We start from the raw sequence: 57,422 nt of genomic DNA on the forward strand, positions 1-57,422 counted from the left end.
CCCCCGCCGGCGTTGCGTTCTCTTCACCCTCCCCCCCCCCCCCCCACCCCCCCCCCCCCACTACAAGGGGCATTACCGGTAACGCTCCTGCCGAGCATGGCTCGGCACTACATGGAATCCTGGCCACGCGAAAAAGCCAGCGCTAAGGCTGGCTTTCTGCTCACGCTCGACTTACCGCATTACTTCATGCGGTAGGTGATACGGCCCTTGGTCAGGTCGTACGGCGTCATCTCAACCTTGACGCGGTCACCGGTCAGGATGCGGATGTAGTTCTTGCGCATGCGGCCGGAGATGTGGGCGATGATTTCATGCCCATTTTCCAAGCGAACACGGAACGTGGTGTTCGGCAACGTCTCGCTGACGGTGCCTTCGAACTCAATGGAGTCGTCTTTCGACATGTAGTCCTGTGCGGTTCTGCGGACGGCCAATGGGCCTAAGGGCGGGCATTTTACGCTGTCGCGGGCCGGGATGCAAAGTTTGCGTTAAGTACCTGCATTCAGGCCAATGCCGAGGCAGCCAGTTCGCCAAATCTGCGCGTCCAACTGCCAGCGTCACTGGGTTGCTGGACCAATTGGCGCACGCTTTCCAGAAACGCTGCGCGGGGCAGGTGCTCCGCACCCATCCGCAGCAGGTGCGGGTTCTCCACCTGCGCATCCATCAATGGCCAGCCCCACTCGGCCAGGGTACCGGCCAAGGCCGCGAGCGCCACCTTCGAGCCGCCGCTACGGCCACTGAACATGCTTTCGCCGAAGAACATCTGGCCAATAGCGACACCGTAGATGCCGCCAACAAGTGCTTCATCGTCGAACACCTCCACCGAATGCGCGTAGCCGAGTTGGTGCAGGGCGACATAGGCCTGGTGCATGTCGGCGGTGATCCAGGTGCCATCCTGGCCGGGGCGCGGGGCCAAGGCGCAGGCCTGCATGACCTCGGAAAAAGCGGTATCAGCGCGGATCGTCCAGTTGCTGTTGCGCAGCCCGCGCCGGAAGCGCGAGGACAGGTGGACCTGATCGGTGCGGAACACCATGCGCGGGTCCGGCGACCACCACAGCAGCGGCTGGCCCTCGGAGAACCATGGAAAGATGCCGCCGGCATAGGCATTGAGCAGCCGCACCGGGCTGAGGTCGCCACCGACGGCAAGCAGGCCGTCGGGGTCCCGCAACGCCAGCTCGGCGGGCGGGAACGGCGCATCGCTGGCGCTGTCCAGCAGGAACGGGCCTTTGTTGCTCATTGCGGTGAATCTTCCTGCTTGAAGGGCGAATGGCGCATCAGGTCTGCGGCATAGGTCGCGACATCCTCGCGCTCGTGGCCGCACCAGTCGCGTGCCGCCTCGCGGAACTGCGGATGGGCCAGCCAATGGTGGCTGCGAACCTGTGTCGGAAGAAAACCGCGTGCCAGTTTGTGTTCGCCCTGCGCGCCGGGCTCGAAGCGCTGCAGGCCTTCGCGCAGGCAATATTCGATGCCTTGGTAATAGCAGGTCTCGAAGTGCAGGCCGGGCAGGGTGGCGCCGCCCCAGTAGCGCCCGTACAGCGTATCCGCGCCACGCAGGCACAGCGCGCCTGCAATCGGCTCGCCATCCTGGATCGCCAGGAACAACACCAGCTGACGCGGCATCTGCCCGGCCATGTGGCGCAGGAACGCCAAGGTCAACGCCGGCGCGTTGCCGTACTCGGCAAAGGTCTGCAGGTAGAAACCGTGCATGGCGCGCAACTCGTCCGCGCTGGCCTCATCGCCGTGACGCACGACGAAGCTGATACCGGCGCGGACAACCTTGGCGCGCTCCTGGCGGATGTTCTTGCGCCGCTTGTGATCCATCGCGCCGATGAAGTCATCGAAGTTCTTCCAGCCCGGCTGGCGCTGCCACTGGAACTGCACGTCATCGCGCTGCAGCCATTGCGCGCCGAACAGTGGGTCTTCATCGGCGAGATGGAAATTGATATGTGCGGACGACAAGTCGTTGTCCTGCACATGGCGCACGATGGCCTCGATCAATGCCTGCCGATCAGCGTCGCTGCGGGCCAGCAGGCGCGGCCCGGTGACCGGTGAATAGGGCACGCCGCACAGCCATTTTGGGAAGTACTCCAGGCCATGGCGTGCATACGCGTTGGCCCAGGCATGATCGAACACGAACTCGCCGTGCGAATTCTGCTTCAGGTAACCCGGTGCGGCGGCGACTAGTTCGTCGTCGCGCCACAGGCTCAGGTGCTGGGCCTGCCAGCCCCATTCCGGGCGCAGGCAGCCATGCTGCTCCAGCCCGCTGAGAAAGGCGTGGCTGATGAAGGGGTTGCTTCCGTCATGCAGGCCATCCCACTGCGCGGTGCGCAATACTGCAAGGCTGGGCAGGACGCGAAGTTGCAAAGGCAGGTTCATGGTTCCAACGTCAGTACATCGATGACGGGTGGGTTGAACAGGCGCAATGGCAGGCCGATCTCTCCGCTACCGCTGGTGGTGAAAACACGTATCGGACCGCAGGCGCCCTGCATGACCTGCTCACCGCGATCGAAGCCATAAGCGCTCGGAATGACCTTGCGGTACAGCCAGGGGATGCGGATCTGCCCACCATGCGTATGCCCGGCGAGCACCACGGCCACATTGCCGGCGCACACCTGCATGGCGCTGTCGGGGTTATGGGCAAGAATGATCGTGGGTCCAAGCAGTGCTTCGCCTCCGAGCAGGAAGCGCGCGTCATCCCGCCCTGCCCAGCGATCGCCGAGGCCCGCCCAATCCACACCATCGGCGTCCCTGAGCAAACGTCCTTCGATGACGTTCATGCCGTGCGCGGCGAGAGCGGCACGCAAGGGTTTGTCGATGTCTGGGCCAGGTTTTTGCTGGTCGTGGTTGCCGAGTACCACAAACGCAGGTGCGCGCAGGTCCGCCAGCGGCGCAAACAGCTCCTGCAGCGACAGGCCTTGTGGCTCGTAGGTCAGGTCGCCGGCGATCGCCACCGCGTGGACATCCTGATCGTTGATGCGCTTCACCAACCGCTCAAGGAAGCGTCGATCCTTGTAGACGCCCAGGTGGATGTCACTGACCAGCGCGATACGTGTAGCGGTGCCGGTACCTTCCAGCGTGGTGTGCCTGGTCACGATCATCTGCGGCTCGATGAAGCGTGCCCAGGCGAACACGCTGCAACCGAGCAGCAGCACCGCGATGGCTGCGCGGTGCTGCCGTTTGCGCCAGCGCCACAGCAGCCAGGCGATGACAGGAAAAACCAGCCAGCTGCCATGGAACAGCAGCTGCTTGATCATCAGCTTGTCCATGGCGGGCTGGCGGGGTGGGGCGCTCAGGCGCCCTTTTCGTCCAGGAAGCGCTCGGCATCCAGCGCGGCCATGCAGCCGAAACCGGCCGAGGTAATGGCCTGGCGGTAGTGCTGGTCGGCGACGTCGCCGGCGGCGAACACGCCTTCGACCGAGGTCATGGTGGCGTTGCCGCCCAGGCCGGAGCGGATTTCCAGGTAGCCGTTGTTCATGGCCAGCTGGCCGGTGAACAGCTCGGTGTTGGGTTGGTGGCCGATCGCGACGAAGAAGCCATGGGCTTCAATGTCGCGGGTGCTGCCGTCCAGGGTGGACTTCACGCGCACGCCGGTGACGCCGGCGTCATTGCCCAGCACTTCATCGACCTGGTGGTGCCACACGGTTTCGATCTTGCCGGCGGCGACCTTGGCGAACAGCTTGTCCTGCATGATCTTCTCTGCCTTCAAGGTGTCGCGGCGGTGGACCAGGTAGACCTTGCGGGCAATGTTGGACAGGTACAGGGCTTCTTCAACGGCGGTGTTGCCGCCGCCGACCACGACCACGTCCTGGTCGCGGTAGAAGAAGCCGTCGCAGGTGGCGCAGGCAGACACGCCGCGGCCCTTGAAGGCTTCCTCGGACGGAATGCCCAGGTACTTGGCGGTGGCGCCGGTGGCGATGATCAGCGCATCGGCGGTGTACTGGGCGCTGTCACCGGTCAGGGTGAACGGGCGCTTGGACAGGTCGGCGGTATGGATGTGGTCGAACACCACTTCGGTTTCGAAGCGCTCGGCATGCGCCTGCATGCGCGCCATCAAGTCCGGACCCATCAGGCCATGTGCATCGCCCGGCCAGTTGTCGACCTCGGTGGTGGTCATCAGCTGGCCACCCTGCTGCAGGCCGGTGACGACCAGCGGCTTCAGGTTTGCGCGCGCGCCATAGACCGCAGAGGTCCAGCCGGCGGGGCCAGAGCCGAGGATCAACAGGCGGGAGTGCTTGGTCGGGAGGCTGGAAGTGCTCATGTATACTCGCGAAAGTCAGGATTGGTGGCCCGAACGCGGCAGTCCGCAGCTATCCGGGCAAGCCAATAGAGTGGCGGTCCGACCTCGGTGAATCAAGGCACGTGAATGGAACTGCGCGGCCCGTTGCACACAACTCTGCTGTTTCCCGCATTGCTGCCGCCTCTGTCTGGCGGCTTTTTTGACGTTTTCTGTCTGTCAGCCGTACCGCACTGCGCTGTAATTGGGTGAAACCCGACGATCTGTCGTTTAATATCAATCACTAACCGTGCATTTTTAAGGTCTGGTCAAAGGTGGCGAAACAGGTCCCGGAACGCGACAAGAGCCCCAAGGCTGCCGCTGAAGCGCGCAAGTCGGCGGCTGCAGCAGACAATCCGCGTCGTCAAAAGCTGTGGCGTGATCTGGCGTTGATCGCGATCGCGCCGGCGCTGCTGTATCTGCTCGCCAGTCTGTTCACATACTCGCCTACCGATCCGGGCTGGTCACAGTCGGGCTCGGTGGTTGCGCCCGTGCACAACATGGGTGGCAAGGTCGGCGCATGGATTGCCGATGTACTGCGCCAGCTGTTTGGCTATGTGGCCTACCTGATCCCGCTGATGCTGGCGGCTGTCGCATGGATCGCCATGTTCGGCCTGAAGAAGACCGACGAGCGCGGCCAGGATGATCTGGGTCCGGCGCTGCGCCTGGTTGGCATTGTCGGTTTCCTGATTGGTGCCACCGGTTTCCTGTACCTGCGTCTGCCGCCGGGTGACGTCGCCCGCGCAGGCGGCGGCCTGGGCGTGCTGGTCGGCAAGTCCCTGCAGACCGGCTTTGGCCCGGTGGGCAGCAACCTGTTCCTGCTGGTGCTGTTGCTGACCTCGATCACCTTGGCCACCGGGCTGTCGTGGTTCGCGGTGATGGAGAAGATCGGCAAGTGGGTGCTGGCGCTTGGTCCGCTGCTCAACAAGAAGAAAGAGCAGGCCAGCGAGTGGCAGCAGACCCGCGTGCTGCGCGAGGAGCGCGAGGAAGTACGCAAGGTCGACGCCGAGGTGCGCGCCAAGCGCGAGCCGGTGAAGATCGAGCCGCGCCCGGCACCGGTGATCGAGAAGAGCGACCGCGCCAAGCGCGAGACGCAGATTCCGATGTTCCAGGGCGTCAATGGCGACGGCTCGGACATCCCGCCGCTGGCCCTGCTGGACGACCCCAAGCCGCAGGCCAAGGGCTACGACGAACAGACGCTGGAAACCCTGTCGCGGCAGATCGAATTCAAGCTCAAGGACTTCCGCATCGATGCGCAGGTCGTCGGCGCCTATCCGGGCCCGGTGATCACCCGTTTCGAGATCGAACCGGCGCCGGGCATCAAGGTCAGCCAGATCAGTTCGCTGGACAAGGACATCGCCCGCGGCCTGTCGGTCAAGTCTGTGCGCGTGGTTGACGTGATTCCGGGCAAGTCGGTGATCGGCCTGGAAATCCCCAACGTCACCCGCGAGATGATCTTCCTGTCCGAGCTGCTGCGCTCCAAGGAATACGACAAGTCGGCCAGCGTGCTGACCCTGGCGTTGGGCAAGGATATCGCCGGTCGCCCCAGCGTGGCCGACCTGGCGCGCATGCCGCACCTTCTGGTGGCCGGTACCACCGGCTCGGGCAAGTCCGTTGCGGTCAACGCGATGGTGCTGAGCCTGCTGTACAAGGCCAGCCCGAAAGACCTGCGCATGCTGATGATCGACCCGAAGATGCTGGAGCTCAGCGTCTACCAGGGCATCCCGCATCTGCTGGCACCGGTGGTCACCGACATGAAGGAGGCCGGCAACGGCCTGCGCTGGTGCGTGGCCGAAATGGAACGCCGCTACAAGCTGATGAGCGCGGTCGGCGTGCGTAACCTGGCCGGCTTCAACAAGAAGGTGAAGGACGCCATCGACGCTGGCCAGCCGATGATGGACCCGCTGTTCAAGCCCAACCCGGAGATGGGCGAGGCCCCGCGTCCGCTCGAACCGCTGCCCTTCATCGTCATCTTCATCGACGAATTCGCTGACATGATGATGATCGTCGGCAAGAAGGTCGAAGAGCTGATCGCGCGCCTGGCGCAGAAGGCACGTGCGGCCGGCATCCATCTGATCCTGGCCACGCAGCGCCCGTCGGTGGACGTGATCACCGGTCTGATCAAGGCCAATATCCCGACCCGTATCGCCTTCCAGGTCAGCTCCAAGATCGACTCGCGCACCATCCTCGACCAGTCCGGCGCGGAAGCGCTGCTGGGCAACGGCGACATGCTATACCTGCCGCCGGGCACCGCCATGCCGGACCGCGTGCACGGCGCCTTCGTCTCCGACGAAGAAGTGCACCGCGTGGTCGAGCACCTGAAGGCCAGTGGGCCCACTGACTATATCGAGGGTGTTCTGGACGAAGTGCAGACCATGGGCGATGGCGTGGTGGTTGGTGCCAACGGCCTGCCGGAAAGCAGTAGCAGCGGTGGTGACGAGTCCGATCCGCTGTACGACGAAGCCCTGCGCATCGTCACGGAAACCCGCCGCGCCTCCATTTCTGGTGTGCAGCGTCGCCTGAAGATCGGCTACAACCGCGCCGCGCGCCTGATCGAGGCAATGGAAGCGGCCGGTGTGGTTACCGCGCCGGAGCACAATGGCGACCGCACCGTGTTGGCTCCGCCGCCGCCCAAGCACTGAACGAATGGGCGGCATTCAGCGATTGATTGCCGCCCATTCAGTTTGAAAGAGGCAGACTCTGCCTCACCAACGACACAACTATCCCAAGCCGCCATGACTGCATTCCTGCGCCACTCCGTTCTTGCTGTTGCCCTGGCTTGTGCCGGCCTTGCTGCGGATGCCCATGCCGGCGCCCGCGACGACCTGAAGTCCTTCACCAGCGGCCTGCGCGGCCTTGATGGGCAGTTCGCGCAGCAGGTGGTGGATCAGCGTGGCCGGGTCAAGGAATCCTCCAGTGGCCGTGTGGCGCTGTCGGCACCGCGCCAGTTCCGCTGGGAATACACCCGCCCGCATCCGCAGCTGATCATCGCTGACGGCAGCAAGCTGTGGGTGTATGAGCCGGACCTGGAGCAGGCCCGGGTCAGCCCGCAGGGCACCGAGGAGCAGAACAACCCGCTTACCGCGCTGATCAACCCGGCGTTGCTGGAACAGCAGTACGACATCAGCGAGGAAGCCGCGCCGCGCGACGGCATGCAGTGGCTGTCGCTCACGCCCAAGCGTGATACCCAGGCCAGCTTCGATGTCGCCGCACTGGGCTTCGCCGGTGGCGCGCTGTCGCGGATGGAGCTGACCGACGCGGTGGGCCAGCGCACCATCATCAGCTTCAGCGGCTGGAAGAAGAACCCGAGCTTTGCAGCAGGCACCTTCCGCTTCGTGCCGGGCAAGGACGTCGACGTCGTCGGCGACCGCTGAGTCCAAACCCGGCGCTGGAGGCCGGGGTAGGGCGGCCACGCTGCTAGAATGCGGGCGTGGCCAGATCCCGAAATATCTTTCTTGATGAAGCTCCCGCCGACCTGCTGACAGCGGACCGGGACAATATGCGTCCGCTCGCCGAGCGCATGCGTCCGCGTGCACTGGAGGAGATGGTCGGCCAGAAGCGCTTGCTCGCACCCAACACGGCGCTGCGCCGCGCGGTCGAATCCGGGCGCGTGCATTCGATGATCCTGTGGGGCCCGCCGGGCTGCGGCAAGACCACGCTGGCCTTGCTGTTGGCGCAGTACGCCGATGCCGAGTTCAAGGCGATATCTGCTGTGCTGTCTGGCCTGCCGGACGTGCGTCAGGTGCTGGCCGAAGCCGCGCAGCGCTTTGCCGAAGGGCGGCGTACGGTGCTGTTCGTCGACGAAGTGCACCGTTTCAACAAGGCGCAGCAGGACGCCTTCCTGCCGCACATAGAGCGCGGCACGATCATCTTTGTCGGCGCGACCACCGAGAATCCCTCGTTCGAGTTGAACTCTGCATTGCTGTCGCGCTGCCGCGTGCATGTGCTGGAATCGGTGTCGCCCGAAGACGTAGTGGAAGCGCTGCAGCGCGCCTTGGACGACACCGAGCGCGGGCTGGGTGAGCAGGAAATCACGGTCTCGGCCGAGTCGTTGCTGGAAATCGCCAGGGCCGCCGATGGCGACGTGCGCCGCGCCCTGACCCTGCTGGAAATCGCCGCAGAACTGGCTGCAGGCGAGGGCGGTGAAATCACCCCGGAAACCCTGCTGCAGGTGCTGGCCGACCGCACCCGCCGCTTCGACAAGAACGGCGAGCAGTTCTACGACCAGATCTCGGCACTGCACAAGTCGGTGCGCAGCTCCAACCCGGACGGCGCCATCTACTGGCTGGCACGCATGCTCGATGGTGGCTGCGATCCGTCCTACCTGCTGCGCCGGCTGACCATCATGGCGGTGGAAGACGTCGGCCTGGCAGATCCACGTGCGCTGGAAATGGCGATCAATGTCTGGAACGCCTATGACCGCATCGGTGCACCGGAGGGCGATATCGCCCTGTCAAACCTGGTTGTTTATCTGGCCAGCACCGCCAAATCCAACGCCGCCTACATGTCACTGCACGCGGCCCGTGCCGACATCGCCAAGTACGGCACCCAGCCGGTGCCGATGCACCTGCGCAACGCTCCGACGCGTCTGATGAAGACGCTGGGCTACGGTCAGGGTTACCAGTACGACCACGACGTCGAGGGCGGCATCGCGCTGGACCAGACCGCGTTCCCGGATGAGATGGGCGAACAGGTCTATTACAAGCCGGTGGAGCGCGGCCTGGAGATCAAGCTGAAAGACAAGCTGGATCGCCTGCGCACCGCCCGCGAGCAGGCCCGCGCGCAGCGCAAATGACCGCCATCCGCCACCCCGTGCCTGGAGCGTGAATCCATGTGGCAGTCCTTCCTGGCCATCGGTATTGGCGCGGCACTCGGTGCATGGCTGCGCTACGGGCTGAGTCTTTGGTTGAACCCGCTGCACAACACCGTGCCGCTGGGGACCTTGACCGCCAACCTGCTCGGTGGCTACGTCATCGGGCTGGCGCTGGCATTCTTCGCCAGCCGGCCCGAACTCTCACCGCAGTGGCGGCTGTTCATGGTCACCGGACTGCTGGGGGGCCTGACCACCTTCTCGACCTTTTCGGCCGAAGTGGTTTACCTGTTGCAGCGCCAGCAGCTGGGCTGGGGACTGGTCACCATTGGCTTGCACCTGGGCGGCTCGTTGTCGATGACCGCTCTGGGCTGGTGGACCTGGCGTGCCCTGCGGCACCTGACTTGAGCCCGCTTTCAATGCCGCAGTCGATACCGCATCATGCGCCCACCACAAATTGAGCGTTTCCTGGATATGCAGCAAAAGCGGGCACACGAATGAGCAGACCGGCGTTGGATGACGCGGCCCGCAGCGAAGCAATCCAGGATTCTGAATCGGGGAGCGCCATCATCGGCGCGGATGTAGGCGGCACCTATGCACGTCTTGGCTGGACGCAGCTGGATGCCAACGGTGCGTTGAGCGTCCGGGGTTTCCGCAAGTACACCTGCGCCGAACATCCCAGTCTTGCCGCTATCCTGCGCGATTACGCCGACTGGCTGGCGCGCGAAACCAGCGCACCACCGATCGCACACGCCGTCGTGGCCATCGCAGGCGTGCTCGATGGTGACACGCTGCTCAACACCAACCTGGCATGGCCGGTGTCGCTGGCGGCAACCCGCCGCGACTCCGGTCTGGAAACGCTGGAGCTGATCAACGATTTCGTTGCTGTCGCGCAGGCCATGGCGCATGCCGACGCCGACGCGCTGCATCTGATCTGCGGAGATCCCACCCAGGTGGTGCCTGGTCCGGCCGTGGTGCTCGGCCCCGGCACCGGATTGGGCGTCGCCGTGTATCTGCCTGGCGGTAATCCCTCGGTACTCGCCAGTGAAGCGGGGCATGCGGCGCTGGCAGGCTCCACGCCACTGGAGCAGGACGTATTGCGCCTGCTGTCGCGGCAGTACACGCACATCGACAACGAGCGGATCCTGTCCGGCCCGGGCTTGCTGACGCTCTACACCAGCTTGTGCGAACTGCGTGGCAGCACGCCGCAATGGCGCAGCCCCGCTGATCTGGTCGCGGCCGCCGCGGGCGGTGCAGACCCGCTGGCCGCGGAAAGCATCGAGGTTTTCTGCGCCTGGCTGGGCAGCCTGGCGGGTGACCTCGCACTGACCTTTGGCGCCCGGGCGGTTTACCTGACCGGCGGCATCACCGGCCATTTGAGTGGCCCTTTGCATGCCGGCGGCTTCCAGCAACGCTTCCTTGCCAAGGACCGATTGTCGCAGGCGCTGCGGCATGTGCCGGTCTGGCGTGTTGAACACGGCGAGCTCGGTGTACTTGGCGCATTGGCTTGGCACGTGGACAAACTCGCAGCACGCTGACACAACCCAGGAGAACCCAGGCATGAGTACCCGCAGACAGTTCCTGCAGTCGACCGCCCTGATCGGCGCATTGGGCAGTGCGGCGCCGGGCCTGCTGGCATCGCCGGTCGCTGCAAACGGCGCACGCGTGGTTTCAACCTGGGACTTCGGCGTAGGGGCCAACCAGGCCGCATGGAAGGTGTTGGCCGCTGGCGGCAGCGCACTGGATGCGGTGGAAGCCGGCGCCCGCTGGGCGGAAAGCGAACTCTGCAATCCAACGGTCGGGCGCTGCGGCAACCCCGACCGCGATGGCGTGTTGAGCCTGGATGCCAGCATCATGGCTGGCGATGGACGTTGCGGATCGGTGGCTGCATTGGTCGACATCCTGCACCCGATCTCCGTTGCCCGCGCGGTGATGGAGAAGACCCCACACGTCATGCTGGTGGGCGAGGGTGCTCAGCAGTTCGCCGTGCAACAAGGATTCGAACGACAGAACCTGCTCACCCCGGAAGCGGAGCAGGCATGGCGTGAATGGTTGAAGACCGAACACTACGCGCCGCAGATCAACGCCGAACGTCGTGGTATTCCCGGTGACAAGGACAACCACGACACGCTGGGCATGATCGCCATCGATGCCAGCGGACAGATGGCCGGCGCCTGCACCACCAGTGGCATGGCGTTCAAGATGCACGGCCGCGTTGGCGACAGCCCGATCATCGGCGCTGGCTTGTACGTGGACAACGAAGTGGGCGCCGCCACGGCCTCCGGCATGGGCGAGGAGATGATCCGCAATGCCGCCTCGTTCCTGGTGGTGGAGCTGATGCGACAAGGTCGCTCACCGGCCGACGCCTGCCGCGAAGCCATCCAGCGGGTGGTGCGCAAGCGCCCGGAAGCCAGCCGCACCTTGCAGGTCTGTTTCCTGGCAATGAACCGCAGCGGCGAAGTGGGCGCGTATGCGCTGCACAAGGGCTTCGTCTACGCGGTATGCGACAGCAGCAAGCAGGATGCCTTGCTGGACTCGGCATCGGTGTACACGAGCACGCAGGCGTGAGTTCGGCGTATCTGCTGGAGATCGCCTGCAACTCGGCGATGTCGGCCGTGGCAGCACAACAAGGCGGCGCCAATCGCATTGAATTGTTCGAGAATCTGGAACAAGGCGGCACAACGCCGTCGTCCGGCAGCATCGCGGTTGCGCGCGAGCAGCTGCAGATCCCGTTGTTCATATTGATACGCCCACGTCCTGGTGACTTTCACTACGGAAACGTGGAAGCAGAGATCATGCTGCGCGACATAGCGCATTGTCGGCAGCTGGGCTGCGATGGCGTGGTGATTGGCGCACTGACCGCTGACGCCGAGATAGACATGCCGCTATGCCGTGAACTGGTGAGCGTGGCCGGGCCAATGGATATCACCTTCCATCGCGCCTTCGATGCCGCCCGCGACCTGCCAGCCGCGCTGGAGCAGGTAGTTGAGCTCGGCATCAGACGCATCCTCAGCTCCGGTGGCCACGCCAGTGCTGCTGAAGGCAGTGCTGTGCTGGCCAATCTGGCGGAACAGGCCGGAACACGCCTGGAGTTGATGGCCGGCGCAGGCCTGAATGCCCGGAACATCGCTAACGTCGCCCGACAAACTGGCTGCCTGCAGCTGCATGCTTCGGCCAAGTCGCGGCGACTGTCCGCCATGCGCTACCAGAACCCCGACTTGCAGGGCTTGGACAACGATTGGATCCAAACCGAAAGCAGCGCGGTCAGGGCCTTGCGCATGGCCCTGGATGAGCTGGGCTGAGGATGCTCGATGCTCGCCGATTAAAGTGGCGAGTCACTTTAATCGGTGATCTGTAGCCTGAAGATCGTCCCATGCAGGCCTTGCAGCCCGCGGCCATCGTTCTGGATATTGCAGCAAGTATTGCGCACTGCTCGCGAGAGCACGGGCATCGCGTCGCGGTTTACCAGTCGATGCGCAGATCCAGGGACGCGTTCCGCGCTTCGCCAAGCATGTCCAGGTTCCAGTATTTGCGATTGAACACGTTGTTGACGTTGCCGGTCAGCGTGGCGTCACGACCTGCCAGCGTGGTGCGGTACTGGAAGCCGAGGTCGGTGATCGTGCGCCCTGGAATGAGGATGCGGTTGGCATCTTCGTAATACTGCTCGCCGGAATAGCGCACCGTGCCGTGCAGGCTGAAGCCGGTCAGCAGGGCAGGGCGGTAGTCGAAGTTGGCGACGTAACTACGCGGCGCCGAACCCGCCGGGCGGTTGCCGCGCAGCGCAGCGTTCTCCGGTGCAAGATCTTCCAGACTGGCGTCCAGCCACAGACCACCCAGCCCGATATCCAGACTGTCGGTCACGCCGTAGCTGGCGATCGCCTCGAAGCCGCGGTACAGGGTGAGACCGTCCTGCACCAGATAACGCTGGCCATCACGCCATTGGTCGATCTTCGCGCCGCGTTCAACGCGGAATGCAGCGGTAGTGAACCCAAGCCTGCCGCTCTGGTATTTGGCACCGATCTCGTATTGCTTGCTGATGGTGGCGTCCAGCACCTGGCCAGCATTGGCGTAAGGTGGCTCGCTGTCGAAGCCAACGCGTCCGCCGGACTCCAGCGACTCCACGTAGCTGCCGTAGATCGATACCGCTTCCACCGGCTTGTAGATCAATGCCAGCGTTGGTGTAAGCGCAGAGGTGGCGTAACCCGAATCCACGGTCGGGTCGCCGTCCTTGTCGCGCTGTTCGTAATCGACATAGCGCGCACCGAGTATCGCCTGCCATTTCTCGCCGAAGTGCAGGGTGTCGCTGGCGAATACCGACTTCTGCCTCTCATCCGAGCTCACCGCAGCGAAGCTGAAATCCGGAACGTGGTACGAGATGAAATCCTGTCGCTGGTAAAGATTGCCCGAGAAGTCATTGCTCCAGTAGAACTCATTGCTCCAGCGGTCCCAACTGCGCTGCATCGCACTGCCGAACACCAGTTCATGGCGTATCATGCCGGTGTCGACGCTGCCGGTGACCAGCACCTGGGCGACGCTGCTGCGAAGATCGGCGCCAAAGTTGTAGACGCTGCCTTCGTAGTCACCCGCCTCATTGAGCAGGTTGCCGAACATCTTGTTGGAGTAGTGCTCGCGTCGGCTGCCGCCAACGGTGAAGTCCACGTTCCAATCCTCGCTCACACGCCATTGCAGGCCGGTGGTGGTGTTGGTGGTCTTCGCTTGGTAGTAGGAATTGCGGACGCGAACGTTCTCGTAGTCATAGCTGGGGCGGGGCAGGCGGTCGCCCTGGTAGCTGTCCCAGTAGAAGTACATCGGTTCGTGCTTGAGCTTGTTGTCTTCGCGTAGCACTTCGGCGTGCCATACCAGCGCTTCGCCGATGGGCTGCTCCACGGCTATCGCAATGACTTCGCGGTCCAGGCCTGCGCCGTTGTAGGCATCGCCGCCGTCCTTGGCCAGGTTGACGCGTACGCCAAAGGAATCCGGGCCGTTGACGCGGGTGCTGGCGTCAACGCGGGCGGACCATGCGCTGTCGTTGCGCCAGCCCAGTGTCGTGGAGAGCATCGGTGCGCTGGTCGGGCGCTTGCTGCGATAGCTGATGATGCCGCCGGGCGAGCCAAAGCCGTACATGAAGCCGCCGAGTCCCTTCAGTGCCTGCACCGACTCGACGGCTTCGAGCGGATACTCGCCACCCCATTCCATCAACATCGGCACGCCATCCACATAGTGGTTGCTGACGCCGATGCCACGGATCTGTGTGCCCCACCAAGCGGTGGTGGCCGAAGGTTCGGCTGCGTAGACCGATGGATCGTTGATGAAGATATCGCCCAACGTGGTGGCGCCGCGCTTTTCGATGTCTTCCTGCTCCACCACGGTCACCGAGAACGGGGTATCCAACAGCCGTTTGGTGCCCAGCGCGCCGGCGCTGGCGTCGAGGTTGAGGTTCAAGCCCAGGCGCTCGCCCTTCACCCGCACGGTGTCGAGCTCGGTGGCGTCCTTGGCAGCCTGGTTGGCGGGAATGGGGTCCACCGTCTGCGCCTGCGCGTTCAGGCAGGCAGCGGAGAGGCAGATGAACAGGGCGGAATGACGCGGGAAACGCACGCGCGGAAGACGAGGCAACAAAGAGATGGCCTTGGCAGGAGACGCAGATAAGGAGCAGGGCGGCGGCGGCCTGCCAGCTGGGTTACAAAAAAATCGTATTGCGAATGAGTCGCAATAGCAAATCTTCGCCAGTCAGGTAAGAACCGGTCCGTGCCGCGACAGACTGGCCAAAAGGAGAATCAGTGCGAAGGATCCACCTTGATCAGCGCTGAGCACTGCACGGTCTTTTTATAGTGACTCGTCACGTAATTTGACATCCCCTTCTGGGGCGCTCGCTGGGCCGCGCGTGGGCGGGGCAGGGCGGGACGCCGGAATAGGACTGCAACTGATTGCTGTCGCAAATGCCGCTTGCGCCTGCAGGGAAGCATCCGTTGTGACCCCGACGAACATCTTTCGATCAGAAAGCGCCTGTGCAAGCGGGCGCTATGCGTGCTGCCGCGCGCAGCAGCCCAGGCACATGAGTGCAGTGCGAAGTGGAAACGCTGATGTGCCTGTTGAAGCCAGCGAGTGAGCTTTTCCAGCATGCGAGGACGTCTTTGCTGCAAATCAGGGTCCACGTACAACTCGAGACCCCGCGCATTTACGTCGGTTACCTCGAACCGCTTGGAGTGCTGCAGGTACTTCCGCGCTTGCCCGTTTCAGCGCTGCGGTCTCGCGCGAACTGTGCTGACAGCGTGCACAAAGTCGCCGACCGAACGGTTGCCCAGGCAGAAATCCCAGCGTTTTAAGCCTCGTCCTATGTCCCTGCTTTGCGTGGGAATCAACAATGCCGCCTCCCCAAAACAGAGTTTCAGGAGTAATACCAAGTGAAGCAGCAAGCAACCAGCATTCTGATTTCGTTGGCCGCTGCCATGGCCATGAGCGCTTCGGCCAATGCAAGCAATGTCATCACGTTCAACGGTGAAGTGACCGACCAGACCTGTTCTGCGGTAATCAACGGCGGCACCGATCCGACCATCGTGCTGAACAGCGTTCCGGTTTCCGACCTCAATGGTGCGGTGGGCAATTCCGCAGGTGAAGGTGTGTTCACCATCACCTTGACCGGCTGTGCCGCGTCTGGCGCCGATGAAACCTTCACCACCTTGTTCCAGGCGACCAACCCGACCACCACCGGCAACCTCACCAACACCGCTGCCGCAGGCGCCGAGGGTGTGGCATTGCAGTTGCTCGATGCACCGGGCGGCACCCCTGTGAACCTGGCCGGTGGCGCAGCTGTACGTGCGGGCGAAATCCTGCTGGGTGCTGGCGAGACCACCGCCACCCACGACTACGGCGTTCGCTATATCTCCGAAGACGCCACCGTCACGCCGGGCCCGGTCCTGGGCTCGGTGACCTACACCGTTCGCTACGAGTAACAGGCTAGGAGGGCGACTTTGAACAGTCGCCCTCCCGGGCTACGCATTGCCAGCAACTCCACTTGAGGAAAGCACATGCACCAGGTTCCTTCCCGCCGCTACGTTACCTGCACTGCAATCGCAGGCATCTTCGCGCTGTTGAACATGGGGGTGGCTGAGGCAAGTGTTGTTGTTTCCGGTACCCGCGTGATCTACCCGGCGGATGCAAAACAGGTCACGGTACAGCTGACCAACCAGGATGCGTTCCCCAATGCCGTGCAGGCATGGGTGGACGTTGACAACCCGCAGTCGACGCCAGCCGATGCCGATGGTCCGTTCGTGGTGACGCCTGCGGTATCGCGCATGGCGCCCGGTGCTGGCCAGCGGATCCGCGTGATGTTCGCAGGCCAGGACGTGCCCAGCGATCGCGAGTCCGTGTTTCATCTGAACGTACTGCAGGTGCCGCCGATGAACACCGCGCATGCAGATCAGAACAAGGTGATGGTGTTGATGCGCAACCGGCTGAAAATGTTCTACCGGCCAACGGGAATCGCAGGTACGCCTGCGCAGATTCCGGAGCAGTTGCGCTTCCGTATCCAGCAGTCGGGCAACAACTGGCATGTGCAGGTGGAGAATCCGACCGGCTACCACGCATCATTTGGCGGTGCCACGCTGAGCGTGGCCGGTGCCAGCTGGAAACTCACGCCGGCCATGGTGCCGCCGATGGGTTCCGCACAATGGATGCCGCTTGCGTCGACCCAGCTGCCCGCGGGCGAGGCGGTGGTTAGCGCGCACCTGATCAATGATTATGGTGCGAGGATTGCCGTCACCCATGCCGTTGCGCGCTGAACGCATGCGTATCTCGCAGCTTGCAGTCGCGTTGGGTGCTGCAGTTCTGAGCACAGGCAATGTGGCCAGTGCAAATGACTCGGTGTATGAATTCGACGATCGACTGCTGATGGGCTCCACGCTATCGATCAGCAACTTGAAGCGATTCAATAGCGATGACCAGGTAGATGCTGGGCGCTACCTCGTCGATGTCTATCTGAACGACAACTATGTCGACCGGCTTGAGGTGGAGTTCAAGGACGTGGACGGGCGTATCCAGCCTTGCCTGAGCGAGACATTCGTACGGGATACCTTGGGCACCCGCCTTATCGCTGTCGACGCTGCCGATGGCGGTGACCCGAACTGTGCGGAACTCAAGGTGCGCCTCCCAGGGGCAACCACGGCATTGGACGTAGGGCGCCTGCGCCTGGATCTTTCCGTGCCGCAGGCCTTGCTGATCAGCAAGCCCCGCGATCATGTCAGCCGCGAGATGTGGGATGCCGGCAAGACCATGGTGTTCGCCAACTACGATGTGAATGCCAGCCGCTCCACCTCACGCGGGATGGAGTCGCACTATGCCTCGGCTGCTGTGAACGCGGGTGCCAACGTTGGCATGTGGCGTCTTCGCCACCAGTCGAACCTGACCTATTCCAGCCGCCCTGGGCAGCAGAGCAGCAACTGGAACAGCATCCGCACCTATGCGCAGCGTTCGCTTCCCGGCATCTCAAGTGACATGACCATCGGCAACAGCTACACCGATGGCAACCTGTTCGGGAACCTGAGCTATCGCGGCATCAAGATCGCCACAGACGAGCGGATGATTCCGGACTCGCAGCGCCGCTATGCGCCTGTGGTTCGCGGCACGGCAACCAGCAGGTCGCGTGTGATCATCAGCCAGAATGGCCGCAAGCTGCGCGAAGAGGTGCTGCCGCCAGGGCCGTTCGCAATCGATGACATCAGTGGCGCTGCCTATGGTGGTGACCTGGACGTGGAGGTGCTCGCAGCGGACGGTAGCGTGGAGCGTTTCAGCGTGCCGTTTTCGGCCGTTCCCGAGTCGGTGCGCCCCGGGTATTCAAAATACAGCGCCACGCTGGGCGAGGCGGGGACAAACAATCAATCAAAGCAGGTGTTCGCCGAGCTCACCTATCAGCGCGGCCTCAGCAATCGGCTCACGCTCAATACGGGCGCCCGAATTGCCGAGAACTACATAGGCCTGCTGGCGGGTGGGGTCGTTGCAACTCCTTATGGCGCATTCGGTGGGAACTCGGTGTTCTCGCGCCTGCAGGAGGATGGTGCTGGTACCAAGACCGGCTATCGGCTTGAACTCAACTACAGCAAGACGTTCCAGGCCACCGATACCACGTTCACACTCGCAGGTTACCGCTACTCGTCCAGTGGCTTCCGCGACTTCTCCGAGGCACTCGGACAGCCGTGGGAGCAGGAAGCATTCGAGGATGAATTCGAGCGGCCAGACCGGCAGCGCAACCAGCGCAACCAGTTCACCGTGGTCATGAACCAGCGGCTCGGAGACTATGGTTCGCTGTACCTGACCGGTTCGGCGGCTGACTATTTCAATGATTCCCAGCGGGACGTGCAGTTTCAATTCGGCTACTCCAATGCCTGGCGGCGACTGAGTTACAGCCTGTCGCTGTCGCAGCAGCGCACGTGCTCGGTTGACCGGTGGAATTTCGGTTCCGCGTCGCAGTGCCAGTTGGGCCGATCGCTGGGGCTGACCCTGTCGATGCCGCTCGGCGCAGCTGCGTCCGCACCGGTGTTCAGCGCGATGGCTGCAAGCGATAGGCGGGCAGGTGCATCCAGCTACCAGTCCGTGCTCAGTGGCTCCCTGGGCGAGCGCCAGACCACCAACTACTCAGTGTCCGCAGGCCATGGCAGCAGCAGTGATGGTAGCCAGTGGAGCGGCAACCTGCAGACCCAGACTGCCTTGGGCAGTGTCAGTGCGGGTGCCTCTGCCGGTTCGGGTATGCAGCAGTTCACCGGCGGCATCCGCGGTGCCGTGGTGCTGCATGGCGAGGGGATGACCGCCGGCCCGTACGTTGGTGACAGCTTCGCGCTGGTAAAGGCCGAAGGCGCGCAGGGGTCACATGTGCGTGGAGGGCAAGGCGCACGTGTGAACCGCAATGGTTTCGCCCTGGTGCCATCGCTGTCGCCGTACCGCATCAATCGCATCGGGCTGGACCCGCAGGAGATGACGGCGGAGGTGGAGCTGTTGGAGACCGAGCGTACCGTTGTGCCGTTTGCCGGGGCTGCGTTGCGGGTCGATTTTGAAACCCTGACCGGTACGCCCTTGATCATCCGCGCACGCCGCGCGGATGGCACCGTGGTGCCACTGGGCGCGACCGTGGCCAATGAAGTGGGAGCCACCATCGGCATGGTTGGCCAGGCCGGGCTGATCTACGCGCGCTCACCGAATCGTACCGGACAGCTTTCAGTGCGATGGGCCGAGGCCCTCGGCGGGAGCTGCGTGGTGCCCTATGATCTGGGTGCACACGCCTCCCCCAATGCGGCTCCTGTCATCGTCGAGGCTATCTGCCAAGACATGCAGAACTACCAAGCGGACGCGCAATGAACACATTTCTTCGTTTGCTGTTTCCAGTTTGCCTGGCGGTTTCGCCGACGGCATGGGCAACCTGCTACAAGGTGGAAAGCGTTGGTACTGCCACCACCACTGCGCAGACTGCGATCCGGCCAGGGGAGGGGAGTGCGGCGGTCTGGGGCGGAGCCTGCGATACCTGCAATGGCTCGCTTGGCCTGCCCAGCGTGATCAATGTCAGTGATCCCTCATTCCAGCCCTATCCAACGCTCATTGCCAGCGCCGTGGCACCGACCACGCAGTACGGCTCTACTGGAGGCTACGATCCGGAAAGGGTTTTCTTCCGCTGTGCACCTGGTGACGCGGTGTACGAAATGTTTTCCTTGAATGGAGACAACCTCTACAGCGGTTGGTACAACGGCGGTGATGCCCTGGGCAATTCCATTGGGCTGCAATCGGCCTACAGGACCGCGTGGCGGAACGTGCTGCTTCGCCTGACCCACATGGAGACCGGGCAGTACTTCACCGATGTCTGGGCGGAGCGGCTGTTGCAGGGGCTGGATGTGGATTCCCGTGGCTACAGATTGGTAAAGGCAAAGAACCTGAGCGCAGTGCGTTCGGAGTTGTTCAGCGCGCCCTTGGAGTCCACTTTCTACTACGCAATCACCTCGTCGCAGCGCTACCTTTACACGCAGCCGGCTGGCTACGTCGCGATCAAGGGCCCGGGGCTGGTGTATCCGGACGTCGGCAAGACCCACTATGCGAATTATTCGGGCTGGCATTACAACTGGCCGGGCGCGATAGGGCTGTATAACGCGGTCACGCTGAAACGATACCCGACCTGCGCCGTGCTGAACGTTACGCCGCAGGTGGTGTTTCCGCGGGTTTCCATCAACGAGCTCAATGAAGGCGTTACCCATGAGGTGCCATTCCAGGTGAGCTTCAAATGCCAGAGCGGATTCAACAACAGTACCGCCAACAACGGCACCGCACTGGGCATAAAGGTGTCCGCCGGCGCTGCTGCCGCCGCTTCATCGTTGGGCTTGGCAAACGCCAATGGCGGCGTTTCCTACCTTGTATCCGATCGCTATAACGAAGCCGGTATGGCGAAGGGCGTGGGGATCCGATTGCTGCGCAATGGCCAGGTGATGAACCTGCTGACAAACGAGAACTCTGCGGGCGGTGTCGGGGCCAATGCACAGGCGCAGGGTTGGTATCCGGCGGTGGGCGGAGCCACCCAAGCAACCGGTACCACTGACGGCGTCACCCAATACAATGAGACGTTCACCGCCAGAATCGAGAAGCTCTCCGAAGGCACCCGGCCGCAGGTTACTGCCGGTCGCGTTGAGGCAACGGCGCAGATCATCATACGGGTCCAATAATGTCCCTCCAGCATTTGCTCATCGGTGTTCTGCTACTGACCTGCGGAAGTGCGATGGCAGGAGTGACCGCTGAGCGGACGCGGGTGATTTTCCCGCAAGGGCAACGTGAAGTAGCGCTGGTACTCGCCAACCAGAACGACTACCCGGTGGTGGTGCAGACATGGGTAGACGATGGCGCGCCCGACGCTGGCCCCGACGAGGCCCAAGCGCCCATCATTCCATTGCCCGCGATGTTCCAACTGGCTGCAGGCCAGCGACAGAGTCTTCGCCTGCTCTACGTCGGGCCCGCTCCAGTCGAGGACCGTGAGTCGCTCTACTGGCTGAACTTTCTTGAGATTCCCCCGAATCATCCGGATGGCCAGGACGCCGATTCCACGCGGCTGACGGTGACGATGCGTACGCAGATGAAGGTCATCTACCGCCCAGCAGCACTCAAGGCGGGGGCAGGGCAGGCGGCAGGGCGATTGGCCTTCCGGCTGGAGGGCGCGCATCTGTTCGCTGTGAATCCGACGCCGTTCTACATCACGCTTTCTGGGCTGGCGCTCTGCAATGGACAGCCGGTTGCCGTGGCGGCGGAAGGTTTGCTTGCCCCGAACTCGAACGTACAGATCGTTGATGCCGTCCCTGGATGCGCGCACCAGGACACCACCGTTCAATTCACCTGGATCGACGACGAAGGAAACAGCCAGCCCGGTAGGGCTGTGCTTTCTGCAAAGTAGCGGCGCCAGCCGTGCTCGTTGGGCGGGTTTGAAATTGAGCTCTCGCCTATTTACATGACGCGTCACTAAATCCTTGATGTCGATGGAAGCTTGCTTGTCGCTACCAAGACGGCAGCTTGCTGCGTGTCTTGTGCAGCAGCGAGAGATGCCGCACGGAGCGCTGTTCAGCACACGGAGCCTCGCCAGATCTGCGAGCCTGAGCTGGGTTGAGCGGACCAGATCTGGTTAGAAATAGTCCCCAAAGGAAAGCGATCTAGAGACGGGATACCTTGGCGGCTATCGCCGCGCCCTAGCAGGAACAACGATGCTTTGGGCGTGCTTTATGCAAGGCGGCGCTTAGAAAAGCGCTCCCGATGGCTGCGGTCGAGGGCAAGTTGCTGACAAGCTGCTGATGACCAGTAATCGTGGTTCTGCGCCGTCTTGTTTTTACATAATATACATTATGCGAAATTGCATAACGGAGCGGCTTCCATGGATCTGCCTCTGGATCAGGATCGGTTCTCACCTAACGACGTCCCCCCGACCTGAGTAGAGGTCGGGTTTAGAGTCCTGTTTTGATCTTATCTGTCTTCGCCGCCAGCTGCGCGGCGTAGTGGGCAGGTGTCATTCCGCCGAGTGCTCTTTTGGGTCTTTCTTCGTTGTAGTCACGTCGCCAGCTTTCGATGCTGGTACGGGCATGGAGCAATGTTGGGAACCAGTGTTCGTTGAGGCATTCATCGCGTAGCCGGCCGTTGAACGACTCAACATATGCGTTCTGATTGGGTTTCCCGGGCTCGATCAGGCGCTGTTGAGCGCAGCCTAGTTGGAGCGCTTGCTGCAGCAACATGAAGCATTTCATGCAGCCGGCGCGGTCATTCCCAATGACCTGCAGCGAACTTGGTGCATTGCCAAACCTCTGCAGTCTTATCGGCACATTGCCAACAGTACAAAAGCTGCTTGCGCATGCCTTGCGTTGCCTAGGACCCTCTGTCCATTTGCAACGCGCAAGAACTCGACCGCTTTTCGCGAAGGACTCATGCAAATCGAGCCTAGCACGCTGCGCCAGCCTTGGATGATTGATCAACAGGAGGGCCAGGTGACCGAGTGTGGATCACGCCGTTGCAATTTGGTGCATCCCCAACGCAATGCAGCCGACGTGGTGCAGCCACAACGACCGATGAGCTGATATCTGACTGCGGAATCGACGATAGATCCAGGCACACTCAAGCAAGGCAATGGTTGGTGCCAAGCTCGCCGGTAGTTGGGTCCAGTCAGCCGGCGCAGCGAACATGGTGCATCCGTCAACGCAACGTAGCCAAGTTGGAACATCGTCAATGAAGGAGCTCGTCTTCCTCGATGCGTCGAACAGGTCGTAGGAAGACTTGGTGCCAATGCAGCACCAAGTCCGAATACACTGGAGCTACAGGCGTTGAGCGATCCAAGCAGAAGTAGCAGGTCTCATGAATCCGCTGTAGCTGCCGTTAGCGAGCCTAGCGACAAATATGGCGTCGTTGGCGTCGATCCTCAGCTTCAAGTCTGCGCACAACGCGTCTGCGGATAGATTGGTTGATATCCACCTAACAGTCTCCAAGTTGGGATCCGCAATGTTGTCATGTCTGTTTAGGTGATTGAGAAACGCAGTTCTCTTCGCGGTGTAGTTCACTTCCCGATTCAAGTTCCAGGTCACGACATAGACGGCCATTTCGATCCTTCGAAACCGACACCAAGCGTGTCGGCGAAAAGTTTAGTAAACGTGACGCGTATCACGCAATGCGAGCGGGGCTAGCGTGCTGAAGTTGGGGTCGGGTGCCCTGCCCTCGTGTTTTTAGAGGTGACGATAATATATATTTATCGGAAGCAAGGCACATATTGCGGAGTAAAATCAGCACCTTATGAAATCCATGCAGCCGCCTTTGAACACTCTCCCCGCTCCGCCGACGCCGCTTACGCTGTCTGCTTCGTCAACGGATGCGGTGCGTGAGGTATTCGCCGAAGCGGCCTCTGCCAACACCACCCGCAGCTACGCTACAGCGCTGCGCTACTGGGCAGGCTGGTATGCGGGCCGTTACGGCCGACCCATTGAGATGCCGCTGGACCCGTCGTGCGTGATTCAGTTTGTCGTTGACCACTTGGCGCGGCGCTCCGGCGAATCCTTGGTGTGGGAGTTGCCGCCAGCGCTGGATGCGGCCTTGGTCACGGCCCGGCTTAAACAGCGCCCGGGGGCCTTGAAGCTACCGACCATCGTTCATCGGGTGGCCGTTCTGTCCAGTGCACACCAGTTACTCAAGCTAGCCAATCCGTGCGACACCCCCGAGGTGCGCCAGTTGCTGGCCAAGGCACGGCGTGCGGCGCACAAGCGCGGTGAGCGCCCCAACAAGAAGAGGGGAGCCCGCAGAATTCGGAAAAAATCGTACGCTAAGGTTTTCCGGGCAACCGTAGCGGCCTGAACTTCCCGTCCTCCAGCCTGCGGCTCTGCCGCCAGACGTAATCGCCGGTCAGGTTGATGTGTTCCCAGCCCAGCGGCGACAGGTATTGCAGCAACTCACCGTTCACCGGCTTGCCGACCTCGACCAACCCCTGAGTGGCGCGCTCCAGGTACACCGTGTTCCACAACACAATGGCGGCCGTCACCAGGTTCAGGCCGCTGGCCCGGTAGCGCTGCTGCTCGAAGCTCCGATCCCTGATCTCGCCGAGGCGGTTAAAGAACACCGCCCTGGCCAGGGAGTTGCGCGCTTCACCCTTGTTCAGTCCAGCATGCACGCGGCGGCGCAGTTCGACGCTTTGCAGCCAGTCGAGGATGAACAGGGTGCGTTCGATCCGGCCCAGCTCGCGCAGGGCCACGGCAAGGCCATTCTGGCGTGGATAGCTGCCGAGCTTTCGCAGCATCAGCGAGGCAGTGACGGTGCCCTGCTTGATCGAGCTGGCGAGGCGCAGGATGTCGTCCCAATGGGCGCGGACGTGCTTGATGTTCAGGGTGCCACCAACCATTGGGCGCAATGTCGGGTAGTCCTGGACGCTATTCGGCACATACAGCTTGGTTTCGCCGAGGTCGCGGATGCGCGGTGCGAAGCGGAAGCCCAGCAGGTGCATCAGGGCGAAGACGTGATCGGTGAAACCGGCCGTGTCGGTGTAGTGCTCCTCGATCCCCAAGTCGGACTCGTGGTACAGCAGGCCGTCGAGCACATAGGTGGAGTCACGCACGCCGACATTCACCACGCGGGTGCTGAACGGTGCGTACTGGTCGGAGATATGGGTGTAGAACAGTCGCCCCGGCTCGCTGCCGTACTTCGGGTTGACGTGCCCGGTGCTTTCGCCCCGGCCGCCCGCCCGGAAGCGCTGGCCATCGGAGGATGAGGTGGTGCCGTCGCCCCAGTGGGCGGCGAAGGCATGGCGGTACTGGTGGTTGACCAGCTCGGCCAGGGCCGCCGAATAGGTTTCGTCGCGGATGTGCCAGGCTTGCAGCCAGGACAGCTTGGCGTAGGTCAGGCCGGGGCTCGACTCGGCCATCTTGGTCAGCCCGAGGTTAATCGCATCGCCCAGGATTGCTGACAGCAGCAATGTCCTGTCTTTGGCCTCGGCACCGTCCTTCAGGTGGGTGAAGTGGCGGCTGAAACCCGTCCAGTCGTCCACATCCATCAGCAGTTCGGTGATCTTGATGCGCGGCAACAGCTGACTGGTCTGGTCGATCAGCGCCTGCGCGGTATTGGGCACCGCAGAATCCAGCGGGGTGATCTTCAGCCCGGACTCGGTGAGGATGGCATCGGGCAGCTCGTTGTCCTTGGCCAGCCGGGTTACGGTGGCCAACTGCTCGTCCAGCAGCTGTAAGCGCTCTTCCAGGTACTGGTCGCTGTTCGGGTTGATCGCCAGGGGCAGGGCCTGTTCCCGCTTGAGCGCGGCGAACTTCTCTGCCGGCAGCAGGTAGTCGTCGAAGTCGCGGAACTGCCGTGAACCCTTGACCCAGATGTCACCGGAGCGCAGGGCGTTCTTCAGCTCGGACAGCGCGCAGATTTCGTAGAAGCGTCGGTCGTGGCCTTCCGGGGTGATCACCAGCGGCTTCCAGCGCGGCTTGATGAAGGCGGTAGGGGCATCCGCCGGCACCTTGCGCAGGTTGTCGGCGTTCATCTCGCGCAGGGTCTGCACGGCCGCCAGCACGCCTTGCGCGGCCGGTGCAGCGCGCAGTTCCAGCACCTCCAGCAGGGCCGGCGTGTAACGGCGCAGGGTGGCGAAGTTCTCGCCGACCAGGTGTAGGTGGTCGAAGCCCTCCGGCCGGGCCAGCAGCTCGGCCTCGCTGACGCTCTCGGTGAATTCGTCCCAGGGAATCACCGCCTCGATGGCGGCGTACGGATCGCTGCCGTTTTCCTTTGCCTCCAGCAGAGCCTGGCCGATCTTCGAGTACAGGCGCACCTTGTCATTGATCGCCTTGCCCTGCTTCTGGAACTGCTGCTGATGCTTGTGCTTCGCGCCGCTGAACAGCTTGACCAGGATGCGGTCGTGCAGATCGACCAACTCATCAATCACAGTCGCGGTGCTCTCCAGCACTACGGCGGCCAGGGTCGCGTAGCGCCGCTGCGGCTCGAACTTGCCAAGGTCTTTGGGCGTCATCTGCCCCCCTTCGCGGGCCAGCTTGAGCAGGCGGTTCTGGTGGATGTGCCGGCCCAGCCCTTCGGGCAAGTCCACCAGCTGAAATGTCTTCAGCCGCTCGATGTGCTTAAGCATGTGCCGAGAGTTGGGTTTCAGCGGTGCCTGGCGCAGCCAGGTCAACCAGGTGATGCTGCTGCCGGCCTTGAGCTTCAGCAGTTCGTCCAGCTTGGCACGGTGCGAGTCCGTGAGTGGTTCGACCAGGGCGCGGTAGACCCGCCGATTAGCCCGCGCAATGGCCTCCGAGCAGGCCCGATCAATTACGCTCAGAGCCGGCAGGATGCGCCGCTTCTGCCGCAGGCTCTCCAGAGCCTGGCTGGCCAGCAGCAAGCCCTTGTCGGTCTGCTGGGCCAACTCGGTCAGCTCGCGCACGAGGTTGCGGAAGTCGGACAGGCCAAACGGGGCCAGTTGCAGGTAGGTGCGCAGTTCATGGGCGTGCTCGCGGCGGGTCACGTCGCGTTCGCCGTACTTCGCCCAACTCGCCGGGTCGGCCTGAACCTGCTTGGCCACCCACAGGATGACCGGCTCGGGCGGCTCGCTGTCGGTGCCCAACGCATAGCCGGGGTAGCGCAGCAGGCTGAGCTGCACCGCGAAGCCTAGGCGGTTGGCGTCGCCGCGCCGCTGGCGGATCAGCGACAGGTCGGAGTCGTTGAAGGTGTAGTAGCGGATCATGTCATCCTGGCTTTCTGGCAACGCAAGCAGGGTGTCCCGCTCCGTGGCCGAGAGGATCAAGCGACGCGGCATGTATCAGTCGTCCGTGCGGAGGTACTGGTAGAGGGTTTCCCGGCTGATGTTGAACTCGCGGGCAAGCTGCGCCTTGGGCTCGCCGGCCGTCGCTCGCTGCCGCAGGGTAGCAGCCTGCTCATCGGACAGGGCTTTCTTGCGGCCTCGGTACGCGCCACGCTGCTTGGCCAAGGCGATACCCTCACGCTGCCGCTCGCGGATCAGGGCGCGCTCGAACTCGGCGAAGGCACCCATCACCGACAGCATGAGGTTGGCCATCGGCGAGTCCTCGCCGGTGAAGACTAGGCCCTCTTTCAGGAATTCGATACGCACGCCGCGCTGGGTCAGCTTCTGCACAAGGCGGCGCAGGTCATCGAGGTTGCGCGCCAGGCGATCCATGCTGTGCACTACCACGGTGTCACCTTCGCGGACGAAGCTCAGCAGCGCTTCGAGCTGGGGGCGCTGAGTGTCCTTGCCCGAGGCCTTGTCGGTGAACACCTTGCTCACCTCGGTCTCCTCCAGCTGGCGTTCCGGGTTCTGGTCGAAGCTGCTGACCCGGACGTAGCCAATGCGATGTCCCTGCACGCCTACTGCTCCGCCGAGAAATGGCGCTCGGGCCAACGCCAACGGCGGATGCGCTCCCACAACACTTTGCCGCCAATCCCAACATCGTTCTTGTCGGGATCGAGATTGAGTAACAATGCCAGTCGAGCGATCGCGCTCTGCATCGGGTACATGTTCCCGTAGCCAGCGATCTTTCGCAGGATTTCATTCTCGCTCTTCTCTAACTCTTCGGGAGTATTGAAGGTGGTGGCATAGTCAGTGATCACTGCTGAAGCGGCATCCAAGGCGCTGTAGGTTTCTCGAAGCACTTCGAGCACTTCATGAGTGAGTGCCCCCAGCTCGACTTGGGTTCCATCCGGCAAGGTGGCGATCCCCTTCTCGAAAAAGATCACCCCGTCACGTAGATAAAGTGCCTGGAGGGCATCTACCCCAACGAACGACGGCGCGTCCTGGTCTACCGCAGGCCTGCCGAGAATGTGGCAATGCAAATGCAGGCTCGCGGCTCGAAGCAAACGCCGCGCCTCGGGAGTTGGTGGATTTATCCAAGGGTCTGCCTGCTCCCGCCGCCAGACAACCGTTCCCCACCACAGCCCGGCGACTACCAACCCTAATCCAACCCATAGAAAGGTCATCAGAACAACTCCGCGTTGAAGGTGAGCAAGGGGGCTAAGTGCACTTTCTGTTCCGTTGCGCCTCAAGCCCTGCTTTTGTCAGGCTGAAATCTATGACCTTTGCGGGCATGTGTCAAAGAATGCGAAAGAAGATGTCGTTTTCAGAAGACGGCTGCACTGAACGTCAGAAGCCGACTGCACTATAGCAGCGGAGGGGTTGGATCCATCAGGCAACGACGGGCTGCTGCCGGCCAATAGCCGACAATGACGACACTGGAAATCCCCGCCTGTGAGCGTCGGCTCAGGGCGGGACAGCGTCATCCAGCTACCTGCGCCACTGACTCAGCCTTGTCCAGCCGGCCGCGCCGCACGAACAGACTGACCAGCCGTTGACGGATCGCCACCTGGAGTTCCGCCAGTTGTTCCGGCGTGATGCGAATTTCACCCGCTCGACGAGCGCAACACCGGCGCCGCCTACGCCAAGAACCGGCGAATCGAACTCAAACTCACGAACCGCTGAGCGCCGCGTCACCGCGCTGCTGCGCCAGCCAGTCGCGCGGGGCGCAGCCCATGCGCACGCGGAAGGCGCGCGCCAGAGCGTTCGGGCTGCCGTAGCCGACGCGGTCGGCCACCACCGCCACCGGCCGCCCCTGCTTGAGCAGGGTGCAACTGACGTTCATCCGCCAGTCGGCCAGATAGTCGCCCGGCGTGACGCCCACCGCGTCCTTGAACGCGGCGGCGAAGCGCGCGCGTGACATGCCCGCCTTCGCCGCCAGCGCCTCGAGCGACCACGCGGTCTGCGGCGCATCGTGCATGGCGGTTATGGCGCGCGCGAGTTTCGGGTCGGCCAGGCCCGCCAGCAGTCCGGTGGCGCCAAGCCGCCCATCCATCAGATAACGCAGCAACTGGATCAGTAGCAACTCGCACAAGCGGTCGATGGCGGCCTGCCGACCGCACTGGTCGCGCTCGGCTTCGGCAAACAGCAACTCTAGCGTCGGCCCGAGGCCGGGCAAGTCCGCCAACGGAATCAGCAGCATCGACGGCAAGGCCATGGCCAACGGATTGCCCGTCGAAGCGCCCAGGTCGACCTCCGCACACAACTGCTCAGCGGTATCGCCGGGGGCGGCGACAAAACGATGCGACGCCACGCGCGGATAAAACAGCAGGCTCGGCTCGGTAACCAGCAGATCTTCATGCACGGGCGAACGCGCCGTAATCGGGCCGCGCCGCACCAGATGGATATAGCCATGCGGCGCCGCGTAATGATGCTGCCCACAGAAGGCGCCGCTGTGAAAAACGCGCGCCGAAAGCGAGTAGTGCCGGAGCAAGCCGGCCAGTCGATCCGCCATTCCACTCTCCATATAAGACGATAGGTTACGTATTTGATACTTTACGTGCCATATCGTACCAAACAAAGGGCGATCATGCCCACGTGCTCTTGCACCTCACCCACTACGGAGATAGACATGACCCAAATCGCCCCCCTGACCATCGACACCGCTGACGCCGCTACCGCTGCCACACTCAAGGCCGTCAAAGCCAAGCTTGGCATGGTGCCGAACCTGTTCGCCACGCTGGCCCACGCGCCGGCGGCGCTCAATGGCTACCTCGGCTTGTCCGAAACGCTGGGCACCGGCCGCCTGAATGCCTCCCAGCGCGAGATCGTTGCGCTCGCTGCCGCTCAAGCCAATCGCTGCCAGTATTGCCTGAGCGCACACACCCTGATCGGCAAAGGTGCCGGACTGTCGGCAGAGGCCATCGCCGCGGCCCGCACCGGCCAGGCGGCCAACGCACTTGACGATGCAATCGCCGGCTTTGCCCGCGCGCTGGTCGAGCAACGCGGCGTGGTGTCGGCCGACGCCATGGCCAACTACCGCCGCGCGGGGCTCGACGACGGCCTGATACTGGAAGTGATCGCCAACGTCGCGCTGAACACGCTCACCAACTACACCAACCACATCGCCGACCCCACGGTGGATTTCCCCGTGGTCGCCGTCTGATCTCCATAGGCATATAAGGAGAACACGATGAAAATCGCACTCACCGGCGCTCTGCTCGCCAGCGCCCTCGTCCTGCCACTGGCCGTCACGGCCGGCGACTAAAGGCCTCGGCCGAGCACTACCGCAAGACCGGCAAGTTCTTGGACGGCGCCACGCTGGTGAAAGAGATCCGCAAGCTCGAAACCAGCGCCATGACCACTGGCAACCCTGTGGTCTGGGGTTCCGATGCGGCCGTGTGGTTCGTGATGGTCAAGGACGCCAAAGGCCGTTTCGCCAGCAACCCCTTGTGGGGCGACGGCTGGGGCTGGGCGCTGTTCAAGGCCGACGCCCCCGCCAAGAATGTCGCCGTCAGCTACGAAGCCGACTGCATGGGCTGCCATGTGCCGGCGGCCAAGACCGACCGCGTATTCATCCAGGGCTATCCGACACTGACCCAGCACTGACTTGCTGCCGGGTTACGCTTCGCGCAGGATGGCACCTCCGTCCTGCGCGAGCCACCCTTTCCGGAAGCGCGCCATGCCGACACTCGACGCCTTTCTGACCGACGTCCGCGCCTGCACGCGCTGCGCACCGCATCTGCCACACGGCGTGCAGCCGGTCTTCCAGTTTCACCCGAGTGCGCCCATCCTCATCGCCGGCCAAGCACCGGGGGCCCGGGTCCATGCCTCAGGCGTGCCCTTCGACGACGCCAGCGGCGCGCGTCTGCGCGCCTGGCTGGGCGTGGACCGCGACACCTTCTACGACCCTACCCGCATCGCCATTCTGCCCATGGGCTTCTGTTATCCGGGCACCGGCAAAAGCGGTGACCTGCCGCTACGCCCGGAGTGCGCCCCCCGCCTGGCGCGAAGCCTTCATGCAGCGTTTCGAGCGCCTGTCGCTGGTCATCGTGCTGGGCAGCTACGCCATGGACTACCACCTCGGTACTGGCAAGACGCCGCTCACCCGGGTGGTCGAAGCCTGGCGCGAGCACTGGCCGCAAGCGTTCCCCCTGCCTCACCCTAGCCCGCGCAACAATCGCTGGCTGGTGCGCAACCCCTGGTTCCAACAAGGGGGCGTCACATTAAACGGGCACAGATATACGGTAAGGGTGTCAGGTGTCGAAAAACACCTGTTTTTCGTACACTACGGCCAATGCGTGGCCTACGATTTTGCGGTCGTTCTACAACACGCTGAACACCGGTATGGACCGCCCCGGGATTGCCCGAGGCCGCAACTCCTGAGAGTGAGGGTCTACGATGAGCAAGACGACGAACAAGTTTGCCCCTGATGCGCGAAGTTCTACCACAAGCGCCGTCAGGTAAGCCAAGAGGAGGCGGAAGGTGGCCGGGTGATGGTGATGCTGAGCCGCATGGCAAATAGCAAAAATCCCGCCAGAGTTTGACGATCTGGCCATTGAGCGAAGCGAACCGTCAGCACGTGGGGATCTAGAACTGGATGCTGAACGTATCAAAAGGCTCGGTACTCTCGACGATGGGCTGTCGAACGTATCTTCGCATGGCTTGGCCTATGCCGCCGCATCGCGAAGGACCGGGAAACCACTATTGCACCATCAAACGCATCGGCGACCATCGCATCCATCCGCATGCTCACCCGCAGAGCTGCGAGGTATTGCTACACCTTAGGACCTTCCGAATCAGGCATTTATGTTGTGCAGCCGGCCGACCGGCTCAATCCTCGTTAAACGCATCAATGATCCCACTAGCCGCCAGTCGCTCAACCTCGCGACCGATGGCCGCTACAAGTAATTTGCCTGCGTCGCTCAAACCTTCGCGGTAAATGATGCCCGCGCGGCGCGGCGGGGCCGGAAGCGGTATCGGGATGAGGCGAAGCAGCCCTCTTTCCAGGTCGCCCGCAACAAGGACCTTCGGCATCGCCGAGATGAAATTTCCCGTTAGCAACAACTCGCGCATGAACCCGACCGATGTCGACCGAATGGACACATCTAGGTCTACCTGCATGGCGGAGAGCGCGGTACGCACGTCGTGTTCGACGCGAGTACTCACGGCCGGAGAGACGACGTGAAAGCGCCGCACGTCCTCTGCAGTCACGCCATCGAGTTCGAACAGGGGATGGTCGCTGCGGGCTATGAGACCGACGGGCTCGCTATAGAGTGCGCGCCGGATCAGGCCATCGGGTGCATCCGGCTCGTAGAGGCGGCCCACCACGACGTCGATCTCGCCCGAATGCAGGGCGGGCAGCAATTGCGTCGTCAGACCTTCGATGACCTCGACCCCGAGGTGGGAGCCTCGGTCGGTCGCGTCTGAAATCACCGTCGGCAAAAGTCCGTGCGCCGCGACAGGCAGCGCGCCGACGCGGATCGTTCGCTTGTGTTCCTCGAACAGCTCTCCGAGGTCGGCCTCGATCTGGCGCATGCCGCCCAGGAGACGCTGGGCGCCTCTTGCCAGCAGGCGTCCGACAGCGTTCGGTTGCACGCCCCGGGGATGCCGCTCAAACAGTTCGCAGCCGACGATATCTTCGACTTCCTGCAAGGTTCGGCTGAGACCGGGCTGACTGACGCCGAGCGCCTTTGAGGCCCGCAGAAGGCTCTTGTGCTGGTCAAGAGCCTCAATCACGCGCAAATGCCGGATCTTCAATCGTTGTTCGAGGTAGCGCGCCATGCCGCCATCCTAGCGTGCGCTGCCCTACCTTGAAAAGGGCATCGCGGGCCGCGTCAGTTCAGGTGGCGTGCGGCACTGCTCGGGTCTGCATGAACTCTTCGAGCGTCTCGCCGCGCATGATGGCATAGACTTCGAGGTTCGTCCGCCGCACTACGCGTGCCCATTTCTCGAGAACGAAGAAGTTGACGCCATACTGGACGATGCCCAGCCAGTCACGCGCGCGCACGAGTGCCTTCTCCTCGTCCGAAAGGGAGGCTACCGTCATCGCAGCCTCCTCGTCGTCGAGGAAGGCTTGGCGATACTTCGGACGGATCATGTTCCAGAAGAAACGGTTAAACGCCAGTGTACGGTTGCAGGTACGCAGATCGAAGACGTACGTGCCGGTGAGTTCTTCGATACCGACGGTCTGCGGGTTCTGGGTGAACATCGGTCAGGCCTCCACGCTGGTGCTTGCTGCGGAAGGCTGCGCGCGCTCACCTGCCTCCTCATAGACCACGACGGTCATCGCCGTGGTGGTCATCAGATAGTAGTTACGGTGGATTTCGGTCAGACGATCGGGCAGGGCGCCGCGCATTGCCAGCCACATGATCTGCTCAACGCTTTCGGCGCCGCCGAGGCGCACGTAATCCGCGTGGCGCAAGTGGAGCAGCTTTTCCGGCGTGTCGCAAAGCTGCTCGAGAAATTCCATATCCCAATCAGTGTCGTTGTAGCCGGCTCGCTCCCCATGAATCTGGTGCGAAAGCCCGCCGGTGCCGACCACCACGACCGAAAGGTCCTCTGGATAGCTTTCAATGGCGCGGCGCACTGCCTGGCCCAGGCGATAGCAGCGCCGGCCGGTGGGCAGCGGGTACTGCAGGACATTGACCGCGATGGGGACGACGACCCCCGGCCAGTCCGGCTCGTGGGGCCACATGAGCGGAAGCGGTGATGCAATTCCATGATCGATGGGCTTGTTCTGGAAGAACGCAAGGTCGAATTCGTCGTTGACCAGCGATTCTCCGATATGCGCCTGGAAGTCTACGTTCCCGCGAATTTGCGGCAGATCGCGCAGACCCGCGCCCTCATCGGCTATGGGGAAGCGGTCCCCGATGCCCAACGCGAAGGTGGGGTAAAGGTCGAAGAACATCGTGCTGGCATGATCATTGTAGAAGAATAGCAACACGTCCGGCTTCTTCTCTGCAAGCCATTCGGCGACCGGTTTGTAGCCGTCGAACAAAGGTGCCCAGACGGGATCCGCCTGGCGTCCCTTGTCGTAGGCGACGCCGATCGTCGGGACGTGAGAGGTTCCGATGCCACCGATTATCCGTGCCATTTCGTTCAATCCTGTTGGGGCGGCTGCGCTTGGCAGCGGCCATGTCATGCTGTCCGGCCGCTTTACTCAGCCGAATGCGAGGGAGCCGGCGCGGCTCTGAAACTTCCATGCGCCGTCATCGTCGCGGCGGAAGGTGTCATCGAAGTCACCGAGGAGCACTTGCGCGCCTTTTTCGCCGGAATAGAGGACGACGTAGCTTCTGGCGCACGCAGCGTTTTCGTCCAAGACCTCGACCACTATGTTCGTCATGACGTGGCGCGTGATCCGTTTGGGACGGTCGCGAAAGAACGCGCGGATATCCTCCCGGCCCGTGACGGGATTGGTCGGGTCTGTCGGCCGGGCAAAGCTGCCCTCGCTCACGAACATTTCGGCGAGGGCATCGTGGTCGTGGGCGTCGTTAAGCTGCGCAAAGCGCTTGATCAGGCGCTCGCAGGCATGTTCGATGCCGAAACGGGCGGCATCATTCATGCGCGTGCTCCTTCGATAGGGGGGTCAGCATCCACTCCGAGAGCGCTTGCGAAACTGCTTCAGGCGCTTCGAGCGGGGCCATGTGGCCGCTGCCAGCGAAGACGACATAAGTCGCCTGCGGCACGACATCAACGATGTCGAGGTGCTGGGCCGGCGGGCTCCATGCGTCCAGTTCCCCCACGCCGACGAGTACCGGACAGCGCAGCAGCGGCAAGACCTGCCGCGCGTCCGGGCGCGTGAGCAGGGCCGTAATCTGAGCCTGATGAATCGCGGGGTTCATTCGCTCGACCATAGCATAGAGATCCGAGCGCAGCGAAGGGTCGGCGTCAAGAGCTCCGGGCGCGACCATCGGAGGCAGCCAGGCGTCCGCCGCTGCTCTCATTCCTTCACGCTGCCCAAGCTCAACCAAGTGCGCTCGCTTCTCCGGTTCGCCCGCGCGCATCGGATGGATGCCGGTGTCCAATAAGGCCAGACGCTCTACGCGTTCGGGAGCCATCCGCGCCATCTCCATGGCGACACGCGCGCCCATCGAGTGACCGGCGACGGAAAGCTGCGCCGATGTTTTGTTTAGCACCGAGGCAGCCATGGCCTCAATCGATGCGAAACGGGTGAGGTCAGGTATGAGGATATCGTATCGTTCGCCCAGAGCTGCCACCTGATGCTTCCAGATAATGGCATCACAAAGCAGTCCGGGTATTAGAACGAGCGTCTCGGCCAAAGCAGCATCCTCTCGCGGTGAGTTTGTTTCGCCACGCCTAACTCGCTGCGGATGGAATGTCTTATACCTCTCTGCTCGTTTGATATGCCAAAAATGCAATCCGAGATATTTGGCTGGGTTATATCGAACGCGCGCAAAAGCATACGCCCCGCATCTCTCTCCCTGATAGATCCATGACGATGCAGACTGCGAAGAACAGTCTCAGCGCTGGCATGAGAGGTGAAATGAACAAGGCACAATCCCCCGGCCCCGACGTGCGGAAAAGCGACATCGAAATCCGCGCGCGCGCTCGGGATGGCTTCTTGTCGACCTCTTCTCCCGATCCTCGCGCGTTGATCGCGCGTGAGCCTATGCACTCCCGTCAGATCCTCGCTGTGGCGCTTGCCGCGGCGCTCAATGCGCTTGACGGGTTCGATGTGCTGTCGATCAGCTTCGCGGCACCCGGAATCGCGAGAGAGTGGGGTATAGATCGCGCCGCCTTGGGCGCGGTGCTATCGATGGAGCTCATCGGCATGGGCGTCGGGGCTTTCGTGCTGGGTGCGATGGCCGATCGCATCGGGCGACGTCCCACTATCCTTAACTGCCTCGTGATTATGGCTTTCGGCATGTTCGCTGCCTCGATGGCGCCGAATGTGACGACCCTGTCGATCTTCCGGCTTTTCACGGGGCTTGGCATCGGCGGGATGCTTGCGGCCACGAATGCCATCGTGGCCGAATGCTCCAACGCCCGGCGACGCAATCTTTCGGTCGCGGTTATGGCGGGCGGCTATCCCGTCGGGGCTATCGTAGGCGGGCTGATTGCCAGCGAACTGCTCGAACTCACCGAACGCTGGGAGTCGGTTTTCGAATTCGGTGCGGTTGCGACCGCCTGCTTTATTCCGCTGGTGCTATGGCTGGTGCCAGAAACCATCGCGTTTCTGCTCCACAAGCGTCCGAAGGGCGCTCTGGAGAAGATCAATCGTACGATGACCCGCCAAGGGCGTGCCCCGCTTCTTGAACTGCCCCCGCAAGATGAAGCGCCTGAGCGCGTTGGCGTCGCAGCCTTCTTCAGCCCCGGCATTGCAGCCGTAACAGTGCTGCTGGTCGTCGCTTACGCTATGCACATGATGACCTTCTACTTTCTCATGAAGTGGATCCCCAAAATCGTGGCGGACCTGGGTTTCCCGGCGGCATCGGCTGGCGGGGTGCTGGTATGGGCCAACGTGGGCGGCGCTAGCGGTTCGCTCGTGCTCAGCCTGTTGACGCAGAAAGTCGGGGTGCGCCTGCTGGTCATAGGCTCGATGTTCCTGGGCGCGGTGGCCATCGCTGCATTCGGCCAGGGCTTCACCACGCTCGCTTCGCTCTCTTTGCTCGCGGCGATCGGCGGTTTCTTCACCAATGGGGCGACTGCGGGCCTCTATGCAGTGATCGCGCAGTCGTTTCCCGCCGCGCTTCGGGCGGGTGGCACGGGCCTCGTCATCGGCATAGGCCGGGCGGGGGCTGCGATGGGCCCGATCGTTGCCGGTCTGTTGTTTGCCAGCGGCGCCTCCCTGTCGCTTGTCGCCGTCCTTATGGCGGGCGGGACACTGATAGGCGGAATTGCCCTTTCGTTTGTGCGCTACCGGGAGAGCGAGGTCGCCTGACCAGCTCTGTCGGCGTGAAAATCCGGGTCTCACCGAAAACCCAACAAGATGGATGTCGAAAATGCGTGAAACTGTTGCTTCTCTTCTCCTGCTCCTCGGCAGTGCCGAAACCGGTGCGCCGGCTTTTGCCCAAGCGAGCGCGCCTGCGCCCGCTCCGGCAGCGAATACCCAGCTTGCCTCAGCTGACATGGTCGTGACGCTGCTGGGCACGGGAACGCCCACGTTGAGCCCGGCACGCTTCGGGTATTCGACGCTGGTGCAAGTCGGGGGCCTCAATCTGGTGTTCGATGCAGGGCGTGGAAGTTCCATCCGCCTTGCACAACTGGGCGTGAAGCTGGGCAGCATCGATGCCACGTTCATCACCCATTATCACTCCGACCATGTCAACGGCTTGGGTGACTTGTGGTCGACTAGCCTGCTGCCTTCGCCGCAAAATGGTCGGACAGCCCCTTTCGAGCTTTATGGCCCGGTTGGCATCAAGCAGGTGGCTGCCGGCATGCAGGCGATGTTCGAGCCTGATCTGGTGATCCGTCGTCACGACAACGAAGTGACCGCCGCGGCGGAGAAGCTCAACGTCCATGAGTTCACGCGAGACGGCGTCGTGTTCGAGAAGAATGGGGTGCGCGTTACGGCCTTCACGGTGGATCACGGCGCGGCGATCAAGCCTGCCGTCGGCTACAAGGTCCAGTACAAGGGGCGCACCGTGGTCCTGTCCGGAGACACCAAATACGATCTGGAGGTCGTCCGACAGGCAACCGGCGCTGATCTGCTGGTGCACGAAGCCAGCATCGTTGCGGCAAGCCATGTCAACGATGCATGGGCAAAGCCTTCGATCGCGCATCACACCAGCGCCGAAGAGGCAGGCGACGTGTTCCGCCAGGCGCACCCGAAGCTTGCCGTATTCTCGCACATCTCGCGGCCGGGCCCGCAGGACGAGACCAACACCGATGCGGCGCTCAAGCGTCGCGCGCTCTCGCACTGGCCGAACGGAAACGTCGTCGTCGGCACCGATCTGATGCGCATCGCCATTGGCTCCGCAGTGTCGGTCATTCCTTCTCCGGCTCAGTGATCTCGCCTGCCTTCAAAGGATAATACCGTATGCACCGGCGATCCCTCATCAAATCTGCGCTTTATACGGCTCTTGCATCAGCCACCGCCGCCTCGGGCGTGCCCGCGATGGCGGTGACGCCAGCCAGGAAGCGCAGTTTCGTTCTGATACACGGCGCATGGCATGGCGGATGGTGCTGGCGCGATGTAGCGGCTTTGCTGCGAGCTCAGGGACACACCGTCTACACACCATCGCTCACCGGGTTGGCGGACCGTTCGCACCTTTTGTCCAATTCGATTACTCTCCAGACACACATCGACGACATCGTGAACCTGTTTGCATGGGAAGACATCGAGGACGCGGTGCTGGTCGCACATTCGTATGGCGGTTGGCCCGTTTCCGCGGCGCTCGCGAAGATCGGGAACAAGGTGGCCTCTGTCGTCTTCGTGGATGCCTTCGTGCCTGAAAATGGACAACGCGTAATAGATCTCAACTCGCCGCAGTTTCAACAGGCGCTCAAGGACGCGATCGCCAAAGGCGAGGCGGGACGACCCGCGCCAAAAGCCGAGGTCTTCGGCATCAAGGATACTGCCAGAGCAGTTTGGGTGCAGGCGAAGATGACCCCGCAACCATCAGGGGTCGCAATCCAGCCTATCGTCCTGTCAGGCGCGCGCGATCGCGTAGCACGCAAAACGTACGTTCGCGCTACCGGCTTTGCGATGCCGACGTTCGACAGCTATTTTGCCAAGGCGCAGAAGGATCCCTCGTGGACCGCGATAGGACTTGCAGCCGAAGAGTGCGGGCACGACGTGATGATCGACATACCGCAGCAGCTATCGGAAATCCTGCTGTCCGCAGCTTGATCTCCGCGATTGCGGATTAGCCCGCGCGAGACTGCGCAAGAGAACTTATAAACGCCGGAGTAAAAACATACCACTGACGGGTCTTTCGGGGTCCGTTCATTTCGGAGTAAAAGTGTACCGGTCCTGATGGGTCCTCTGGAGAGAGGGCCGGAGGATGAAGTCAGTGGAGATATATGCGAAGGTCCGTCGGGCCGTATTGGTTGAAGGGATGACGCGGCGAGAAGCAGCGCGTTATTTTGGTGTTCATCGCAACACGATCACGAAGATGCTGCAGTATGCGGAGCCACCGGGATATCGGCGAGCGGTGCCGCGGGTGTCGGAGAAGCTGGCACCGTTCGAGACGTTAATCGACGAGATATTACGTTCGGACAAAGGTGCTCCTCCCAAGCAGCGCCATACGTGCAAGCGGATATACGAACGGCTGCGGACTGAGCATGGGTATACGGGCGGTCTGACGATCCTGAGCGATTATGTTCGTTCGCAGCGGTTGCGTTCCCGCGAGGTATTCATACCGCTGAGCCACAGGCCTGGGCACGCTCAGGTGGATTTTGGCGAAGCCGATGCTATCATCGCAGGCAAGCGGGTGCGGCTGCATTATTTCTGCATGGATTTGCCACAGTCCGATGGGTGTTTTGTGAAGGCCTATCCCGCCGAAGTGGCGGAAGCGTTTTGCGATGGCCATGTCAGCGCCTTTGCCTTTTTCGGCGGTGTGCCTACGCGCATCCTGTACGATAACACCCGGCTTGCGGTGGCGCGCATTCTTGGCGATGGACGGCGCGAACGCAGCCGGATGTTTGCGGGCTTGCAGAGCCATTATCTGTTCGACGATCGGTTCGGTCGCCCCGGCAAGGGGAACGACAAGGGCAAGGTCGAGGGACTGGTCGGCTATGTGCGCCGCAACTTCATGGTGCCGATACCGGCGGCGGCGAGTATCGAAGAACTGAACGCCCGCTTTGCCGATCAATGCCGGCGTCGCGGTGCAGCGGTATTGCGGGGACAAAGCCAGAGCATCACGGCGCGCATGGAAGCCGATAGTGCCGCGTTCATGCCCTTGCCGGAGGTGGCGTTCGATCCGTGCCATATCGTCAGCGGCTGCGCGTCGTCGATGGCGCTGGTGCGCTATCGCACCAACGATTACTCGGTACCCACGGCGTTCGCGCATCAGCAGGTCGTCATCAAGGGCTATGTCGATCGTGTCGACATCGTCTGTCGGGGCACGTGCATCGCCAGCCATGTGCGCAGCTATGAGCGAGAGGATTTTATTGCCAACCCGCTCCACTATCTGGCCCTGCTCGAGCATAAGCCCGGCGCACTGGATCAGGCCGCGCCGCTTGATGGCTGGCACCTGTCCGAACCGGTGCACCGCCTGCGGCGGCTGATGGAAGCGAGAAGCGGCAAGGAAGGACGGCGTGCCTTCATCCAGGTCCTGCGGTTGTGCGAACATTATGAGCAGTCGCTGGTCGAGTGGGCGGTCGCCCGTGCGCTGGAGCTGGGCGCGATCAGCTTTGATGCGGTCAAGATGATCCTGCTTGCGCGTCTGGAACACCGACCCGCGAGGCTGGATATGAGCCTGTATCCCTATCTGCCCCGCGCCAATGTCGGTGTGACCGATACCCGCGCCTATCTGGGCCTGATACCCGATGCCCACCGCGTGACAATGAAGGGGGCATCAGCATGACAGACCCTGTGATGCAACCGCTGCCTGCCATAATGGAGACGGGCACCAGCGTGCCGCCGCAGATCCTGCTGGGCAACCACTTGAAAGCGCTCAAGCTGCCGACCTTCGCTCGCGAGTATGAGAAGGTGGCGATGGAAGCGGCGGGCAGCCGCACCGATTATCCCGGCTATCTGCTGCGCCTGTGCGAGTTGGAACGGATCGACCGGGAGCGGCGCATGGTCGAACGCCGTATCCGGCTCGCCAGGTTCCCGCACACCAAGAGCTTCGATACGTTCGATTTTGCCGCGCAGCCTTCGCTGAACAAGCCGCTGGTGGTTGAGCTTGCGCGATGCGAATGGATTACGACGCGCAGCAACATTATCGCCCTTGGGCCCTCCGGCACCGGCAAGACCCATGTCGCGCTCGCGCTCGGCCTGGCGGCCTGTCAGAAAGGACACAGCGTCGCCTTCGTTACAGCCGCCGCCCTCGTGCATGAGCTGATGGAGGCAAGAGACGAGCGCCGGTTGCGCCAGCTGCAAAAGCATCTCGCCTCAGTCAAGCTGCTGATCCTTGATGAACTGGGTTATGTCCCGTTCACCGCCGTCGGCAGTGAACTGCTGTTCGAGGTGCTCAGCCAGCGCTACGAACGCGGCAGCACGCTCATCACCAGCAATCTGCCGTTCGATGAATGGACATCGGTGTTCGGATCCGAGCGGCTTACCGGCGCCCTGCTCGACCGGTTGACCCACCATGTCCATATCCTCGAGATGAACGGGGGCAGCTATCGGCTTGCCAGCAGCCGGAAACGGCAAAAGCACAGCCACCACGCACAGCAAGAGGAGGTGCCCCCCCCATGACCTGATCAGAAAACCCCTCATCTGCTGTGCTGAACGGCCTTCCGCTACGCTCCAGACCGTTCAGCACAGCAGATGAAAGCACCGCCTCGACAAGAGGCTTTTTGTTCAATCCAACTGGTACACTCTTACACCGGAATCTTGCACAATTTTACCCCGGCATTGACAGAACTTCAAAATGATGTGAACGACCTCGCTTGTGGGGCTGCTGGACTGCGGCAGACAGGGGCGTCGTCTGGGAGAAGGCTGTGTTGAAAGGTTCCAAGACGATCGTGTGCGGCTGTCTGCTGGGAGCAGCGATCATGACCGGGTCGACTGTCGCCCTGGCGCAATCGGTGCCTCCGGCCAGCACCGAGGACGAGTCCGCAGGTGGCCCGATGGGCAGCCAGGCGCAACCCGGTGTTCGCCCCCCACGATCGCAGCCCCGCGCTGCCGTGGCGGTCCCCGGCGGGCAGACGGGAACGCCGAACCTTCCCCAGGCGATCCGCTGGACGGAGGACTGGTCGCAGCCCGTCAGCAAGGATGCGCCATTGATCGACAGGATCAAGCACATCCCGATCGGCTCGGATGACATATACCTCTCCCTCGGCGGTGAGGCGCGCGCATACTACACCGCCTGGGATCATCAGAATGCCGGGCGCACTGCGAATGACGCCAATGACCCGGTGCAGCGTCGCTTGCGACTGCTGGCCGATCTGCACATGGGGCCGCACGTCCGGGCCTTTGTGGAACTGGGCGACAATCGTGAGTACGGTTCCAGCCTGGTCACTCCGCCGAACCGGGGGCCCTTCGACGTCGAGCAGGCGTTCCTCGATGTGACGGTGCCGCTCGGCAAAGCTGGAAAGTTGACGTTGCGTCCTGGTCGGTTCGAAATGCCGCTTGGCAACGGCAAGCTTGTCACGCTGCGGGACGGTGTCAATCAGCGTGTGCTCTATCAGGGCCTGCGCGCGACCTATGCCCTTCCCGGCAAGATCTCTGTCGACACGTTCGCCGTTCGCCCCGTAAACATTAAGGACGGCGAATTCAACAATGCCCCTAACCACACACAGTCATTCCACGGCGTTTACGTCAGCGCTCCGCACGTGGTGGCTGGCTTTGGCGTCGACGGGTACTGGTTCCAGGTGAAGCGTGACACTGCATTGAACGCTCAGGGCAGGGCCTCCGAGAACCGTAGCAGCTGGGGTGCGAGGCTGTGGCAGCGCACTGCGACCTGGGATCTCGACGTGGAAGGTACCTACCAGTCCGGTCGCTTTGGAACCAAGGACATCAGCGCATGGGCGATGATGATGGATGGTGGTTATACCTTCCCCAAGGTTGCCCTTCAGCCGCGCCTGGGGCTCAGAGCCAATGTATTTAGCGGCGACGGCAACGCCGGTAATGACACGCTGGGTACCTTTGTCGCGCCTGCGCCTCGTTATCAGATGCTCAATGCCGGTGTTTTGTTCAACTACTCAAATTTGATGAACCTCAACCCAACGCTTACGCTGAAGCCGGCGCGATCGGTGACGATTGTGACCGGGGCCCAACTTTACTGGCGCCATCGCATTGCAGACGGCGCTTACGTCGGGCCTGCCGGTGCATCGTTTGCGTCCGCTTCCGCTCGGCGGATCGGTACCGCCATGGAAATCGACATATCATGGCAGGCCACCAAGCGCCTGCAATTCGGCGTGGCCAACAGCTATTTCATGCCGAGCAAGTCGCTGGAAAGCGTTGGCGGCAAATACGGGAACTACTTCGGCGCCTACACCAGCTTGAGATTCTGAGGGGTTTCCCGATCGCCATCTGTCGCCTCCGGCCGCTGACTGGCATAGACTGCGGTGGTCCATTCGTCATGTTAGAGCGGTTGGATTAGGTCCGGAGCGACCAACTGGGGCGCAATGCTGCCATGTCGGAAACCGCATGTTTCCCGACAGGGGACGACGCAAACGGATTGAAGCTCCATGATCGCGGCTGATTATGCGCGACAAACCCTGTCGCTTTGACCTACTGTGCGACAACATTGATCCAGGGGTTTGTCGTACATGCTCATCGGGTACATGCGTGTCTCATCGGTCGACGACCGCCAGTCGGTCGACCTCCAGCGCGATGCTCTGCTCGCCGCCGGCGTCGATGAACGCCATCTCTATTCCGATAAGGCATCGGGCGCCCGGGATGATCGCTCCGGCCTGAAGACGTGTCTGGAATACCTGAAGGAAGGCGACACCCTGATCGTTTGGAAGCTCGACCGCCTTGGGCGATCCTTGGCCAACCTGCTGACCATTATCACCGACCTGAAAGTCCGGGGCGTGGCTTTTCAATCGCTGACGGAGCAGATGGACACAACCACGCCCCACGGAGAATTGTTGTTTTCGCTTTTCGGCGCGCTTGCTCAATATGAACGCGCGCTTACGCGCGAGCGGGTGATGGCGGGACTGGCGGCGGCAAAGCGCCGGGGCAGACGCGGCGGTCGACCGCCGAGCATCGACGCGGAGACGATCGAGCAGATCACGGACGCACTCAATGCTGGTGCAAGCAAAGCGTCAGTGTGCCGGTCCTTCAAGGTGCCCCGATCGACCCTCATCGGCACGCTCGATCGGATTGGCTGGACGGGGCCAGCCAAGGCCTAACTAGATGCCCCGCCGTTCTGTCCTGACCGAGGCGCAACATGCCGAATTGTTCGCCTTGCCCGAAAACGAAGCCGACCTGGTGCGGTACTGGACGCTCGGTGTCGACGATCTGCGCGCCATCACGAGCCGAAGGCGTCCCCACAACCGTCTCGGTTTTGCGCTACAGCTCTGTGCCTTGCGCTATCCCGGCCGGCTGCTGAAGCCCGGCGAATTCATCCCCGATGCTCCTCTCAGGTTCGTCGGGGATCAGCTCGGCATCGCGCCGGACCTACTTGCGGACTATGCCACGCGCGGCCCCACCCGGTACGAGCAACTCGACACGCTGCGCGAGGTATTCGGTTTTCGCCAATTGAGCCGTCCGATCCAGGCTGAACTGCAGGCCTGGCTCCTGCCGATCGCCCTCACCATGACCGGCGGAATCGATCTGGCGCGGATCTTGATCGAGGAATTCCGGAGACGGCGGATAATCGTGCCCGGCATCACATCCCTGGAACGTATGGTGAGCAAGGCCCTGCTCGACGCCGAGCGGAAAGTGGGCGATTTGCTGACGGTCCATCTGACCTCGGCACAATGCGGCCTGCTGGATTCGCTGTTGCTGCAGCACGATGAAGGCCGGATCAGCACTCTTGCGTGGATTCGCCAACCGCCCGGCAGGCCTGGGCGCCGTTCCTTCGCGGCGATTCTTGAGCGGTTGTCCGCACTCCGCGCAATCGGCTTGGCCCCTGAAGTCGTGGCTCCGGTCCATCCCGAGCGGCTGCGCCGTCTCAACCAGCAGGGCGTCCGGCTTACCGCGCAACATCTTTCCGTCCTGAACCCGATCCGTCGTCGGGCTGTTCTGATCGCCACCGTCATCGAAACGCAGGTGGCCCTGACCGACGATGCCGTGGTAATGTTCGAACGACTGATCGGACAGATGTTCCGGCGCGCCGAACGCCGGGAAGAGGCGGCGTTGAAACGCGACAAGCGCACCATCAACGGCAAAATCCGCCTGCTGGCTCGCCTCGGAACCGCGATCATCGACGCAAGGGCAAACGGCTCGGATCCTTTCGGCGCCATTGCAGAGATAATCGGGTGGGATGACCTCGGCTCCGAAATCGCGGAGGCTAGGCAACTTGTGCGTCCCGATCCGCTCGATCCCGTCGAGCTTGCGCGATCAAACCTTCCGATCCTTCGTCAGATCGGTCCGGCCTTTGTCGCCAGCTTCACCTTCGGCGCAGTTCCTGCCTGCGCGGGCCTTGCTCGTGCCATCGCGACATTGCGCGATCTGGGCAGTGGCCGCCTACGCAAATTGCCTGCAGATGTCGCGCTCGGCTTCGTGCGTCCCGCATGGCGGCGGCGGATAGACCGAGCCGGTCTTGATCGCCGCATCTTCGAATTCTGTGTCCTCGCCGAATTGCGGGACCGTTTGCGCGCCGGCGACATGTGGGTCGAGGGCAGCCGGCGATATAGAGCGGTCGAGCAGCAGCTCATTTCCGCGCCGGTGTTCGCTGCCATGCGGGCGGCGGGGCCGCTGCCCATCCCGGTCGCCGAAACCGCCGCGACCTGGCTAGCGGAACGTAAGGCCCTGCTCACCCAGAGACTGGCCGAGGTCGATGCAAAGGCAGCGGCCGATGCACTCGAAGATGTACGTCTCTCGGGCGGCAAGCTGCGGATATCGCCGCTTCGGGCCGTCACGCCGGACGAAGCGGAAAAGGCCCTTGCGCCCTTGTATAGCCATCTGCCGACTATCCGCATTACTGACCTGCTGGCGGAGGTTGACCGCTGGACCGGTTTTTCGAAATGCTTCACCCATCTCACAACCGGCCGAATGCACGATGATCCCCGTGCCGTCCTGACCGCAGTGCTTGCCGATGCCACCAATCTTGGGCACGCCCGCATGGCCGAGGCCTGCGATCTGGTGAGCCAGCGCCAACTCGGTTGGCTTGCAGCCTGGCATTTGCGCGAAGATAGGTATGGCGCTGCCTTGGCGATGTTGGTCGATGCCCAGCATCGCCTGCCACTTTCAAACGCGTTCGGCGCCGGCAATGCGTCGAGTTCCGATGGCCAGAATTTCCCGCTCGATCGCCGCGCCCAGGCGACCGGTGCCGTCAATCCACACAAGGGCAGCGAACCGTCAGTCTCCTTCTACACCCATGTTTCGGATCGCTATGCGCCATTTCATTCCAAGGTGATTTCCGCCGGCACGAGTGAGGCTGCACACGTCCTTGACGGCCTGTTGCATCATGGCGCGGAACTGGCGATCGAACGTCATCACACCGACGGCGGCGGCGTGTCCGATCACGTTTTCGCGCTGTGCCATCTGCTGGGCTTTCAGTTCGCACCGCGGATTCCGAACATCGCCGCGCGGCGGCTCCATCTCTTTCGTGATGCGCGGCCCGGTCCGGCCATCGCCTCGCTGGCCGCGCAAGCCATCGATGAGCAGCTTATTGCCAGTCACTGGGAAGATATTGTCCGCCTCGCGACGTCGATCCGGACCGGCGTCACGAGTGCGTCCACGATGCTCGAGCGCCTCGGCTCCTATCCGCGCGCCAACGGTCTGGCCCTGGCGCTGCGCGAGGTCGGTCGGGTCGAACGGACGCTTTTTACCCTCGATTGGATCGAAAAGCCGGAAGAACGGCGCCGCGCCACACGTGAGCTAAACAAGGGCGAGGCGCAGAACGCCCTCAAGCGGGCGATCTTCTTTCACCGCACCGGCCGGATTCGCGACCATGGGATTCAGGCCCAGGGACACCGGGCAAGCGCCCTCAACCTGGTCGCCGGAGCCATTGTCCTGTGGAACACGACCTACATGGAGGCGGTACTGCACCATCTGGAGCGGCATGGGAAACAGATCCAGCCCGAGTTGCTCCAGCACTTGTCGCCGTTGGGTTGGCAGCACATCAATCTTACGGGCGACTACCTCTGGACGGACGCCAGCACAATGGGCGGAACGCTGCGGCCGCTGCGCCAAAAGATCGGCGTTTCCGATGCCCAAAATGCTTAGCGTATATCTGTGCCCGTTTTATGTGACGCCCCCAACAAGACGTGCTGCCCGCGCTGCAAGCACGCGTCCAGGCAGTCCTCACCGCCAACCCCAAGGAAACCCCATGACCGACGACACCGCCGCCATTACCGAGCTGCTGCACAAGTACTACGACACCCTGGCCTGGGCGAACGGAGACAGGCACCGGCTTTGGAGCGATGAACGACGGCTTCAGGTGCGGTAGCTGACGCCTGGGACCTCAATCACCGTATGACCGGGTCGAAAGCGGTCCTTTCTCTGACAACATCGCCCTAGCCCGCACTCAACCCCCACAACACATCCAGCACATGTTGCGTAGGCCGCTCGACGTCCCCACCACGGTGGGCAATACCAAGTTGACGCCACAATAAGGGCTGTAATGGCCGCATGACGATCCTGGTATCGGGCAATGGCGTGGAGGCTTCATGCGGCAACAACGTCGCACCATAACCGGCCGCCACTAGGCTTTTGATCGCATCGTTGTAGTTCAGTTGAATACGCGGCGTGGGCTGCCGTCCATCACTGGCGAACCACTCCGAGGTCAAGCGCGAAAGCCGAGTAGTTTTGTCATTCAGAATTAATGGCTGGGCGGCCAGCCAACCGGGGGTCACAACATCCGGGCATTCCCAGCGAGCCGGCAAGAAGGCCATGACCGGGTCCCGCCGCCATGGCTCGATCCGCAATTCCTTCACCGGGGTCTGTGGCAGCGCGACCAGACCGATCTCCAAAGAGCCCTCGGCAAGCTTCTTCAAAGTTTCCTGCGACGTGAGCACTGCGACCTGCACATCGATAGCGGGATGGCGTTGGCCCAACGTCTCCAAAGCTTGCGGCATCAACTGTGCGATGGCCCCTGTGGAGGCACCCAGCCGCACACGCCCGGCCAAGCCCTGCACCTGACGCTCCACGTCCTCAAGCGCCTGCTCCGCATCCGCCAACAGGCGCCGCGCGCGCTCCACCAGCGTTTCTCCAATCGCCGAAGGCTGAATGCGCCCACGTGTGCGCGACAACAGCTTTCCGCCAACCCGCGACTCCAGGTCGGCAATATGCAAACTGACCGTGGGTGGCGCGAGGTGCAGCACACGGGCCGCCTCGGCAAACGAACCCAGGTCGGCAATGGCCACCAACGTGCGCAGACGGTCCAGGCTGATTTCGCGCATGAGTCACTCCTTGTTCAGAAAAGCTGAATTTCATCGTTTAGAAATTCAACTTTTCCTATCTTAGCCCCTCACTGAAGATTGGAACTCCTGATTTCCTATGTCCGAGAGCATTCCATGGCAAGTCCTCTTATATTCATCGACGGCGACCACTCCTCGATCTGATCGAACGGTTTGGCCGGCGGCAGGTTGTCTGCCTGCGGGTCAGCCATGTCCACATCCGGCGGTATGGGCTTGGCCGGTGGCTCCGACGTCTTGAGGTGCTGGCGGCGATCAGCGTCGCGCCGCGCCTTGCGCGTGGCCTTCTGGGCGGTGGTCACGATCTCGCGCATCTGCCCGATCATGCGGAACAGCGCCGACTCGTCCACCTGCTCGCGCCCGAGCTGACGCAATTTGGCCAGCGCCTGGCGTTGTTCCCAGAGGGTGACGGCCGGATGGGACAAGGTGCGGTAGTGGATCTCCAGATAGTGCTGACCTTCCGGTTCCAGTACCCAGATGCGGCTGATGTCGCGCGGATCGCGCCGGATCAGGAAGGCGGGCAAGCGCTCGCGCCGGGCAATCCACGGCTTGAGGGCGTCGGCGTAGTAGTGGATGTGGTCGATGACAAAGCCGGTGCGGGTCAGGGTGCGGCGGATCACCGGCAGGAAATCGACCAAAAACGCGGTGGGGCGGGTAACGACGGCCGGGACGCCAACGCGCTCCACGGCCTCGGCCCAGCGCGCGGCCGGCGGCTGGAGCAGGCCGTTGTGCACGGAGCCGTGATAGGTGCCTACCGCCAACGCGAGCCAGCGCTCCAGCTCGCGCAGCGTCAGGGTGGCCATCTTCTCGGAATCGTACTCGCCGCGCTGGCCGGGATTGGAGAAGGTCGTCCCCGGTAATTCGTCGTGGATCATCTGCATCGCCGTGCCGATGATCCGTTCCACGATGCCGCCGTAGTGCGGCTGGCCTGGTGGGCGATAGTCCAGCCGGATGCCATGCTGTTCGCAGCCACGGCGCAGCGCTTCGCTTTTGAACTCGGCCGCGTTGTCCAGATAGAGCAGCCTGGGCTTGCCGCTCATCGGCCAGTCCATTTCCACATTCAGCCCTTCCAGCCAGGGCCGCTTGTCGCAGGCGGCATGCGCGAGGCATAGGCCGACCGAGACGGCGGACGGCGCTTCCAGCGTGACCACCATGCCGAGTACGCAGCGCGTGAACACGTCGATGGCGAGGGTCAAATATGGGCGGCCAATCGGTTGCCGGTCGCGCTCGTCGACCACGATCAGGTCGATGACGGTGTGGTCGATCTGCACCTGTTCCAGCGGCATGGTGACTTCTGGCGGAATGCCACCCGCGCCTTGCAAGGGACGGGCAGCGTCCTGCCCGCCCCGGCTGCGGGCTATTTTCGCCGGGTGTAGTCCGGCAATCCGCTGGGCCACGGTGTTGCGCGCCGGCACCGGCAGCTTCTGGGTTTTGCACGCCTGCGCGACTTCGCGGTGGAACGCCGCCAGGCTGCGTTTCTGCTTGGTCAGGAAGCGCTTTTGCAGCAGCTCGCGGATGATGCGCTCGACCGGTTCCGGCAAGCGCCCCTTGCCTTTGCCGCCGCCGGATCGGCCGGGCGTCAGGTCTGTTACCAGGCCAGTACCCTGCCGGGCGCGACGGATCAGGACATATACCTGTCGCCGGGACAGGCCCAGCGCTTGGGCTGCCTCATCGGCGGCTTCATGCCCGACCACCTCAAGCGCTGCCAGTGGCCCGATGATTTCCGTCCGGTGCCGGGCTTGCGCCCATGCCTCGTCGGGCAGGGTGGCCACGCCTTGCGCGGCAATCGGTGGAGTGTCTGATGTCATGCCCAAACCTCGCTTTGGTGCACACGAGTATTGAGCATAGTCGAGATTGGTGCAGACGACTCCTGATATTGGGCTGTCAGGAGCCGTATGCACACCAGGCGTTACATCCAGTCAGATGGTGCGGTCGTCTTCTGAAAACGACAGAAGACTCTATTCTGACGGAGCTGCGCGGTTCTGCCTGACATCCAGTTAGGGTATACCTCAAATTGACACTGCGTATTCCAGAGAACGTGATGACGGAAGGTTGAACCTTCCGTCATAGCGCATCTGGTTTGGCCTCCCGTCAGCCAACCACGGGAAACACTGACTCGATCATTGGAGAATGGTCAGCTTGGCCTTGAGATCAATGGCTCTCGCGAAGTTGTGGTAATTCGGCGATGTTCGCTGCACCTGCGCGTGCAATGCTTTCAGCGCCGCCGAATCCGCCGACGACTCCATTTCGACCTCATACTCGACCTGGTCGTACCCTGGATTGATCCCAGGATCGATTCCAAGAAAACCTCTCAGATCGAGGCTTCCCTTCGTGCGGATAGTCAGCGATTGCAACTCGATGTTCATTGCCGCCGCATTTGCCGCGTAGGTTGCAGTCATGCATGCGTTCAACGCAGCCAGGATCAATTCTTGTGGATTAGCGGCCGTGTCGGTACCGAGCAATTCTGCCGGTTCGTCCGCGTCGATGACAAAGCCGCGCGCCAAGGCCGTGTCACCTAGTACGAGCGGCATGGTTCGCGCACGCGTCCGGGTGCCACCCTCCCAGGTTGTCACGACGCCGAACGTCGCGATGCCTGCGGCGGGCTTTGCTGCGACCTGATCTGCAAACTCACGCAATGCGCCGACGTTGATCCCGTTGCCGGGAGTTCCTTTAATGTTTGTGTTCATTTCTCGTTCCCCCATTATGTGTTACGCCCGGCCATCACGCCGCCGTCAACGTCCCAGATTGCGCCCGTCACCCATGCTGCCTTGTCCGACAACAGGAAGAGGATGACCTCGGCGACGTCTTGTGGCGTCCCAACCCTGCCGATTGGGTGGAAGCTGTTGAATCCCTGTAAGGCGCCATGAACCTCGGCCTTGGGTATGAATCCCTCGTAAATCGGCGTTTCGACAACCGCCGGAGAAACGGCATTGACCCTGATTTGTTTGGATGCCAGCTCCATCGCAAGGTGCTGGGTCAGCGAATGCAAACCTGCTTTTGCCATCGAATACGCGGACGACGGCGTAGCCGCAATCGCCTGCTTGCCCCACATCGAGCCGATGTTCACAATGGCGCCGGGACGCTCGCTGGCCACGAGATTGGCCACGACTTTTTGTGTGATGAAGAAGAACGCTTTATTCAACGTCAAATATTGTTCGTAATCACTTTCCGTGTGCTCAAGAAACGCCTTCGGGAAGAACACCCCAGCCGCGTTGACCAGAAGATTGATGTCCTTGTGGTGTTCATCGATGGTATGCAGGAGTCGCTTCACATCTTCGGCTCGCGAGAGATCGGCAGTCAGGGCGGTCACGGTGCCCAACGACGACAGCGCCTTGCGGGCCTCTTCGGCCTTGTCTTCACGGTGACCGACGATGACGACGCTTCCGCCTTGCTCAAGAACCATGCGGGCAGTTTGCAGTCCCATCCCGCTAGTGCCGCCGATGACCAACAACTTCTTGCCATTAAATTCAGTACTCATAATAATCTCCTTAACTACCAACTAAATGGTAGGGTTGTGTTGCAAAAAAAGTGCCGACCTCAGGTCAACACGGTGGAAAGAAAAGTGTTTCCAACTTCGGCCGGTCCGCGTGACGACCGCATGCCACGGCCCACCATCATCGAGCCTTCCAACGCGCACAAGAATGCCTCTGCGAGAGCCTCTGGGGTGGAATTCGAGGTGATCAGCGCGGCACGCTGACCATCGGCAACGACAAGAGTCAACCAGTCGAGATTGACTTTAAAGAATCGCTCGACCTCGCTCACAACGGCGTCCGGCAGCGAGTCCGACTCGGCACCCAACATGCCGCAGACACAAAGGCGCCGGTCCTTGGCGAAGGTGCGTTCGAAAAGTGCCGCATACGCAGTTAGCCTGTCAGGCGCTTTCGCATGCTGCCCTTCGATGCTCAGCAACTCCTCACGAAACCGGTGCGTATAGCGCTGTGCGACCACGGCCACGAGTTCACCCTTCTTGGGAAAGTGGTGGTGGATACTTGGTTTTTTGATGCCTACCAACTGGGCCACGTCGTCGTATGAGAAGCCGTTGTAGCCGTGCTGCTGTACCAACCCTTCAGCGGCATCGACCACCCGCTCGGCGGTCGGCGAGATTTCGGAGAAATGCTTCATGCAAGCGCCTCATTTGATTCGGCGACTGGCAGGTGGCCTGTCTTGACCAGGATGGTGCAGCCTGTATTGCTGAAGGGACGGTGAGCACTCAAATGCGGACTGCGCATCCATGTGCCGGTAGGGTAGCTTCCGAACTCATCCTCAAAGACGCCTTCCAACACATAGATTTCTTCACCGCCGTAGTGACGATGCGAATTGAATCGTGTCCCCGGGGCCCAGCGCACCAAAGCCGTATGTTGTGTGTCGAACTCAGAAAGTGGCATCACCGACAGACCCGGCACGAGGCCTGGAAACCAGGGGCCGTTACGGGTGTCGACCACGGTGCGTTGGCTGTCGGCTAGATCAAGATGGCGCAGCTTGACGAACAACGTGCAACCCGTCGCGGAGCTCGGTGCATGCGAAGAACCTGGTGGATTCTTGATGTAAGTCCCAGGCCCGAAGGTCCCGGATTCGTCGCTGAATTCGCCGTCCAGGACCAGAATCTCCTCGCCCAAGTCGTGCTTATGATTTTCAAAAGCGGAGCCCGGCGCGTATCGCACGATCGAGGTGGCACGCGCCACTTCGTCGCCATCACGCTCCAGTAACTGGCGTTGAATCCCGGTCGCTGGCGAATCGACCCACTGTAAGCTTGAAGGCTCGACGACAACACGCTGCGAAAGATCTGAATTGAGTTTCATGGCTTTATTTCATCTACCGACTACTTGGTAGGTAAGTTATAAGATCCCGATTTGTTTGTCAAATAGCTTTCGCCATTTTCTTTCATCCATTGAAAAAACAATGAATTGGTTACAAGAACTCGCGAAGCTTAGCGTACGATTTTTTCCGAATTCTCTATCGTCCCCATGTACGTCAGGATCCCGCCGCCGCCCGGTGGTGGATGCTGTACAACGATCCCATCCTGGATGGCTATGTGGAGGACGCACTGGCGGCAAATACCGATCTGCGCGTGGCCATCGCCAATGTCGAGCGCTCTCGGGCTTACCTCCGTGTCGCAAAGGACGACCGCTTGCCTTCGACCGACATAGAAGTTGGGGGCAACAAGATCCGTAACGTTGATCGTTCCGAGCCCGATATGGGCCGCAGGATGTCAACCGTCAAGGGCGGGCTGGAAGTCTCGTACGAGATCGATCTGTTCGGCCGCGTGCGCCGCCAGGTCGAGGCGGCGCGCGGTGACTGGCAGGCTGCGGAAGCGGACCGTGATGCGGTCATGGTGGCCGTGGTCGGGGATACGGTACAGGCCTACTCGAGTGTCCTCGCCGGAAATCGCTCGGTCGACGCCGCGCGGCATACCGTGGAGCTGCTCGACCGGACCTTGAGCATCACCGAGGCACGCGCACGCATGGGTCGGTCAGATCGGCTGGATGTACTGCGCATCCGTACACTGCGCGACCAACGGCAAGCGGTCGTTGGCCCGTTAGTGGCGCAACGCGATGCGGCGCTGTTCCAGCTTTCTGTACTGACTGGGCGAGTTCCCGGCACGCTGGATGCCGCTGGGATGCACTCTGCATCGCTCAAGCTGGCGTCACCGATTCCGGTCGGATCGGGCGCCGAACTGCTCGCCAGACGCCCGGACGTACGCGCCGCAGAACGGCGGCTGGCAGCAGACACGGCCCGGATTGGTGTGGTGACCAGCGAACTCTACCCTCGCATTTCTCTGGGGGGACAGCTGGGCACAGATAGCATCGGCACCGGTCCTGCGTTCTCTGCCAGCACCTCAACGTGGAGCTTGGGCGGCCTGATCAGCTGGCACTTCCCGAACATCGCCGCAACCCGCGCCAGGATTGCGGCCTCCAACGCGGAGGCCGATGCATCCCTCGCCCGCTTTGATGGTGCCGTTCTCAATGCCTTGCGTGAGGTCGAGACGGCATTGGCTGCCTACAGCGGCGAGCTTGAGCAGAACAGTGCCCTCGCCTCGGCCTTGGTACAGGCGGCGCGTGCGGCGGACGTCAGCCAGGCACGTCAGCGCGTGGGCGCGATTGATTTCATATCGGTCTTGGATTCCCAGCGAACCCTGGCCGATGTGAGCTCGGCGCTGGTTGCCTCCGACGCCGTGCTGGTCCAGCGCCAGGTCGATCTGTTCAAGGCACTGGGCGGCGGCTGGCAGCAGGCCCAGGCAGGCACCCGGTCGATGGCAGAAACCGCCGCCCCACCCACCCACCCTGAGAGAAATTGAGGATGAACGGAAAGATCAGCGCTTCATATGCACAGGCATCGGTCCCCTCGCACCGCGGACAGATTCAAGGTGCCGGCCTTCCGGCGATACTGCGCAGCCGCGGAGGTCTGATGATCATCGGCCTGCTGTCGGTGGCCATTTCGGTACTCGCTTGGGCAAGTGACCTGAGCGGCATGGTCTACGCCTGTCCCTACTGCCGTGTGGAACGCACCAGCATCGGCGTGCTCGGTCTGGTCATCCTGGCGATGCCTTGGCTCAATCGCTTCTTCGCACGCTACTTGTCTGTGGCGCTGGGCATGTTCGGGTTCGTGGTTGCGGTCATGCAGAACTTCACCTACGGCTGGCTGCTGATGTTCCAAGGCACCTTCAAGATCCATGACCCTTGGACGCTGGATCCCATGCTGCTGTCCGGTGCGGCGATGGTCATCATCGCGTTCCAGATGGGAGTCATCTTCGAGTCCAAGTAGAAGCTATCGCAGGCGGCCCCGTTGAGTGAACTTCGACGGGGCCACCTCGATGCATGGTGAGTGCTCATCACCGTGGTGACAGCTGCAGAAGAGGGGTCGAGAGAGCATGGAGTCTATGGAAAGGTGGCATACGCAGGGCGGACACAGGCGTAGGGCCAAGCCAGCATGAGTACCCAGCTTACGGAAACGGGTAGCAGCGGCCGGTGGAATCGCATTCGTGAGCGGCGCAGGCTGCAGCTGCTCAATGGTGCTGCCAGGGTGTTCGCCGAACGTGGCTATGACCATGCCAACATCCGGATCCTCGCCGAAGCGGCCAACGTCACCAAGGCGACCGTCTATGCTTATTCCACAACAAATGCGATCTTTTCAAGGCTGTGGTCAATTACTGGGTTGAACTGCGCCCGGAGCCGCTGCTCAGTTGTCCGCTGACGACATCGTTGCATACGTTGCTTCACGAGGCTGCGCGCTCGATCATCCGCCAAGCAGAACATCCTGCATCACAGGCCTTCGGGCAGGCGATACTTCGTTCCACGCAGCTACCGATGGACCATGTGCAGGCATGGCACAGCCAGTACGGTCGGCATGTCGGACACCTTTGCCAGGTGTTTGGGCATCACACGGCGGCGAGCGATCCGAGGATATACGCTTGGCAGTTCGTCCAAGTGATCTTGGGCTGCCTGCAAGGCGGGATGGCCTCCGGAACGGCATGCCAGGAGACCTACGTCGCTTCATCGGTGGAGCTGTTCGTCAAGGGCACGCCGCGCCTGCTTACGGCCAGGACAGTTGCAACGGATTCTCCTGACCCGCCAACAGTTGGCTGTGCAGGAGCGAGCGGCAGCATCTGAGGATGCGACGGACGGTCAGCTGCCTGGGGGTGACAAGCCACGCTCCAGCAGTGATGTGATCTGCACTGCCGTCAGTGCGCCGGTGAACCGGGCGATCTGGACTCCATTGCGGTCCTGAAGGATCAGCGTTGGCACCGATGCGATATTCAATGCCGTCAGTAGCTGCGAATCGGTAGCGGCATTGATCTTTAGGAAAAGCACATCCGTGCGCGCAGCAGCAGCCTTTACATACTCTGGACCCATCGGTAGACAGGGCGGACACCAGGGTGCCCACAGGTAGATAAGAATGGGGTGAGATGACTCACGTGCCAACCGATTGAATGCCGCAGCATCCACGTCGTGCACCAGGCCAGTCTGCAGCGTCATGGCCACTCTCCGAGGTCAAGGGGCGGCCGGCACAGTGCACGGCCGCACGCCTGGAACGCCTTACTTGGCGAAGGGGACCAGCTGCGCCTTCAGTGCCGGCTTCGGCAGGGCACCAACCAGTTCATGGACGACATCACCATTGACGAAGACCTTGAGCGTGGGAATGGAGCGCACACCATAGCGCTGGGCCAGCTGCGGGTTCTGGTCGATGTCGACCTTGATGATCTGCAGCTTGCCTTCGAACTCCTCGGCCAGCTCTTCCAGCGACGGCGCAATGGCGCGGCACGGCGGGCACCAAGGCGCCCAGAAGTCCACGAGGACCGGGGTCTGGCTCTTCAGGACGTCGTTTTCGAACGTTTCGGTGGTGGTAGTTTTGGTGCTCATGTCAGCCTCGGTTGTCAGGGCCCGGATGACACCGGGCGTTATCGGGCGGGCATCGGCTGCCCGCAATCAGGTGGAAAGTTCAGATCTGCATGCCCAGCAGCACGGTGCGCCCGACTTCTGCCGGGCCGCGGGAACAACGGAGCGCTCGACCAACGACCATCGAGCCTTCCAGCGCGCACAGCAGTGCTTCGGCCAGGCATTCGGGGGGCGTGTCCGTCCGCAGCGTTCCATCGCCCTGCCCTGCCCGGATGACGTTGGTCAACCAGGTGACGTTGATGCCGAAGAATTCCTCGGCAATGGCGACCACGGAAGCAGGCAGGGAATCGCTTTCGGCGCCGAGCATGCCGCACAGGCACAGACGACGCTCGCTGGAGAACGTTCCTTCAAACAGCACGCTGTAGGCGAGCAATCGTTCGATCGGCGCGCCCGAGCTGCCCTCGATCTTCAGAAGCCGCTCGCGGAAACGATGGCAGGAGCGCTGGGCGACGATGGCGACCAGTTCTTCTTTATGGGGGAAGTGGTGGTGGATGCCGGGCTTCTTGATGCCCACCAGCGCGGCGACATCGTCATACGAGAAACCGTTGTAACCGTTCTGTTGCACCAGCCCTTCCGCGGCATCCACGACCCGAACGGCCGCAGGGCTCAGTTCCGAAAAATGACGCATACGTTGCTCCAGCCCGACCAATTGGTCAGTAGATTAGGCCCGATTCCGATCAGAATCAATGATCCACTGGTGCGGGGGTTGGCCCGTTAAACTCCGGTTGTGGCCAGTGAAAGGGTTAAGGAGGGGCCTGTAGGGTTGACATTCAGAATTGACGGCGTAGATTTCGACTGACCAAAAGGTCAGTTTCTGGATCGTGATATGAACAGGTTAAAGGTAGACGTGGCGATCATCGGTGCGGGCAGTGCGGGCATGACCGCCTACCGCGCCGCGCGCCAGCACACGGACAGCGTTGTCGTGATCGATAGTGGCCGCTACGGGACCACCTGCGCCCGGGTGGGCTGCATGCCGAGCAAGCTGTTGATCAGCGCAGCGGACGCTGCGCACGGGGCTGCCTTGGCGCCCTCCTTCGGTGTTGAGACCGGAGCGGTGAAGATCGACGGCCGGAAGGTGATGGAGCGCGT

At 62.2% G+C, this 57,422-nt stretch carries 51 protein-coding genes and 4 pseudogenes (1 of these 55 running past the window's edge); 30 read left to right on the forward strand and 25 right to left on the reverse strand.

Annotation, left to right across the window (positions count from 1 at the left end):
• Window positions 1-179: 179 nt before the first annotated feature.
• The 5 genes from infA to trxB all read right to left on the reverse strand — a co-directional run bounded on the left by infA (window position 180) and on the right by trxB (window position 4,252).
• Entirely contained in the window at window positions 180-398 is a 219-nt protein-coding gene (gene infA / locus AC13FW_RS08890; protein ID WP_005409596.1) for a translation initiation factor IF-1, read from the reverse strand.
• 98 nt (window positions 399-496) lie between these two features.
• A complete protein-coding gene (gene aat / locus AC13FW_RS08895) occupies window positions 497-1,231 on the reverse strand; it encodes a leucyl/phenylalanyl-tRNA--protein transferase (RefSeq protein ID WP_482988853.1) in 735 nt (244 codons plus the stop codon).
• Window positions 1,228-2,370, reverse strand: coding sequence for a GNAT family N-acetyltransferase (locus AC13FW_RS08900; RefSeq protein WP_482988854.1), 1,143 nt, complete (start codon window positions 2,368-2,370; stop codon window positions 1,228-1,230). The genes aat and AC13FW_RS08900 overlap by 4 nt, the downstream gene beginning before the upstream one ends.
• Window positions 2,367-3,248: a metallophosphoesterase gene (locus AC13FW_RS08905; protein ID WP_482988855.1), complete on the reverse strand. Its 882-nt coding sequence runs from the start codon at window positions 3,246-3,248 to the stop codon at window positions 2,367-2,369. Before AC13FW_RS08905 ends, AC13FW_RS08900 begins: the two co-directional genes overlap by 4 nt.
• 35 nt (window positions 3,249-3,283) lie before the next feature.
• The gene (gene trxB, locus AC13FW_RS08910; protein WP_282270462.1) at window positions 3,284-4,252 is read right to left on the reverse strand and encodes a thioredoxin-disulfide reductase; all 969 of its coding nucleotides are present in this window, start codon (window positions 4,250-4,252) and stop codon (window positions 3,284-3,286) included.
• A gap of 290 nt (window positions 4,253-4,542) precedes the next feature.
• Here trxB and AC13FW_RS08915 point away from each other — a divergent pair, with 290 nt between their 5' ends.
• From AC13FW_RS08915 to AC13FW_RS08945, 7 genes are all read left to right on the forward strand, one after another.
• Window positions 4,543-6,909, forward strand: a complete 2,367-nt coding sequence (locus AC13FW_RS08915) for a DNA translocase FtsK (RefSeq protein WP_282270464.1) — start codon at window positions 4,543-4,545, stop codon at window positions 6,907-6,909.
• Between the two features lie 93 nt (window positions 6,910-7,002).
• Window positions 7,003-7,641: an outer membrane lipoprotein periplasmic chaperone LolA gene (gene lolA / locus AC13FW_RS08920; RefSeq protein ID WP_481527589.1), complete on the forward strand. Its 639-nt coding sequence runs from the start codon at window positions 7,003-7,005 to the stop codon at window positions 7,639-7,641.
• A 125-nt stretch (window positions 7,642-7,766) separates the two neighbouring features.
• Window positions 7,767-9,062, forward strand: a complete 1,296-nt coding sequence (locus AC13FW_RS08925) for a replication-associated recombination protein A (protein WP_482988856.1) — start codon at window positions 7,767-7,769, stop codon at window positions 9,060-9,062.
• Window positions 9,063-9,098: 36 nt separating this feature from the next.
• Complete coding sequence (crcB, locus tag AC13FW_RS08930) at window positions 9,099-9,485, forward strand: fluoride efflux transporter CrcB (RefSeq protein WP_296252342.1); 387 nt, start codon at window positions 9,099-9,101, stop codon at window positions 9,483-9,485.
• 89 nt (window positions 9,486-9,574) lie between these two features.
• Window positions 9,575-10,615, forward strand: a complete 1,041-nt coding sequence (locus tag AC13FW_RS08935) for a glucokinase (protein WP_482988857.1) — start codon at window positions 9,575-9,577, stop codon at window positions 10,613-10,615.
• A 22-nt stretch (window positions 10,616-10,637) separates the two neighbouring features.
• Window positions 10,638-11,645 carry a glycosylasparaginase gene (locus tag AC13FW_RS08940; RefSeq protein WP_296252344.1) on the forward strand — a complete coding sequence of 336 codons (1,008 nt, stop codon included), beginning with the start codon at window positions 10,638-10,640 and terminating at the stop codon, window positions 11,643-11,645.
• Between the two features lie 38 nt (window positions 11,646-11,683).
• Window positions 11,684-12,379, forward strand: a complete 696-nt coding sequence (locus AC13FW_RS08945; RefSeq protein ID WP_482988875.1) for a copper homeostasis protein CutC — start codon at window positions 11,684-11,686, stop codon at window positions 12,377-12,379.
• Window positions 12,380-12,539: 160 nt separating this feature from the next.
• Here the strand turns inward: AC13FW_RS08945 and AC13FW_RS08950 are convergent, their stop codons facing one another.
• On the reverse strand, window positions 12,540-14,690 hold the full coding sequence (locus tag AC13FW_RS08950) for a TonB-dependent siderophore receptor (protein WP_482988858.1): 2,151 nt from the start codon (window positions 14,688-14,690) through the stop codon (window positions 12,540-12,542).
• Between the two features lie 788 nt (window positions 14,691-15,478).
• On the opposite strand from AC13FW_RS08950, the gene AC13FW_RS08955 reads away from it, so the two are divergent.
• The 5 genes from AC13FW_RS08955 (at window position 15,479) to AC13FW_RS08975 (ending at window position 21,486) form a co-directional block, all read left to right on the forward strand.
• Window positions 15,479-16,027 carry a fimbrial protein gene (locus tag AC13FW_RS08955; protein ID WP_482988859.1) on the forward strand — a complete coding sequence of 183 codons (549 nt, stop codon included), beginning with the start codon at window positions 15,479-15,481 and terminating at the stop codon, window positions 16,025-16,027.
• 75 nt (window positions 16,028-16,102) lie between these two features.
• Window positions 16,103-16,855 carry a fimbrial biogenesis chaperone gene (locus tag AC13FW_RS08960; protein WP_482988860.1) on the forward strand — a complete coding sequence of 251 codons (753 nt, stop codon included), beginning with the start codon at window positions 16,103-16,105 and terminating at the stop codon, window positions 16,853-16,855.
• Entirely contained in the window at window positions 16,839-19,421 is a 2,583-nt protein-coding gene (locus AC13FW_RS08965; protein ID WP_482988861.1) for a fimbria/pilus outer membrane usher protein, read from the forward strand. Before AC13FW_RS08960 ends, AC13FW_RS08965 begins: the two co-directional genes overlap by 17 nt.
• Before the next feature lie 191 nt (window positions 19,422-19,612).
• On the forward strand, window positions 19,613-20,767 hold the full coding sequence (locus AC13FW_RS08970) for a fimbrial protein (protein ID WP_482988862.1): 1,155 nt from the start codon (window positions 19,613-19,615) through the stop codon (window positions 20,765-20,767).
• Window positions 20,767-21,486: a fimbrial biogenesis chaperone gene (locus tag AC13FW_RS08975; protein WP_482988863.1), complete on the forward strand. Its 720-nt coding sequence runs from the start codon at window positions 20,767-20,769 to the stop codon at window positions 21,484-21,486. The genes AC13FW_RS08970 and AC13FW_RS08975 overlap by 1 nt, the downstream gene beginning before the upstream one ends.
• Before the next feature lie 541 nt (window positions 21,487-22,027).
• Here the strand turns inward: AC13FW_RS08975 and AC13FW_RS08980 are convergent.
• A pseudogene (locus AC13FW_RS08980) lies at window positions 22,028-22,276 on the reverse strand (integrase core domain-containing protein); the annotation flags it as partial.
• A 1,081-nt stretch (window positions 22,277-23,357) separates the two neighbouring features.
• On the opposite strand from AC13FW_RS08980, the gene AC13FW_RS08985 reads away from it, so the two are divergent.
• Window positions 23,358-23,912, forward strand: coding sequence for a hypothetical protein (locus AC13FW_RS08985; protein ID WP_482988864.1), 555 nt, complete (start codon window positions 23,358-23,360; stop codon window positions 23,910-23,912).
• Here the strand turns inward: AC13FW_RS08985 and AC13FW_RS08990 are convergent.
• The 4 genes from AC13FW_RS08990 to AC13FW_RS09005 form a co-directional block, all read right to left on the reverse strand.
• Entirely contained in the window at window positions 23,881-26,847 is a 2,967-nt protein-coding gene (locus tag AC13FW_RS08990; RefSeq protein ID WP_126941428.1) for a Tn3 family transposase, read from the reverse strand. The two genes, AC13FW_RS08985 and AC13FW_RS08990, sit on opposite strands and share 32 nt — an antisense overlap.
• 3 nt (window positions 26,848-26,850) lie before the next feature.
• Complete coding sequence (locus AC13FW_RS08995; RefSeq protein WP_014003957.1) at window positions 26,851-27,411, reverse strand: recombinase family protein; 561 nt, start codon at window positions 27,409-27,411, stop codon at window positions 26,851-26,853.
• A 2-nt stretch (window positions 27,412-27,413) separates the two neighbouring features.
• A complete protein-coding gene (locus AC13FW_RS09000) occupies window positions 27,414-28,022 on the reverse strand; it encodes a hypothetical protein (RefSeq protein ID WP_014003956.1) in 609 nt (202 codons plus the stop codon).
• Between the two features lie 485 nt (window positions 28,023-28,507).
• Entirely contained in the window at window positions 28,508-29,350 is an 843-nt protein-coding gene (locus AC13FW_RS09005) for a helix-turn-helix transcriptional regulator (RefSeq protein ID WP_003830784.1), read from the reverse strand.
• Between the two features lie 117 nt (window positions 29,351-29,467).
• Between AC13FW_RS09005 and AC13FW_RS09010 the strand changes: the two genes are divergently transcribed.
• From AC13FW_RS09010 to AC13FW_RS09030, 5 genes and pseudogenes are all read left to right on the forward strand, one after another.
• Window positions 29,468-30,001 carry a carboxymuconolactone decarboxylase family protein gene (locus tag AC13FW_RS09010; RefSeq protein WP_003830783.1) on the forward strand — a complete coding sequence of 178 codons (534 nt, stop codon included), beginning with the start codon at window positions 29,468-29,470 and terminating at the stop codon, window positions 29,999-30,001.
• 116 nt (window positions 30,002-30,117) lie between these two features.
• Window positions 30,118-30,444, forward strand: a pseudogene (locus tag AC13FW_RS09015) (cytochrome P460 family protein); the annotation flags it as partial.
• 73 nt (window positions 30,445-30,517) lie between these two features.
• Window positions 30,518-30,793, forward strand: a pseudogene (locus AC13FW_RS09020) (uracil-DNA glycosylase family protein); the annotation flags it as partial.
• Window positions 30,794-30,854: 61 nt separating this feature from the next.
• Complete coding sequence (locus AC13FW_RS09025) at window positions 30,855-31,268, forward strand: uracil-DNA glycosylase family protein (protein ID WP_282243935.1); 414 nt, start codon at window positions 30,855-30,857, stop codon at window positions 31,266-31,268.
• A 198-nt stretch (window positions 31,269-31,466) separates the two neighbouring features.
• Window positions 31,467-31,616, forward strand: a pseudogene (locus AC13FW_RS09030) (IS5/IS1182 family transposase); the annotation flags it as partial.
• 52 nt (window positions 31,617-31,668) lie between these two features.
• Here the strand turns inward: AC13FW_RS09030 and AC13FW_RS09035 are convergent.
• The 5 genes from AC13FW_RS09035 to AC13FW_RS09055 form a co-directional block, all read right to left on the reverse strand.
• Window positions 31,669-32,619, reverse strand: coding sequence for a LysR family transcriptional regulator (locus AC13FW_RS09035; protein WP_015063456.1), 951 nt, complete (start codon window positions 32,617-32,619; stop codon window positions 31,669-31,671).
• Window positions 32,620-32,677: 58 nt separating this feature from the next.
• Complete coding sequence (locus tag AC13FW_RS09040) at window positions 32,678-33,046, reverse strand: protocatechuate 4,5-dioxygenase alpha chain (RefSeq protein ID WP_015063457.1); 369 nt, start codon at window positions 33,044-33,046, stop codon at window positions 32,678-32,680.
• A 3-nt stretch (window positions 33,047-33,049) separates the two neighbouring features.
• Window positions 33,050-33,931: a gallate dioxygenase gene (locus AC13FW_RS09045; RefSeq protein ID WP_015063458.1), complete on the reverse strand. Its 882-nt coding sequence runs from the start codon at window positions 33,929-33,931 to the stop codon at window positions 33,050-33,052.
• 66 nt (window positions 33,932-33,997) lie between these two features.
• Window positions 33,998-34,399, reverse strand: coding sequence for a nuclear transport factor 2 family protein (locus AC13FW_RS09050; protein ID WP_015063459.1), 402 nt, complete (start codon window positions 34,397-34,399; stop codon window positions 33,998-34,000).
• The gene (locus AC13FW_RS09055; protein ID WP_049881452.1) at window positions 34,392-35,117 is read right to left on the reverse strand and encodes an alpha/beta fold hydrolase; all 726 of its coding nucleotides are present in this window, start codon (window positions 35,115-35,117) and stop codon (window positions 34,392-34,394) included. The genes AC13FW_RS09050 and AC13FW_RS09055 overlap by 8 nt, the downstream gene beginning before the upstream one ends.
• 224 nt (window positions 35,118-35,341) lie before the next feature.
• Between AC13FW_RS09055 and AC13FW_RS09060 the strand changes: the two genes are divergently transcribed.
• The 8 genes from AC13FW_RS09060 (at window position 35,342) to AC13FW_RS09095 (ending at window position 46,750) form a co-directional block, all read left to right on the forward strand.
• On the forward strand, window positions 35,342-36,739 hold the full coding sequence (locus tag AC13FW_RS09060) for an MFS transporter (RefSeq protein WP_023082275.1): 1,398 nt from the start codon (window positions 35,342-35,344) through the stop codon (window positions 36,737-36,739).
• A gap of 61 nt (window positions 36,740-36,800) precedes the next feature.
• Window positions 36,801-37,808 (forward strand): MBL fold metallo-hydrolase, encoded by a 1,008-nt coding sequence (locus AC13FW_RS09065; RefSeq protein ID WP_031668809.1) that lies wholly within the window; start codon window positions 36,801-36,803, stop codon window positions 37,806-37,808.
• Between the two features lie 29 nt (window positions 37,809-37,837).
• Window positions 37,838-38,650, forward strand: coding sequence for an alpha/beta fold hydrolase (locus AC13FW_RS09070; RefSeq protein WP_023082276.1), 813 nt, complete (start codon window positions 37,838-37,840; stop codon window positions 38,648-38,650).
• Window positions 38,651-38,804: 154 nt separating this feature from the next.
• The gene (gene istA, locus AC13FW_RS09075; protein WP_140043577.1) at window positions 38,805-40,328 is read left to right on the forward strand and encodes an IS21-like element ISFlsp1 family transposase; all 1,524 of its coding nucleotides are present in this window, start codon (window positions 38,805-38,807) and stop codon (window positions 40,326-40,328) included.
• A complete protein-coding gene (gene istB, locus AC13FW_RS09080) occupies window positions 40,325-41,164 on the forward strand; it encodes an IS21-like element helper ATPase IstB (protein WP_032490500.1) in 840 nt (279 codons plus the stop codon). Before istA ends, istB begins: the two co-directional genes overlap by 4 nt.
• 248 nt (window positions 41,165-41,412) lie before the next feature.
• Window positions 41,413-42,924 (forward strand): alginate export family protein, encoded by a 1,512-nt coding sequence (locus AC13FW_RS09085; protein WP_216636691.1) that lies wholly within the window; start codon window positions 41,413-41,415, stop codon window positions 42,922-42,924.
• A 258-nt stretch (window positions 42,925-43,182) separates the two neighbouring features.
• Complete coding sequence (locus tag AC13FW_RS09090) at window positions 43,183-43,767, forward strand: recombinase family protein (protein WP_070427539.1); 585 nt, start codon at window positions 43,183-43,185, stop codon at window positions 43,765-43,767.
• A 4-nt stretch (window positions 43,768-43,771) separates the two neighbouring features.
• Window positions 43,772-46,750, forward strand: coding sequence for a Tn3 family transposase (locus AC13FW_RS09095; protein WP_282243866.1), 2,979 nt, complete (start codon window positions 43,772-43,774; stop codon window positions 46,748-46,750).
• 290 nt (window positions 46,751-47,040) lie between these two features.
• Here AC13FW_RS09095 and AC13FW_RS09100 read toward each other — a convergent pair whose 3' ends face one another.
• From AC13FW_RS09100 to AC13FW_RS09125, 6 genes are all read right to left on the reverse strand, one after another.
• Window positions 47,041-47,925 (reverse strand): LysR family transcriptional regulator, encoded by an 885-nt coding sequence (locus AC13FW_RS09100; RefSeq protein ID WP_003465017.1) that lies wholly within the window; start codon window positions 47,923-47,925, stop codon window positions 47,041-47,043.
• 95 nt (window positions 47,926-48,020) lie between these two features.
• Entirely contained in the window at window positions 48,021-49,748 is a 1,728-nt protein-coding gene (locus AC13FW_RS09105) for a Mu transposase C-terminal domain-containing protein (protein WP_003830779.1), read from the reverse strand.
• A gap of 312 nt (window positions 49,749-50,060) precedes the next feature.
• Window positions 50,061-50,627 (reverse strand): OsmC family protein, encoded by a 567-nt coding sequence (locus AC13FW_RS09110; protein ID WP_004574805.1) that lies wholly within the window; start codon window positions 50,625-50,627, stop codon window positions 50,061-50,063.
• A 14-nt stretch (window positions 50,628-50,641) separates the two neighbouring features.
• On the reverse strand, window positions 50,642-51,418 hold the full coding sequence (locus AC13FW_RS09115; protein ID WP_004574804.1) for an SDR family NAD(P)-dependent oxidoreductase: 777 nt from the start codon (window positions 51,416-51,418) through the stop codon (window positions 50,642-50,644).
• 59 nt (window positions 51,419-51,477) lie between these two features.
• Entirely contained in the window at window positions 51,478-52,062 is a 585-nt protein-coding gene (locus AC13FW_RS09120) for a TetR/AcrR family transcriptional regulator (RefSeq protein WP_004574803.1), read from the reverse strand.
• Window positions 52,059-52,739: a cupin domain-containing protein gene (locus AC13FW_RS09125; protein WP_004574802.1), complete on the reverse strand. Its 681-nt coding sequence runs from the start codon at window positions 52,737-52,739 to the stop codon at window positions 52,059-52,061. Before AC13FW_RS09125 ends, AC13FW_RS09120 begins: the two co-directional genes overlap by 4 nt.
• A gap of 149 nt (window positions 52,740-52,888) precedes the next feature.
• Between AC13FW_RS09125 and AC13FW_RS09130 the strand changes: the two genes are divergently transcribed.
• From AC13FW_RS09130 to AC13FW_RS09140, 3 genes are all read left to right on the forward strand, one after another.
• A complete protein-coding gene (locus tag AC13FW_RS09130; protein ID WP_482988876.1) occupies window positions 52,889-54,235 on the forward strand; it encodes an efflux transporter outer membrane subunit in 1,347 nt (448 codons plus the stop codon).
• A 110-nt stretch (window positions 54,236-54,345) separates the two neighbouring features.
• Window positions 54,346-54,702 carry a hypothetical protein gene (locus AC13FW_RS09135; protein WP_478414534.1) on the forward strand — a complete coding sequence of 119 codons (357 nt, stop codon included), beginning with the start codon at window positions 54,346-54,348 and terminating at the stop codon, window positions 54,700-54,702.
• A 165-nt stretch (window positions 54,703-54,867) separates the two neighbouring features.
• Entirely contained in the window at window positions 54,868-55,131 is a 264-nt protein-coding gene (locus tag AC13FW_RS09140) for a helix-turn-helix domain-containing protein (RefSeq protein WP_332807277.1), read from the forward strand.
• Between the two features lie 431 nt (window positions 55,132-55,562).
• Here AC13FW_RS09140 and AC13FW_RS09145 read toward each other — a convergent pair whose 3' ends face one another.
• From AC13FW_RS09145 to AC13FW_RS09155, 3 genes are all read right to left on the reverse strand, one after another.
• Window positions 55,563-55,913 (reverse strand): thioredoxin family protein, encoded by a 351-nt coding sequence (locus AC13FW_RS09145; RefSeq protein WP_332807276.1) that lies wholly within the window; start codon window positions 55,911-55,913, stop codon window positions 55,563-55,565.
• Window positions 55,914-55,973: 60 nt separating this feature from the next.
• The gene (gene trxA, locus AC13FW_RS09150; protein ID WP_332807275.1) at window positions 55,974-56,297 is read right to left on the reverse strand and encodes a thioredoxin; all 324 of its coding nucleotides are present in this window, start codon (window positions 56,295-56,297) and stop codon (window positions 55,974-55,976) included.
• A 79-nt stretch (window positions 56,298-56,376) separates the two neighbouring features.
• Complete coding sequence (locus tag AC13FW_RS09155) at window positions 56,377-56,961, reverse strand: TetR/AcrR family transcriptional regulator (protein WP_332807274.1); 585 nt, start codon at window positions 56,959-56,961, stop codon at window positions 56,377-56,379.
• A 198-nt stretch (window positions 56,962-57,159) separates the two neighbouring features.
• Between AC13FW_RS09155 and AC13FW_RS09160 the strand changes: the two genes are divergently transcribed.
• Window positions 57,160-57,422, forward strand: partial view of a dihydrolipoyl dehydrogenase gene (locus AC13FW_RS09160; protein ID WP_332807273.1) — the 5' portion only. 1,180 nt of this gene lie beyond the right edge of the window; the window shows 263 of its 1,443 coding nt (coding positions 1-263); its start codon is at window positions 57,160-57,162; its stop codon lies beyond the right edge, outside the window.

Source organism: Stenotrophomonas sp. 21LCFQ19, from assembly GCF_056861425.1.

Bases quoted from the DNA above. Each gene is read 5' to 3' on its own strand.
- AC13FW_RS09005 (WP_003830784.1), bottom strand. From the start codon at position 29,350: ATGGCGGATCGACTGGCCGGCTTGCTCCGGCACTACTCGCTTTCGGCG.
- AC13FW_RS09070 (WP_023082276.1), top strand. From the start codon at position 37,838: ATGCACCGGCGATCCCTCATCAAATCTGCGCTTTATACGGCTCTTGCA.
- AC13FW_RS08975 (WP_482988863.1), top strand. From the start codon at position 20,767: ATGTCCCTCCAGCATTTGCTCATCGGTGTTCTGCTACTGACCTGCGGA.
- AC13FW_RS08990 (WP_126941428.1), bottom strand. From the start codon at position 26,847: ATGCCGCGTCGCTTGATCCTCTCGGCCACGGAGCGGGACACCCTGCTT.
- crcB (WP_296252342.1), top strand. From the start codon at position 9,099: ATGTGGCAGTCCTTCCTGGCCATCGGTATTGGCGCGGCACTCGGTGCA.
- trxB (WP_282270462.1), bottom strand. From the start codon at position 4,252: ATGAGCACTTCCAGCCTCCCGACCAAGCACTCCCGCCTGTTGATCCTC.
- istA (WP_140043577.1), top strand. From the start codon at position 38,805: ATGAAGTCAGTGGAGATATATGCGAAGGTCCGTCGGGCCGTATTGGTT.
- AC13FW_RS09010 (WP_003830783.1), top strand. From the start codon at position 29,468: ATGACCCAAATCGCCCCCCTGACCATCGACACCGCTGACGCCGCTACC.
- AC13FW_RS08960 (WP_482988860.1), top strand. From the start codon at position 16,103: ATGCACCAGGTTCCTTCCCGCCGCTACGTTACCTGCACTGCAATCGCA.
- AC13FW_RS09140 (WP_332807277.1), top strand. From the start codon at position 54,868: ATGAGTACCCAGCTTACGGAAACGGGTAGCAGCGGCCGGTGGAATCGC.
- AC13FW_RS09060 (WP_023082275.1), top strand. From the start codon at position 35,342: ATGAACAAGGCACAATCCCCCGGCCCCGACGTGCGGAAAAGCGACATC.
- AC13FW_RS09105 (WP_003830779.1), bottom strand. From the start codon at position 49,748: ATGACATCAGACACTCCACCGATTGCCGCGCAAGGCGTGGCCACCCTG.
- AC13FW_RS09090 (WP_070427539.1), top strand. From the start codon at position 43,183: ATGCTCATCGGGTACATGCGTGTCTCATCGGTCGACGACCGCCAGTCG.
- AC13FW_RS08985 (WP_482988864.1), top strand. From the start codon at position 23,358: ATGAAATCCATGCAGCCGCCTTTGAACACTCTCCCCGCTCCGCCGACG.
- AC13FW_RS09155 (WP_332807274.1), bottom strand. From the start codon at position 56,961: ATGCGTCATTTTTCGGAACTGAGCCCTGCGGCCGTTCGGGTCGTGGAT.
- AC13FW_RS08935 (WP_482988857.1), top strand. From the start codon at position 9,575: ATGAGCAGACCGGCGTTGGATGACGCGGCCCGCAGCGAAGCAATCCAG.
- AC13FW_RS09045 (WP_015063458.1), bottom strand. From the start codon at position 33,931: ATGGCACGGATAATCGGTGGCATCGGAACCTCTCACGTCCCGACGATC.
- AC13FW_RS08925 (WP_482988856.1), top strand. From the start codon at position 7,767: ATGCGTCCGCTCGCCGAGCGCATGCGTCCGCGTGCACTGGAGGAGATG.
- istB (WP_032490500.1), top strand. From the start codon at position 40,325: ATGACAGACCCTGTGATGCAACCGCTGCCTGCCATAATGGAGACGGGC.
- AC13FW_RS08940 (WP_296252344.1), top strand. From the start codon at position 10,638: ATGAGTACCCGCAGACAGTTCCTGCAGTCGACCGCCCTGATCGGCGCA.
- infA (WP_005409596.1), bottom strand. From the start codon at position 398: ATGTCGAAAGACGACTCCATTGAGTTCGAAGGCACCGTCAGCGAGACG.
- AC13FW_RS09145 (WP_332807276.1), bottom strand. From the start codon at position 55,913: ATGACGCTGCAGACTGGCCTGGTGCACGACGTGGATGCTGCGGCATTC.
- AC13FW_RS09065 (WP_031668809.1), top strand. From the start codon at position 36,801: ATGCGTGAAACTGTTGCTTCTCTTCTCCTGCTCCTCGGCAGTGCCGAA.
- AC13FW_RS09095 (WP_282243866.1), top strand. From the start codon at position 43,772: ATGCCCCGCCGTTCTGTCCTGACCGAGGCGCAACATGCCGAATTGTTC.
- AC13FW_RS08945 (WP_482988875.1), top strand. From the start codon at position 11,684: ATGTCGGCCGTGGCAGCACAACAAGGCGGCGCCAATCGCATTGAATTG.
- AC13FW_RS08965 (WP_482988861.1), top strand. From the start codon at position 16,839: ATGCCGTTGCGCGCTGAACGCATGCGTATCTCGCAGCTTGCAGTCGCG.
- AC13FW_RS09035 (WP_015063456.1), bottom strand. From the start codon at position 32,619: ATGGCGCGCTACCTCGAACAACGATTGAAGATCCGGCATTTGCGCGTG.
- aat (WP_482988853.1), bottom strand. From the start codon at position 1,231: ATGAGCAACAAAGGCCCGTTCCTGCTGGACAGCGCCAGCGATGCGCCG.
- AC13FW_RS08905 (WP_482988855.1), bottom strand. From the start codon at position 3,248: ATGATCAAGCAGCTGCTGTTCCATGGCAGCTGGCTGGTTTTTCCTGTC.
- AC13FW_RS09115 (WP_004574804.1), bottom strand. From the start codon at position 51,418: ATGAGTACTGAATTTAATGGCAAGAAGTTGTTGGTCATCGGCGGCACT.
- AC13FW_RS09120 (WP_004574803.1), bottom strand. From the start codon at position 52,062: ATGAAGCATTTCTCCGAAATCTCGCCGACCGCCGAGCGGGTGGTCGAT.
- AC13FW_RS09025 (WP_282243935.1), top strand. From the start codon at position 30,855: ATGCAGCGTTTCGAGCGCCTGTCGCTGGTCATCGTGCTGGGCAGCTAC.
- AC13FW_RS09125 (WP_004574802.1), bottom strand. From the start codon at position 52,739: ATGAAACTCAATTCAGATCTTTCGCAGCGTGTTGTCGTCGAGCCTTCA.
- AC13FW_RS09000 (WP_014003956.1), bottom strand. From the start codon at position 28,022: ATGACCTTTCTATGGGTTGGATTAGGGTTGGTAGTCGCCGGGCTGTGG.
- AC13FW_RS09135 (WP_478414534.1), top strand. From the start codon at position 54,346: ATGATCATCGGCCTGCTGTCGGTGGCCATTTCGGTACTCGCTTGGGCA.
- AC13FW_RS08900 (WP_482988854.1), bottom strand. From the start codon at position 2,370: ATGAACCTGCCTTTGCAACTTCGCGTCCTGCCCAGCCTTGCAGTATTG.
- AC13FW_RS09100 (WP_003465017.1), bottom strand. From the start codon at position 47,925: ATGCGCGAAATCAGCCTGGACCGTCTGCGCACGTTGGTGGCCATTGCC.
- AC13FW_RS09050 (WP_015063459.1), bottom strand. From the start codon at position 34,399: ATGAATGATGCCGCCCGTTTCGGCATCGAACATGCCTGCGAGCGCCTG.
- AC13FW_RS09110 (WP_004574805.1), bottom strand. From the start codon at position 50,627: ATGAACACAAACATTAAAGGAACTCCCGGCAACGGGATCAACGTCGGC.
- lolA (WP_481527589.1), top strand. From the start codon at position 7,003: ATGACTGCATTCCTGCGCCACTCCGTTCTTGCTGTTGCCCTGGCTTGT.
- trxA (WP_332807275.1), bottom strand. From the start codon at position 56,297: ATGAGCACCAAAACTACCACCACCGAAACGTTCGAAAACGACGTCCTG.
- AC13FW_RS09040 (WP_015063457.1), bottom strand. From the start codon at position 33,046: ATGTTCACCCAGAACCCGCAGACCGTCGGTATCGAAGAACTCACCGGC.